We start from the raw sequence: 55,657 nt of genomic DNA on the forward strand, positions 1-55,657 counted from the left end.
CACGGTGAGCCGGGGAAGGTCTGGACCCCTGCACAGCTCCGGGCCTTCCTCGTCTCCACTGAGGGCCATCGGCTCTCGGCCTTCTTCCACCTGGCCGCATACACCGGTGCTCGCCGCAGTGAGCTGCTCAACCTGCGGTGGCCGGACGTCGACCTCGACGGGGCCTCGATCCACATCAAGGGGTCGGTGGGGTTTGTCGCCGGCGAGCGCATCGAGGGGACGACCAAGAGTGGCCGGTCCCGTGTCGTGAGCCTCGACCCCGGCACGGTCGACGTCCTCAAGGCCCACCGGAAGCGCCAGCTCGCCGACAAGCTCAAGGCGGGCGAGTTCTGGAAGGGCACCGAGGACGGCCACGTGTTCGCCACGGGATGGGGTGAGCCGGTCCACCCGGACACGGTCTCGTCCCTCATGGCAACGCTGATTAGAGAGCACAACGCGGCGGACGGCGTGACGCCTCTCCCCCACGCAAGACTGCACGACCTCCGCCACGTCCACGCGACGACTCTGCTCCTGGCGGGCGTTCCCGTCCACGTGGTCGCCGCTCGGCTCGGGCACGCTGACCCGGCGATCACGCTGCGGGTCTACGCGCACGTCGTCAGCGAGCAGCTTGCCGAAGCGGCCACGATCTTCGCCGACAGGATCGACGGCGCGGCGTAGTCGGCTGTTAGCAAACCCGTTAGCAAAAGCCCCCTTCCTAGGCCCGGAAGGGGGCTTTGAGCTGGGAGCCGGCGAGGGGACTTGAACCCCTAACCTTCTGTTTACAAGAAACCGGCCGCCTGAAGATCGCCACCATCACCGCAGGTAGACGGGTGTGCGGCCGGTCGCCGGTGCCAGCAGTCGTAAGCCTCTGTTGCGGTACTTCCGTGCTGTACTTTCCGGGCTACATCTATCGGGCGAGGGCTGCCGAGGGTGTGCCATTGGCGGGTTCGGTTGACGCTACTGCTGTCATCGCTGCTTTTAGCTCGAAGCGCTCTCTTCGGGGCGTCCCAGGCTCCGAAGCACGGTGGCGAGGTTGTTGCGGCTGGTCAGGTGTCAGGGTGGTCGGAGCCCAGCACCCGCACGCTGGCCTCCAGCACCGCCCGGTTCTCCGCCTCGGCCTCCTCCAACCTCCCCAGGCTCCGCAGCGCGCCGACGAGGTTGCTTCGGCTGGTCAGGGTGTCGGGATGGTCAGGGCCCAGCACCCGCATCCTGGTTTCCAGCACCGCCCGGTTCTCCGCCTCCGCCTCCTCCAACCTCCCCAGGCTCCGCAGCGCGCCGACGAGGTTGCTTCGGCTGGTCAGGGTGTCGGGATGGTCAGGGCCCAGCACCCGCATCCTGGTTTCCAGCACCGCCCGGTTCTCCGCCTCCGCCTCCTCCAACCTCCCCAGACCCCACACCACGAGAGCAAGGTTGCTGCGAGTAGTCAGGGTGTCGGGATGGTCGGAGCCCAGCACCCGCACCTTGGTCTCCAGCACCGCCCGGTTCTCCGCCTCCGCCTCCTCCAACCTCCCCAGATCTTGCAGCACGGTAGCGAGGTTGCCGCGGCTGGCCAGGGTGTCGGGGTGGTCGGGGCCGTGCTGGTCCTGGCTGCTGGCGAGGGCTTGGCGTAGGGCCGTCTCGGCGACCAGATACCGGCCTTGAGCAAGGGCCGTGGTGGCGAGGTTGCTTGCCTCGCTCGGGCTGGCGTGGGCGAGAACGGCGGTGATGGTCGTCTCGGGAACGTGGGTGCCCGCGGGGGTTCGATGCTGGACCGTGTCGACCAGGTAGTCGAACACCTCGTAGGCATCCTTTGTGCCGGCGTGCAAGGGGGCGTTACCCGAGTCCCGGGGCCGAGTGGCCCATTCCCAGGCCTGGTCAAGGGCTTCGGGATGTAGCCGCGCGCCGCCTTTGTGATCGAGGTAGCCGCTGTGTAGTTCCTCCAGCAGGATCTTGGGCAAGGGCGCGGTGTACCCGGCACGACGGATATCCACTGCGACGGCGATCAGGGCGGCCGCCCTCGGGTGAGTGCCCTTGGCCCACGCGTTGTCCCACTCGGCCAGCAGTTGCGGCCCGCATGCCAGATACTCGGCCACCCCGAACGTATCGGCATGCGCAAGGGCGTCACCGATTCGCGGATCCTCCCCGGCCAAAGCCCCCGCCCGCTGCTGTTCAGCCGCGCTGAACCGACGCTCCACAAAGATCCGGTGCGCCTGCTCCAGCACCGCGCGGCTGTCACGCTGAAGCTGCCTGCGCTCCTCGTCCTCGGACGTGACGCTAAACCGGTCTTCCTCGGCCGCCCGCAGCGTCGCCACGATCACCCGATGATGATTGGTGCCGGTCATCAGCTCAGTGACGTGGTTGCGGGCCAGGCCCCCGGCACCCAGGTAGCTTTCAAGGTCGTTGAGCCACAGCACACAACGCCGGATCGTGGCCGCCTTCTGCACCGCAGCCGCCACCCCGTCCCGCTTCTCCGGCACGATCAGCGTGTGATCGGGAAGCTTCGCCCGGACGGCCTCAAACGCCGCCCGTGTCTTGCCCGCCGTGGAGTCCCCCACCAGCAGCACAAACCCGCAGCGGTCCAGTTCCCGGCGCAGTTCGGTGTCGATGTCGCGCGGCACATAGACCGGAACCCGGTCCCCAACAGCTCCAGCGCTTTCCGCTTCGTCGGGGCCGGTCTATCGGCGAGGCGCGGGATGGACCCCGATAGTGATGGGGTCGGTGACTTCCCTAACCCGTGGGAGCCGGCCACCCGGGGTGAAGCTTCCCTGCGTCAGTTCCTGAGCGAGGGTCTCGCGGTTCTGCACCGTCCGCTCAAACCGTGCCTTCCAGATCCCTGCGAACAGCGTCGCCACCGGGACCACAACTGCGGCGGCCGTCAACCACCGCCAGTCCTTCACCCCAGCCACCGCCAGCACCCCCGGCGCCGCGACCAGCAACGCCAACGCACCCGCCAGGAAGGCCGCCCCTATGACCCGGTTACCACCCACACCTACACCCCGTATCCCCGGGCTGACTCATAGATTCCAGGCTTGCACGCGATCACCTCGAACCAGACCCCCTACGCACAAACGTGACCCGACCTGGCCGTGCATCGATAACGCATGCGAGCTCTGCTCGCTACCGAGGCCATTCGAGTAACAGCGAGACGACCGCATGCCAGAGAGCATCTGATTACAAGCAAGATCAACACCGTCCGGGAGGGTCCCCACATGCCTCCTGACCAGCGCCGCAACCTCCCGCACGTCCACACCCATCCAAGATCATCCGACCCCGTTGTTAGCACCACCGTTAGCACCCACACCCGTCCCGGAGGGTGCGCCCGCGCGAACGACGAGACCCTGTGGCAGACAACTTCGCGCGGGCGGCCCCTCCGGCCCGCAGGGGCTGGGGGGCGTGAGGCCTGCAGGAAACCCGAGGCCGATCAACAGGAGACCCTCGGACGGCTCCGAGAACGCCGCCTGTGCGTCGGAACTCCAACCCGTATTTAACCCGCCCAGCCGTAAAGGCCTGTGGACGGCCGTACACAACTAGACATCAGCGAAACGGCCCCTCACTCAGGTCATCCCTGATAAGGGTCTTTCGCCTGAGTGGTCACGGGTTCAGTGAAGGCCCGCGAATGACCCATCCAGCGCCTCCGCCCGACCTCACCCATGGCCCAGCGGGCGATAAACGCTATGGCGTTGAGTCGGGTTGCCTGCCTATCTCCGTCTTGGTTTGTTCTGCCGCAGCTAGGTACCCATTGAATACTTCGGGGATCTGCTCAGTCAGCCCCCGGTAGATGGCGATAGCTTCGTCGACGGCTGCTGCTGCTTCGGTGAGTTCGATGCGATGGGCATTTCTGATCCAGGCACTAGCCCATAGCGACCTGGCCAGGTCTGGGAGGTAGGCGGCGGGGTGAGCCGCAGCCAACTTACGGCGGATGTCCACAGCCTCCCGAAATGGCTCCAGCGCAGCACGGTCCTCACCCACCCCGGACAAGCAGCCACCGAGGTTGGTCAGACTCATAGCCAGCATGGGGAGATAGGCTTCAGGCTCAGCCTCGACCAGCTTCCGACATATCCCGACCGCCTCGCAGAATGGCTCCAGCCCAGCACGCTGCCCCCCCCACCCTCAGCAGGCGGTTACCGAGGTTATTGAGGGCCCCCGCCAGGCCTGGGAGATAGGCGGCGGGGTGAGCCGCGGCCAACTTACGGCGGATGTCCACAGCCTCCCGAAATGGCTCCAGCGCAGCACGCTGCTCGCCCACCCCCGACAAAGAGACGCCCAGGTTGTTCAGGGCGCCTGCCAGGTCGGCGAGGTAGACGGCAGGCTCGGCCTCGACCAGCTTGCGATAGATCCCGACCGCCTCGCGGACCGACTTTAGCGCGGCACGCATGTCACCCACCCCCGACAAGCAGCCACCGAGGTTGGTCAGACTCATAGCCAGCATGGGGAGATAGGCTGCAGGCTCAGCCTCGGCCAGCTCGCGATAGATCCCGACCGCCTCGCGGACCGGCTCCAGCCCGGCACGCTGCTCACCCACCCCCGACAAGCAGCCACCGAGGTTGGTCAGGCTCAAGGCCAACTTAGGGAGGTAGGCGGCAGGCTCGGCCTCGACCAGCTTCCGACACGTCCCGACCGCCTCGCGAAATGGCTCCAGCCCGGCACGCTGCTCACCCACCCCCGACAGGCAGTTGCCAAGGTTGTTCAGGGCGTCGGCCAGGCCTGGAAGGAAGACGGCAGGCTCGGCCTCGGCCAGCCTGCGATAGATCCCGACCGCCTCGCAGACCGGCTCCAGCCCGGCACGCATGTCACCCAGCTCCGACAGGCAGTTGCCGAGGTTGTTCAGGGCCCATGCCAAGCCCGGAAGGTAGGCGGCGGGTTCGGCCTCGACCAGCTTGCGGCGAATCTCCACGGCCTCGCGAAATGGCTCCAGCCCGGCACGTTGCTCGCCCACCCCCGACAGAGAGACGCCCAGGTTGTTCAGGGCGCCTGCCAGGTCGGCGAGGTAGACGGCAGGCTCCGCCTCGGCCAGTTTGCAATAGATTTCGATCGCCTCGCGGACCGGCTCCAGCCCCGCCCGATTCTCGCCCATCTCCGACAGACACTTGCCGAGGTTGTTCAGGACCCCTGCCAAGCGTGGAAGGTAGGCGGCGGGTTCGGCCTCGACCAGCTTGCGGCGAATCTCCGCGGCCTCGCGAAATGGGTCCAGCCCGGCACGGTGCTCGCCCAGCTCCGACAGGCAGCTGCCGAGGTTGTTCAGAGCGTCTGCCAGGTCGGCGAGGTAGACGGCAGGCTCGGCCTGGGCCAGCCTGCGATAGATCCCGATCGCCTCGCGGACCGGCTCCAGCCCGGCACGCATGTCACCCACCCCCGACAGGCACTTGCCGAGGTTGTTCAGGACGTGGGCAAGGTCTGGCAGGTAGACGGCAGGTTCGACCTCGACCAGCTTGCGGCGGATCTCCGCGGCCTCGCGAAATCTCTCCAGCCCGGCACGGTGCTCGCCCATCTCCCACAAGCGGCCACCGAGGTTGTTGAGGCGATGGGCACGCTGGGCTGGCGTGGCTTCGGATGGTTGTTCTTGGTGGAGGCGTTGGGCCAGGTCACGGGCAAGACTGAGAAGGTCGGTGTGGTGGATGGGGATGGCGTTCTCGACGGTGGCGGCGAGGTCGTAGGGCGCGTGGTCCAGCACCGTGGTGACCAGCGGCGGACTCAACCAGCCTGGTCGTATCGGTGTGCTGCGGAGGACAGCAAACAGCGTTTGACGAGCAGTGTGGTGTCTGCCGCCTGCTGCTGCGAGCATCAGCAGCGCTTGGCGGGCTTCTCTGGCTGTGGTCTGCTCATCGGTGACGAGCTCGGTGACCAGTGCCTGGGTGCGCTGATGCCCGAGTTCATCGGCAAGAAAGTCTTCGGCGAACCTGTCGGGCTTGAGTGGGGCCAGCGCACTCACCCCCCCGGCGTCGCTCCCGTGGGTGGTTCCCTGGGGATGGTGCGGCGGTCGGGTTTCAGTGCTGGGGTAGAGGCGTTCATGAATAGTGAGCAGCTGGTCGGCAGCGGCGTCCCCGTCGGCCAACCGCGCCCGTCGCATCCATGCACGCGCACGGGCAGGCTGCCAGATCGGGCCGAACAACGTTGCGATTAGTACTGCCCTGGCCATCGCCTCCGACCCAGCGGGGCTGCACTGCCAGTAGCGGCGCTCATGCTGCAGCAGATACGCCGACAAGTCCTCGCTATGAGGGATCGGTGCGCCCTCGTCGGTGGCGCACACGGCGGCCAGCGCGGCCATATGCACCATCAACGGCGACACATTCCGGTCCACCTGCAACCCCGCTGGTTGCGGCACCGACTGCACTTGGATCTGCAGCTCCCGCTGAAACGCCGCAGCCGCCTCGTTGAACGCCTCGGCTAGATCATCGAGACTGGCAACGAACTCCTCCAATGGGAGCGGATCGGCCAGATCAACCGACACCCGCCCCAGCGCCGCCGATGCATCTTTCCAAAATCCCGCCTGTGGGCGAGCCAGCAGCAACACTCGCAACCGCTCCACATGCGCATTATCACCAGCCTTATGGGCGTCGTGGGCGGGGTGCAGACTGTCATACCGGGTGGTCAGCATCTCCACCATCCGGGTCAACGCCTTTAGCGGCCAGCGTTCGGCGTAGTCGACCACCACCAGAACATTCCCGCTGGCGGGCATCTCCGCCTGTCTGGTCGGCTCCCGCAACGGCCTGCTGGCGTCCGCAGCGCCCAGAACCGTCCATCCCTGCTCATGTGTGAGTGTGGCGGACCAGTAGCCAAGCCGGGTCTTGCCTACCCCACCCGGCCCGGGAATCAACCGCAGCGACACCGGCTCGTTGTCTTTTAGCCAGTGCTCAAGCATGGCCTCGGCATCTGGGCGTGGCCGGTATGGCACCACCAGACGATGCACATCCAGCATGTGTGAGGGCAACCGCTGGGACCGGGGAATCCGCCTAAACTGGGGCGTTAGCAACTCCAGGCGAAATTCCGGCTGTTCCCACGCCACCATGATGGGACCGGCTGTCGATCCGATCTGAATGTTGGGCCCGTAGACATTGCCGCCCACAGACTGCCCCACCTTGTCACCCCACATCCCCGGACGCCCGAATCCTCGAAGCGACTCGCCGGTATTGAACCAGTCGTCCAGTCACCCAGCACTCGTCACAGGCGGGCTAGTCAACGTCAACGTCATCGGCCTGGCCAATCTGCACATTGCGGCCACCCACTGAACCGTGCACCTCCTGCCCCCCGGCCAAGGTCTGACCGCCAAACCGCGCCCGACCTCGCACTCCATGACGCGACCGCCGCGGCCTGGTGGCCGCCGGCCCGACCCGCACATCACCGGCCTGGCCAATCTGGAGATTGGGCCCCTGCACGTCCCCGCCCACCCGCTGTCCAGCCGCTTGCGGCTGCTGGCCCAGGCCACGGCGGGTCAACACCATCCCGTACACGGACACGCCCAACCCCAGCGCCGTCAAGAACACCGACATCACGCTGGCCCACCGATCGGCATCGTCCAACCCCACCAGGGTGAAGAACACCCCGGCCCCGGCCAGCACCACCCCCGCCGCCACGACCAAGACCGCCGTCAGCATTCGCCGCGAACCACTCATAAGCGCATCCTGCCCGTCAGCCAAGATCCACATGGTGGGAAAGCCTGAACCAGGCCGACCGCGGCCGACAAGTCACCATAGGCCACAGCACACGGAACAGGGGTGCCCACCTGGCACGCAGAGCCAAACTGCCCGCAGCCGGCGGCCCCGGTGTTGGACGAGCCCCCACCCGGACGGATGCATCACGAGATAGCCTCATGGGGAGGCACAATCTCCTAGTGGCCTAGGACCTAATCGCCTCTGGGAGGAGCCGACTGCCCGGACAAGCCTGACTGGCCAAGCTTTGTGCCACCGAAACAGGGGCTGCCTGGTAGCGAACTAACCGTCTACGTTGTGCCCCTGCTGCGGCAAGGGCCTCGTCGCCGAACCAGGTCTGGAGGAAGCCCAAGCCCTGATTGAGGAGGCTCCGGGAACGCCGCTCAGAGGCGGCAGAACTTCAACGCGTATTCAACCTGCCCGTCCGCAAAGGCTCGTGGAGGGCCGAACACAGCCGGACAGTAGCAAAACGACCCTCACTCACGTCATCCCTAGTGAGGGGCCGTTCTGTGTGATGGTGGCGAGTCCAGGATTCGAACCCGGGTAGGCTAAGCCGACAGATTTACAGTCCCACCGCCCAACTCCCCTGACCTGCCGCTTCTCTCCCAGGACGCCGGACTTCGGCCCGCATTCGGCACGCCGAGCTAGCTGGCGGCAGGGACGAGCCTCTGGACAAACGATCGAAATTCTGCCGCCAGCCAGAGTTCGGTTTCTATCGTGGGGCAGAAGAAGGAAGCCAAACGGCGCATTGAGCAGGCGCTACAGAACAGCTGACATCCGTGCGCGACGCGCACAGTCAGACACCTGATGGTCACTGAGTGTTGCCAGGCGGGGCGAGAGCCCTTGACCGCGGTCCGCCAGTCGGGGGTCTCTCACTGCCCGCAGAGCCGACCACCGAGTGTCAGACCCCCTGGCTACCCTCGTGACGTCCTCGGCCGGCGGATCACGCGGGAGCGCGTTATGGCGACTGACCCAATCTCTTCTCGGGTGTACAAATAGGACTATGAGAACGATCAGCTTTATGGAACTTTTCGCGGGTTGCGGTGGATTCTCTCAAGGGTTCCTGGCGTTCCGTTTGCCTGGCGCGGCGCGATCGCCCTTTCGACTTGTCGGCGCCATTGAAAGCGACAATGTAGCGGCTGCGACATTCGCCTCCAACTTCGGTAAGGAATTCGACACCGGAAAGCAGATGCTTGTTCGCGATATAGAGTATTGCGAGGCGCCCGCTTATGGGGCGGTCGACGTCATGCTGGGAGGGCCGCCTTGCCAGGGATTTTCCGGTCTCGGCAAGCGGAATGTCGACGATCCTCGAAATAAAGTTCTATTCGAATACCTGCGTTTCATACAAGCCGGCGCCCCAGGCATTTTTGTGATAGAGAATGTTGACCGCTTCATGCAATCGCCCGAATATACGGTCCTTCTAGGATCTACCCAACGGGGCGGCCCCCTCCAAGACTACGTCCTGGAGTCGCAGATCATGAACGCCGCCGACTATGGCATCCCGCAAACCAGAAGACGCGCAATCATACTAGGCACCCACCGGGATCTGATCTACAGTCATCCCCAATCACGACCACTCAAGCATCCGATACCAACTCACGGCAAGAGGGTCTCCTCGGAAATGGCATCTCTATTTGAGGGGTATGGAACCTCACCATGGGTCTCGGTCTCCTCAATCTTTAAGAAGTCTAGCTATTATCCGATCAAGTCCGAGCTTCCCGATTACATTTGTGCGCCTCTCGGTACTCAGTTGCCCGGCACCTTTAAGACCCGCGAGTTGCACGTAGGGCGGAGAGCAACCGCCCTCTCTATGGAGCGTTATACGCTGATCCCGCCAGGAGGGAACCGGCATAACCTGCCGCCGCACCTGTCGACGTTGAACTGGGTGAGCTTCCGCCACGGTGCAGGCGATGTTTTCGGTCGCATGGCCATGGATCGACCTGCCGTTACGATACGAACGGAGTTCTTCAAGCCAGAGAAAGGACGCTATCTCCACCCTTGGGAGCATCGGCCGATCACGCATTATGAAGCCGCCCTTATTCAAGGCTTCCCGGATGACTTTCTGTGGTGCGGCGGCAAGATTCAGATAGCGCGGCAAATCGGAAACGCCATCCCCGTTCAGCTTTCCACTGTCATCGCACGAGAGATTTATTCCTATCTGCGTGCGGTGGGATGATGGCGGTTCACTTATAGCCCATGCTCACTGGAGCGTGGCTACGCTATCGATGTTGTCACGAACTCCGCTGACGAGCGTTTCGGTGCATATCCCAATGTTTGGTCAGCCACTTGACGTGTTCGTCAGTGGTGGCGATCGAGAGAACCTTGCCGTGAAGTTTGGAATAGAGAGGAAAGTTGGCAAGGCTGGGCGCCACGTCGATCGTCTTCGCGCCCGGGTTATAGGCGAGTAGACCGAGATCGAACAGGCGGTGGATGTCACGCCGCAGGAGGAGGCCGCCACCTCTATGGTGCTTGCCAGTAGCGGCATAACTGTACAGGTGGGCGGCTTCCAAGGCTTGGGCAGGGGTGGGACCCGTGAAGGCGCAGACCTCGCCGAAGGTCGCAAGCATCGCTTCCCGGAAGACAGGTTGCCCCACCCGTACACGCACCGCGACCTTCCGATGGCCTCCAGTGATGACCTCGTGCGTCTTATCCAAGATTCTGAGCGGCGTGGGGTTCTTGCCCGTCTCTATCCGCTCGCGAAAGTCTTCCCACCGCAGCCGGCGCAAGCTCAGCTGTGAGCTTGGCTTCTCGCACAGCTGGCGAAGCTCGGCACCGGAGACACTCCCGCGCAGATCGATCCAGCCAGCTTCGTGACGGCTGCGGTAGGTCTTCACCTCTACTTCGCGTGTGACTGGCTGGTTGAACTCGGCCCCGCACTTCCAACACTTGTACTCGGGGATCATCGTCTTGCGTCGGGCGACGTCGGCCCTGCCGCAAGCTGGGCAGTTCCGCAGCTCCTTCTTCCCAGCGCCAACCTCGATCGCCTCGATGACCGACAGGCCGAGGAGGGTGTGGGTATCCCACAGAACGATCACGTCACCGACGGCAACCGCAGTGGCGTTCGGCACCCGAGCGTCCCAGCTGTAGTGGCGAGAAGGGTCGTCGTCGTACCCGTCACCTGCCCGCTTGCGCTCTTCCACTGCGATCATCAACCAGCCCGCCATGCCCCGCCTTCCCCTGCCCATGACACTGCCTCGCGATCAACCTAGCCACATCCCCTGACATAGCGGGCGTTTCCGGCAGTTGGGGCGCCTTCAATGAGGGACGAAGGAGGACGGAATGAGCGCGAGGGGACGACGTGGCCACTTGTGCGGTCGGTCGGAAGCGTCCGGCGAGGCAGATGCGGGAAGCCGCCGCATCGAGCAGGCCTACGGGATGACTGAGTTCCGTACGTACTCCGCACGGCCACTCGCAACCCGCCGGTGACAGCCGGACAGACGAGATCGGCCCCTGACCGTGAACCGCTGGACAGGGGCCGATCGTTGCTGCTTGGAGTGGGAGGCAGGGGCGGGGTCAACCGCCGAGCTTCCGCTTTTCAGCTATAACAACACTCTTGGTGCGCGAGCATCGCGCGAGGCTGACCGGCTGCCAGCGTGCGCCTGTGGCTGGCGCTGCTGCCTGCTGTTGCTGTCACTGTTGCTGTCACCCGTGGCGATGCTGCCTTCGGCTTCGCAGTCGCCGGACATGCCGCTCGTGCTGGCCTGCCCGGCGGCGTTGGGCGCGGTCGATGAAAACGACCTGTGGGTCGGAAGCGGTCTCGTACAACTCCACTTCGAACGGATCGGCGTCGTACTCGATGAGAGGAGCTAAGGCCGCCTGAGTCCTGCTCAGTGGTGATCCGCCGGCGTACACCATCGCGCCAGGCATGGCCGCTCACCTCAGCCTCGCCCACGCCCTGAAGATAGCTCAGGCGAAGCGTGATGTGGGCTCCGACTCAAGGGGGCCAGGTTGGCGCAGGCCCCTGGTTCAGGCTCGCCTGGACATCTGTTTACAAGCGAGATCAGCGACGTCCAGGCACGTCCCCACGTGCCCGCTGACCAGCGCCGCAACCTCCCGGACGTCCACACCCGTCCAAGATCATCCGACCCCGTTGTTAGCACCGCCGTTAGCATCCACACCGTCCCGAGGGGGCGTCCGCGTGAACGATGAGAGACCGCGCCAAGCAGCTTCGCCTACCGGGCTTCGGCGTCGGGACGCGGAACCGGCCTTGCCGGGTCCGGCGCCCCTGCGCAGCCATGCTGGCCCGGCGTTGCCTGGTCCGGAGCTCGCCCCTCCGAGATCTATTGCTTAAAGATCACTTTCCCCCATGGGCCACCCTTCGGTGAAGGCGCAGATGGTTCGGTCCGCTGACGCCCCGATCTGTCAGACCCTCATGCCATCATCGATCACGTAGCCGAGATACCTTGAGGAAGCCTGTGCCTAAGAAGAAGCGCGTCCGCAAAACCTCAAATCGTAACGCGACAAAGAATCGTCGCCAAAAAAATGACCCCGAACGGATTCAGCTCTATCATGACATGGCTGTCTACGAAAACTTCGAACGCTGCGCACAGCGAATCTTCACGATACTGCGAGATAGCCAACAGGCATCCCCAGGCGCCGAGCGTACACTCCTACTTCGCATACAAGGCCACAGAAACAACGAAGGTGGTTATGACCACGATGCCTACGAGATACTTTGCCACTTTCTTCCGGAGTTCATATTTCCATACTTAACTGCAGCGATCACCCCTTTTGGAGAACTGCAGAACAAGAATGCACAACGCAATGATATCCCGAATCGACTCTATATCGGCTATCCGGCTGGCGAGGAGAAAGACTTCTGGTACGACGTTGACCTTCTGCCGATTCGAGCCAGAGAACAAACTGAGGGTAACCGAAAAACGCCGCCAAGCAAGGAAGTGATCGCGCGTTACCTCGGGATGGAATCTGACCCATGCTGCCTGGTCTGCTGGAACACGCCCACAGAACGCGCCCACGTGGTACCAAGTTCACTGGGCGGATCAATGGACGTACGCAACTTTGCATTACTTTGCGAATATCATCATAGGCAAGCACCCGACATAGCCGATGCGGAAGCATTTTGGGCTTGGGTGGATTATGCAGAGATGAGGGATTCGGGGAGTAAATGGGAACGCGAAACCGAGCATGTCAAGGAGCTGGCTCGTAAGCTCGGATCAAGGACAGAGAAGGTGAACCGATCCGAAGTAGACTTCATAGCCGCGGTTCGGTTCGAACTCGAACACCTGTACGGCTGGGAAGAAGTCGACTTCGCACGGTTCTCGTGGGGTCTGCAAGAAGAATATCACCGCGTCCTAGAAACGGCGACAAGAAAGCATTTTGGCATAGAACGCAAGGTTTCTACACATTCTTGGGCCTATGACGTTGCCTTGTATCGAATCACTAGAGACCATGAAGCACGCAAACGCCGCCGAAACAAGGTGCTACTTTACGATTCGATACCGGATTGCCAACGTAGGCCGTGCAACTTCCGGATCGATTCCGTACCACCGCCTTCTTAGTCGAGAAGTAGATCGACTTGCCATTCGGCAGTGGTACGGAGCTTATCAAATCTAAAGGCATCGCTTGCTCATCACGCAACCGTCCCGGAGGGTGCGCCCGCGCGAACGACGAGACGGTGTGACAGACCGATTCGCGCGGGCGTGCCCTCCGGCCCGCGGGGGGCTGGGGGCCGCGAGGCCCCCGCTTCGCGCTCGTCCAACCTACGCTAAACATGTTCAGCAACATCACGTCGGTGCGCACCGTCTACGCTTAGAGTGCTACAGGCAGGCGATGCGTTGTCAACTCCGAACGCACGATCGCCTTGCGGGGCTCCGGTTACTCAACTGGACGACAGCGGGCTCCCGGGGAGACCATGCTCTTGATGCTGCGGCCAGGGCGACTTCCCACCGAACGATACTCCCTCCATAATGAGGGATCATGGAGAGGCTTATGGTGCAACTCGACGAGCAAGGTTATGCGTTCCTTGATGGAGCAGAGCCGGAGCAGATAGCTAGAGAATTAGGTCAGAGCAGCCATGCTGAGCTCCTATATCCAAAGAGTGAGGCTGCCGCCGACCCTTGGAGTCTCTCCGGGGTGTATGGGCTCGGAGAATTTCCATGGCATACAGACGGCGCTATCTCGGTGCGACCGCCCCGTTGGCTGATCCTGCATGCCAAGGAATTGACAGGCAACACATCCACGGAGATACTCAGGCCCGATGATGACGCTTGGAGGATTTTTAAGCAAACTACGCTGAAAGCATGCGACCGTTCCGGCAGGGTCAGATACCTCCCAGCAGCTATTCCTACGGACAGCGGATGGCGCCTTCGCTGGGATCCTCGCACTTGCTCACCGATAGCATCTGCGACATTGAAGGATATCGGCGAACTTCACCCGAGTGCGACAATCGAATGGGAGCCTAAAAAAACGCTGATCATTGACAACTTTCGCACTTTGCATCGCAGGCCTGCGGTGAATGCACACGACAAGCGAGTTCTGCAACGGATCTATGTTTGGGGTTAATTTTGTGGGAGTATGAAGCGTATATCGGTAAGGCGCAACTATATTTTGGGCGCGCAGAAGATCATCCTCGGGTAGAGAATGATGTCACTGGCCTCTGGCTACTTCTGGGATTGGAGTTCCTGCTGCGAGCGCCCCTAGCTCGCGTCAACCCCCTCCTGCTCGCTGAGCCGGATTCGATAATGGCTGCAGCCGGATTTGCTTCTAAACCTGGCGCCGCCGCCCCTAAGTCAGTCACAACTAAGACTGTAATCGGTCGACTTGGGCAGGTGATTTCCGAATTCGGGAAGGAGCAGCAGGAGGATGCGCTTGCGCTGGCCGGGCTGCGTAACGAAGAGATTCACGGAAGTGAATCCCCTTTGAGTTCCGAAACCTTCCAGTGGATGCCCAAATTCACACGAATTGTTGACGTCCTGTGCACTCACCTTGGCTTGGATGCTTCAGCTCTTGTTGGCGAGCGAACCATGGAGCATGGTCGAGCACTCGCAGACGAGGCCGACCAACGGCTTCTTGCATTGATTAACAAGCGCATTAAAGCCGCCGAGGAGTTCTTGGGACATCTGAAGCCAGAAGAGATTGCAGCGAGACAGGCTGCAATGCCACTACCGCCGCCCGGGGGCGACTTCTTTGTGCAACGCAGGGTGGTACTTGATCCAATAAGTAAAGAATTCATGATCTCTGAAGCGGGCCTATTTGTAGACTGTCCGGCATGTGCGCGGAAGGTCATATTGCAAATGCGGGCAGTCCGACAGACCAACTCCAGAATCGAAGAAGATGATGTAATTGCTTGGGACGTAGTCTACGTAGGAACTTCATTTAAATGTGGCCTCTGTGACCTCGAACTAGAGAACACCGCCGAGATTCGCGCCGCTGGTATCGAGGTGCAATACGTAGAGGAGATGGGTGAAGATATCTCGACAAGGTACGCAGAGGCATTTGAGGGGCCGGATTATGGAAATGATTAGGGAGTATGCGTCACGTGCCTTCTGACGACTCGGCGGAGTAACGCAACGTCGGACTTTCCTCTGTAGTGCGGCCGGGCGGCGCGGCGCGGCGGGACCGGACGGGACAGGCCGCACGCCCGGCGCGGCGGGGCGGGCGGCCGCCGGCGGCCGCGGAGCGGGCGCCCTTGAAGACGTAGAGAAAGTTCTCATCCGGCGGGCGGAGCCCTCTGATGATCTTGGTTTCTGCACATGCTTCGGCCCCTGAGTTGCCTGGTCAGGGACTCGCGGCGGCAACTCAGGGGCCGGGTGCGGATCTAGATCAGATTGGTGTGGCGGACGTCGAAGCCTGTGGCGGTGAGGGCCTGGTTGACCTCTGCGAGGCTGCGGCGGCCGATGTTGCGGACTTCGGTCAGTTGGTCGGTTCGGATCATGTGGAGTAGGGCGCCGATGGTCCGCGGTGGGAGGTCGGCGTACTTGAGGGCGTTGATGACTCTGACGGACAGGTGAAGGCAGGACAGGGGGCAGCTTCCTGTGTGCCGGGCGCGCTGCTGGGGTTCGCCGGCGTGGGTGGCGTCTGGGGAAGCTGTGCGGGCGGCTGTGGTGAGAAGGGTGACCAGGTCGCCGACTGTGTAGACGCCGAGACAGGTTGTCGGGCATCGAGTGGTGATGCCTGGGTGGTGCGGGGAGTGGTCGGCGGTGTTCACCTCTGATGCCATGGCCACGCCTTCGTGTCGGTGATCTGCTCGCGTAGCTGGTGGACATCGGGGGCCGAGAGTAGGCGGTCGCCGGTCGGTAGGGGGATCATGGCCCACCACTCCCCTGTCGCTTCGCCGTACCAGGCTTGGATGCCAGGGAACATCTCGGCGAGGACTTGGGCGGCCCGCTTGGTCTCAGCGTTGCCGCTCATGGCGTCGGGCCTTCCCGGGGCTCGGCTCGTGGAGCTGGCCCCGAAGGATGCGCTCGACCTCGGTGACCGCCTGGTCCAGATCGGCGCAGGGGATGGGTTGGGGGTTGCTGCGGGTGAGATAGACCCATCGGCCGAAGTGGGTGGCGCTGAGTTCCTCGGTGGCGGGCGCGTGCTTGGTGGGCCCGACGCGCAGTGTTGCTGGAGAGACGTGGAAGCGTCGTCTTGTGCGCCATCCCTGGGCGGCGAGTGCTTCGGCGAGGCGGTCTAGGTGCCACATGGCCTTGCGGTCCTGGCGGTCTCTGGTGCCGAACCAGCGGAGGAAGCGACGGGCTCGGCGTCCCCATAGCCGTAGGGTCACGGCGGATTCGTCGATCATGCGCCGCTCTCCTTGGTGAGAGCGAGGACGCGTCCGATGCGGTCGGCGGCCAGTTCGGTCTCCCACAGCGGGCACAGCGGTTCAAGCTCAGGCTCGGAACCGCGGGTCGGACCGGACCAGACCCAGTGCCACCACAGCTCGCGGTCGCGGGCGTGCGGGTGGCATCTGACTACTTGGCGCAGGCCGGGGCTCAGCGCCTGGCCAAGGGCGTTGTCGGGTGCCGGCTCCCCTGCGAGGTTCACGGCCATCACCGCGGCGTGTCCCCATGGCTTGGCTGTTAAGCCGCGCTGATCCAGGGCGGCTATCAAGGCGAGCGCTGCGTCTCGCCATTCACGTGGGTTGCCGCCTGGTGGACGTGGGTGGGTGTCTGTCGCGTCCGGCGTCGGGGCGTCTGGGGGAACGGGCATAAGGGTTCCTTCGGACGGTCTTCTGCAAGGTCGATCGGCCAGCTCATCGCGGTGATCTTGCTGGTCAGAGCCTGATCAACCTGGATTGGTATTCAAAGTACGAGTACAGTACTTCAAGTACAAGTCACTTCGCGTACTTGCGCCGCACAATAAGTACTGATCTCGTAGAGGCGACGAAGGAGGGTGCCGATGTTCGGCTTGATGGTCCGGTTCACCTGCAAGGACGAAGAGAGCGCCGGTAAGTTCGACCAGCTGGTCTCCGAGACGATCGGCAAGATCGAAACGGAAGAGCCGGGCACGCTGATCTACGCGGTGCACAAGGTCGACGGGCAGCCGCTGCAGAGGATCTTCTATGAGCTGTACCGGGACCGGGCGGCCTTCGACGCGCACGAGGAGCAGGACCACGTCCGGCGGTTCCTCAGTGCCCGTGATGACCTGCTCGCCTCGGTAGAGGTCGACTGGTTGGGCCTACAGGTAGGCAAGGGAACGTCAGGGTGAGCACTGAGTATCAAAGAGCGCTCGGACGACGGATCGCTCAGGAGCGCAAGCGGCGCGGGCTCTCTCAGCCTGAGCTGGCGCGGCTGATCGATCGGTCCGTTGCCTGGGTCTCCCAGGTGGAGCGCGGCGTGCGCAAGGTCGACCGCATGTCGGTCCTGGAGAAGGTCGCCGAGGTGCTGGAGCTTCCGCTCTCGGAGTTGGCGGCCGAAGCTCCGGTTGTCGCCGCGTCGAGTGAGGAGATGCCGGGATCGGCCGGGCTACGGCTGGTGCTGTCGGGCGCTCACTCGCTCCGGGCCATGCTGCACTCGGCCCCCGTCCCGCCTACGGCGGAGATCAAGCCGCGGGTGGATCGGGCTTGGGAACTGGCGCATGAGAGCCACTATGTAGAACTGGCTGACTTGCTCCGGGGCTTGGTGCCGGCGCTGGAAACCGCGGTGCGGTCGGCGCCGGAGGAGCGGCGGGCAGAGCTGTTCAACCTGCTGGCGGCGACCTATCAAGCCTGCTCGGCGGCCCTGTCCAAGCTCAACGAACCGGAAGCGTCGTGGATCGCCGCTGACCGCGCCATCGTCGCGGCCGAGCGTGCGGGAGATCCGCTGATGATGGCCGCTGGCGCCTTCCGGCTCGGGTTCGTCTTCCTGGGAGCGCGGCAGTTCGACCAGGCAGAGGAGAACGCCCGGACGGCAACTGAGGCGCTGTGGTTCCTTGTCGACCAGGGCAAGCCGGAAGCCATGTCCCTATGGGGTGGGCTGACGTTGCAGCGAGCCATGGCCGCGGCTCGGCTCAATCAGGCGGACGTGGCGTATGAGCACCTGGCGCGGGCTCGTGAGGTCGCTGAACGGCTCGGGAGCGGCCGCAACGACTACAACACCGAGTTCGGCCCGGCGAATGTCGTCCTGCATGAGGTCACCGTGGCGGTAGAGCTGGGAGACGCCGGCCATGCGCTTCGGGCCGGGAGCGAGGTCGATACCTCGACGTTGTCCCGTGAGCGCCGGGCAAGGCTTCAAGTCGACCTCGCGCGTGCGCACGCCCAGCGGCGGCAGGTCGATGGTGCTGTTGCGGCCTTGCTGGAGGCGGAGTCGATCACGCCGGAGCAGGTGCGGAACCATCGGGTCGTGCGTCAGGTCGTGTCCGACCTTCTCACCATGCAAGACCCGCCCTCCTCCGACCTGCGAGCACTCGCCGAGAGGGTAGGCGCGTAGAAAAAGTACGTCTTCTAGTACTCTAAGTACTAGTAGAAACTCTGAGTACCGGGTAGCGTTCGTGTTGACGCTGAAGCACTCCTGATGGAGGTGAAGGCCCAACACGAACGCTCTTCGCGTTTCAGGGGCGGAAAGGCCGCTCTTGGACGGCGAAACAGGCCACTAATGAAAGTGGCCTGAGCGGGAGACCCGCCCAGGCCGGATGCGGTTAGCACCCTAGTTGGCGCTTCGATGCTACCTCGTTCGTCCTGACGGCGTGTGCTCCCTTCGGTCCGTAACGCCTGCTCAGCAGGCGGACGAGAGGTGTACTCAGCATGCGCAACATTCCTGTCGACGTCTCCGCCCTCACCTTCGTGTGCGTCTCCGCGCCGCGTCCCAAGGTGCTCAACCAGGAGACGGGCGAGGTCAAGGTCGACCGCGACGGACACACGGTGTTCACGGTCGGCCTGTCGGCTGCCGACGCGATGGGGCGGGTGGATCTGCTCCAGGTGGCGGTGACCGGTGACCAGTCGGTGACGATCGGGGAGGTCGTCACGCCGGTCGGGCTGGTCGCCTCCCCCTGGGAGGCGGTTCTCGGCGGGGAGAAGCGGTGGGGCGTCGCCTTCCGCGCTACCCGCGTCGTCCCCGTCTCCTCGGGGTCGGCCTCGGCTTCGTCGGACGTGGCCTGAACGGGGTCGCCGTCATGACTGACTCGCTTCTGGTGCTCGGGGTCCTGGCCGCTGCGGCGGCCGGGCTCTGGGCTTGGCGCCGGTTCCACCCGGTGTCGTTCTGGTACGGCGTCGGGTTCCCGGCCCGGGCGGTGCTGGTGTACCTGACGTGGCATCACGTCGCCTCGGGCTGCAAGCTCACGCGCAACCGGCGGCGGTTCCGCCTCACCCTGGACGCTATCCCCGTGGTCGGGCCTGCCTCGCGTTCTGCGGCGACGGTGGTCGAGCACAAGCGGCGGGTGCGGCGGGTCGACGTCGAGCGCTCGCCCCGCCTCGGCGTGCTGCGGCCGACGCGGCTGGGGTGGCGGATGCGGCTGCGGCTGCACGACGGGCAAGTCCCCGCCGACTACGAGAAAGCCGCGGAGGGGATCGCGCACGCCTGGCGCGTCCACTCGGTCCGGGTGGTCGACGTGCGGCCCGGCTCGGTGACGCTGTGGGCCACGATGCGTGACCCGCTGGTCGAGGTGGTCACCGCGCCGGAAACCGGTGAGCTGCTGACCGTGCGTCCCGGGAAGCTGGAGAACGGCCGTGACTGGGTGATCGACTTTCGCGCGGTGCCGCACTGGCTCAACGTCGGCGCGACACAGTCCGGTAAGTCGAACCTGGCCAACGCCCTGCTCAAGGGCCTGGCTCCGCAACCGGTCGCTCTGGCGGGCTTCGACCTCAAGGGCGGCGTTGAGTTCACCCCTTACGCGCCTCGGCTGTCGGCGCTGGCCACGACACGCAAGGAGTCGGTGGATCTGCTGGTCGACCTGGTGGGCGAGGTCGAGAACCGCATGGCACTCTGCCGGGCGCACGGTGCGCGCAACGTGTGGACGCTGCCGGAGGACCTGCGGCCGATGCCCATCGTGGTCCTGGTGGACGAGGTCGCCGAACTGTTCCTCATGGCCGACAAGTCCGAGAAAGACGAGGTGGCCAAGACCGCTACCGCGCTCCTGCGGGTCGCTCAGCTCGGGCGGGCGTTCGCGGTCTACCTAGTCGTCTGCGGGCAACGCGTCGGCTCCGACCTCGGCCCCGGCGTCACCGCGCTACGCGCCCAACTGTCCGGGCGAGTGTGCCACCACGTCAACGACCCGGAGACGGCGAACATGGCGCTCGGCGACCTCGACCCCGCCGCCCTGGACGCCGCCCGCGCCATCCCCGCCGAGACTCCCGGCGTGTGCATCGTCGCCGGACAAGACGGCTCATGGCACCGCGCCCGGTCCGTCTACGTCCCCGAACACGAGGCCGAGCAGGCCGCGCGGGACTTCGCGCACTTGACCCCGGACTGGGAGTCCCTAGTCGGCTCCGCCCCGGTCGTCCGCCCCGCCGCGTAGACACCTCTCCTACCTCACCTTCCGGCTCGGCGTGAGCCCTGATCACGCCACGTCCCTAACCGACCCCTGTCCGAAACCGGTCCTGGAGGCTCTCGTGGCTACCCGCGTCCTCGTCGTTCGTCCTCGGCCTGTCCCCGTCCTGTCCGCCTCGGCCCCGGCATCGTCCCGGCCGTCCGCCCTCTCGTCCTCGTCGAGCCGCCAGCCGGTGCGCGTCGTGTGTGACGAGTTGCGGAGCCTGGACGTCGCGGTCTGTGGCTCCTGCACCGAGTCGTTCACCTCGTCCCGGTCCGGCGAGGTCGACACCTGGGCCGACGCGCACACCTGTGATGCCGAACTGGTCGCGCTGCTCGCCCTCGTCACTTCCCGGCGGGCGGCGTGATGCGGCGACTTGCCGGGGCGGTGGCCGACTCGGCGCCGGTGATGGTGCTGGCCGGGATCGCGGCGGCGGGGTCGTTCACCCATATCCGTGACACCGCGACCGAGCACGGTCAGCGGGGGTGGATGGCCTGGGCCATCGCGGTCTGCATCGACCTGACATGCGTGATGGCCGCCGCGGAACGCCAGCGAGACAAGGACACCGGCCGAGACACCGGACGGCTGTCGTGGCCGACCGTCGTCCTGGTCGGCGGGATCCTGCTGTCGCTGGCCGCCAACCTCGCACAGGCCGACCCGTCGGTCTGGGGCTGGATCACTGCCGGGACTCCGGCGGGCGCGTTCCTGGTCGCGGTGTCGATGCTGGAGCGCCGAAAGGCTGGCACCCGCGCGGTGGCGCACACCTCACCCGTCCCTGAGTCCTTCGGCCGTCCCGATCCTGCCCCGGTCGTCTCGTCCGCGTCCGCGTCCGGCTCGTCCTCGGCGTCGTCTCCGTGGGTGGTGTGGGAGGACGAACGCCCCACCGTCCCCGCTGCCCAGGACGAACCCCGCAACGGTGACCGCGACGAGCAGGACGGCCAGACCTCCATCCCTGTCCCGGCCCCGGCCCTGGTCCCGGCCGCCGAGGAATCCGCGGTGCCCTCGTCTGCTCCCGCTCCGGCGGCTCCGCTGGTCGAGTTCGCGCGCCGGGTCGCCTCCGAGCACGAGAGCCGCCACGGGCGGCCGATCACTCGTGACGCGCTGCGCGCCCGGCTCGGCGTCTCCAACCAGCTCGCCTCAGACCTGCTCCGCCAGCTCCGCACCGACCAGCCCCACGCAACCGCGTCCGTCTCTTAACCCGCCTGGAGGAACTCGCCATGACCGCCCACACCAACCCGACCGGTCACACGTCCCTGCTGGTGCCCGGTGACCTGTTTGCCCGCCATCAGACCATCGCCGGCCTGCGCGCCCTGGCCGACTTCCTGGAGGCCAATCCCGCTGTCCCGGTCAATGAGTACGGCAGGGAGTACAACGTCTACGCCCGCGCCGAGGACGAGGCCGTTGCGGTCGCCATGGTCGACCAGGTCGCGGCGCTGCTCGGCGCCGAAGTCATCGACAAGCGCGCCGACGGGGGCCACTACAGCGCCGAAAGGACCTTCGGCCGCATCACCTACGGCATCGTCCACGTCCCCCAGCGGCGCCAGGACGAATACGAGGCCTACACCAGCTACCACCACAACATCCGCCTCGACCCCGAACAGGACGGCGACGAGGGACGGGCGGCCTGATGACCGCCGACCCGTACCCGGCGCCCTTCCGCGCGCTCGCCCTGCTCGCCAGGTTGGTCGTGGGCTGGGTGTGCGGGACCTGTGGCGGGGGCGGGGTCGCCTCCGACGGGTCCACCTGTTCCGACTGCAACGGCCACGGCCACACCTGACAGGAGCCCGCCCGATGTTCCTGCGCCGCTGCGCCTTCGCCTGCTTCTGGCTGGTCCTGGGCCTGTTCGCCCTCCGGCATCCCGGATCCGCCGCGCAAGCCGTCCGCGCTCTCTTCGAGGGCCTGGCCCTGCTCGCCGACGCGCTCTCACTGCTGGTGTCGGCCTTGTAGTCCCCGGCGTGGCCGCCGTCGCCGGCAAGCAAGTGCGGCCACGCCGGGCCCATCACCCGCCCATCCCACAGACAGGCAGGAGACCCGTTCATCGTGCCCGATCCCGCCCCCGCTCCGCACATCACCGGGGTGGCCGCGCGTGACATGGCCGCTCGGTACAACCGCGCCGACTTCCGCGCCTGGGCCCGCCGCGCACACACCACCGGAGGATGCGCCCAACCCATCCACCTCCGCGGCCGCGTCACCCACCTCGACCCCCAAACCGGCGAGATCCTCCGCCACTACTCCACCGCCCAAGAACCCGGCGGGACACTCCGGGTGGCGTGCAAAACCCGGCGGGCCTCACGGTGCCAGGCCTGCGCTGAGACCTACCGCGCCGACACCTACCAACTCGTCCGCGCGGGCCTGGTCGGCGGCAAGGGCGTACCGGACACCGTGAGCACTCATCCGGCGGCGTTCGTCACGCTCACCGCGCCCTCGTTCGGACCCGTCCACTCCCGCCGCACCGGCAAGGCCGGCGGCGTGGTCGCCTGCCGTCCCCGGCGTGATGGCGGGACGTGTCCACATGGGCGGCCCGTCTCCTGCACCGTCCGGCACAGCGAGGGAGACCCGCGGCTCGGGCAACCGATCTGCCCCGACTGCTTCGACTACGCGGGCGCGGTGCTCTGGAACGCGCACGCGCCTGAGCTGTGGCGCCGGTTCGCTCTGGCCTTCCGGCGCTACGTCGCACGGTCGGCGGGCCTGCGGGTGTCCGACCTGCGTGACGTGCTCACGGTTTCGTTCGCCAAGGTCGCCGAATATCAGCGGCGCGGTCTGGTCCACTTCCACGCCGTCATCCGCCTCGATGGACCCGGCGGCCCCGACGCGCAACCGCCCGCCTGGGCAACCCTCGACCTCCTCAAAGCGGCCGTCGACCACGCGGCCGGGGCCGTGACGGTGTCGAGTCCAGCGGCCGGGGACGTCCCGGCCCTGACGCACGCGTGGGGCTCACAGGTCGACGTCCGACCGATCACCACCACAGGGGAACTCACCGATACAGCGGTGGCGGGCTACATCGCCAAATACGCCACCAAAGCCGCCGAATGCGTCGGCACCCTCGACCGCCGCATCCGGCCGACTGACGACCTGGCCGACCTGCCTGTAGGCGGCCACGCCCGGCGACTCATCGCCGAATGCCTCCGACTGGGCGCCGTCGAAGAGTTCGCGGGGCTGCGGCTGACCGAGTGGGCCCACATGCTCGGCTTCCGCGGCCACTTCTCCACCAAATCCCGCCGCTACTCCACCACCCTCAGCGCACTCCGCGCCGCCCGCATCCAGCACAACCAACACCAACACGACGACATCACCACCGGACGCCTCCCCTTCGACGACGACCAGGTCCTCGTCGTCGCCCACTGGCGCTACCTCGGCCAAGGCATGACACCCGGCGAAGCACTCCTCACCGCCGCACTCACCGGCAAACCTCTGCCTGTCCTCGACCTGTCCGGCATCACCCAAGGGAGCACACGTTGACCGACCTGGTTCTCACCGTCGACGAAGCGGCCGAACGGCTCCGCGTGAGCCGCTGGACGCTCTACAACCTCATCCGCTCCAACCAGCTCCGCACCGTCAAGATCGGCCGCCGCCGACTCGTCCCCGTCAACTCCCTCGTCGAGTACCTCGACCAGCTCACGGAAGAGGCTGCCTGATGCCGAGAACCGCAATCGCCACGCCGGATGAGCCGAACGACGGTAAGAAGCACAAGGGCGCCCGGCGCAGTCGAGCCAATGGGGAAGGCTCGATCTACCCCTATCGGAACGGCTATGCGGCCTACGCCTGGGTGACCACTCCCTCCGGGGAGCGCAAACGCAAGTACGTCTATGGCAAGACGCGCGACATCGTCCACGACAAGTACGTCAAGCTCCTCAGCGCGGCGGCTCAGCGTCCGATCGCCACCACAGTGCCGACCGTTGAGAAGTACCTGGCGTCCTGGCTCCGGGACGTGGTCGAGCCCAACCGGGAGCCCAACACCTATTCGAACTACGAGCTGATGTGCCGTCTCCACATCGTTCCTGGCCTTGGTAAGAAGCGGCTGGATCGGCTCACGGTGCGGGACGTCCAGAACTGGCTGAACAAGCTTCCGGGCTCCTGCCAGTGCTGTGCGCAGGGCAAGGACGCCAAACGGCCTGCTGACCACCCTGACCCGAGCAAGCGGCGGCGGTGCTGCGCGGTCGGGAAGTGCTGCCAGAGTTTCCCGAGTCGCCGGACCATTACGTCGGCTCGCAACACGCTGCGGAACGCGCTCAATCACGCCATGACGGAGGAGATCCTCGCGCGGAACGTGGCGAGTCTGGCCAAGGTGCCGGCGGCCCGGAAGCGCGCTCGCAAGTCGTCCACCTGGACGGTAGAGGAGGCGCGCCGGTTCCTGGAGCACACGCGCGAGAGCAATGACCCGCTGTATGCCGCGTGGGTCCTGATCCTGCTCATGGGCATGCGCAAGGGCGAGGTGTTCGGCCTGCGCTGGGCTGATGTCGACTTCACGGAGGAGGAACTCAGCATCGGCTGGCAGCTACAGCGTGTCGGCTCGCGACTGATCCACAAGGAGCGGACCAAGACCGACGGCTCTACCGACGTCCTCCCCCTGCCCTCCCTCTGCACCACCGCGTTGCAGCTCCGCCAGGCTCAGCAACAAGCGGAGCGTGAAGCGTGCGACGACTGGCACGAAAGCGACCTCGTCTTCACGACCAGGACGGGGCGACCGGTCGAGCCGCGCAACGTCAACCGCGCCTTCGAGTCGCGGTGTGCCGCTGCCGGGGTCAAGGTCATCCGGGTGCACGACACCCGGCACACGTGCGGCAAGCTGCTGGCGGCGCTGGACGTCCATCCGCGGGTGGCGATGCAGATCCTCCGGCACAGCAAGATCAGCCTCACGATGGAGATCTACACCGAGGTCCCCACCGAGCAGACCAGGGCGGCGCTCAAGCGGCTCGGCGACCACCTTCGGCAGGATGGCGGCGGCAGCGGGGAGGCGTCCGCGTAGCTGTACTTCGCTGCTGTACCTGTTAGCAAAAGCCCCCTTCCAAGGGCCGGAAGGGGGCTTTGAGCTGGGAGCCGGCGAGGGGACTTGAACCCCTAACCTTCTGTTTACAAGACAGATGCTCTGCCAATTGAGCTACGCCGGCGGGCTCGTCCCGCATCGTAGTCGACTTGGGGGCTCGGGGGGATCCGGGGAGGTTTTCTGGGGTGGGTGTCGATCTGCGGGGGGACTCGTTCGTGTAGGGGGCGGGGCGCCGGGTGCGCACGGGCGGGCGTCGCGGGGAAGGAGTGGGGGCAGGGGTGCTGGTGGTCGTGGAGGAGGAGAGATGAAGTCCTACGTGCTCAACATCATCCAGCCGGTGGGGGAGGTGCCGCCGCCGGAGGTGCTGGAGCCGATCATGGCGCGGCTCGCCGAGGTTCGGCGGGATCTGGAGCGGCAGGAGTGCTGGGTGTTCGGGCGGGGGCTGGACCAGCCGGAGGCGAGCACCGTGGTGTGCATGCGGGGGGACGAGGTGATCGCGACGGACGGGCCGTGGACGGAGGGCAAGGAGCACGTCGGGGGCCTCGCCATCGTCAGGGTGAAGGACCTGGACGCGGCGCTGAAGGTGGCGGCCAGGTTCACGCAGGTGACCGGGTTGCCGATCGAGGTGCGGCCGTTCCTCGGCGAGGGGTGATCGAGCGGGTCTTCCGGGAGGAGCACGGGCGCGCGGTGGCCGTGCTGGTCCGGGTGTTCGGCGATGTGGACGTCGCCGAGGAGGCCGTCCAGGAGGCGTTCGCCGAGGCGGTGCGCCGGTGGCCGGTGGAGGGGGTCCCGGCGAGCCCGGCGGGGTGGATCATCACGACGGCGCGGAACAAGGCGATCGACCGGCTGCGGCGGGAGGCCGCGCGGGCCGGGAAGTACGCGCAGGCCGTGCTGCTCAACGCGGCGGAGCCCGTCGAGGCGCCGGTGGTGGAGGACGATCGGCTGCGGCTCATCTTCACGTGCTGCCATCCGGCGCTGAGGATGGAGGCGCGGGTCGCCCTGACGCTCCGGTTGCTGGGCGGGCTGTCGACGGCGGAGATCGCGCGGGCCTTCATGGTGCCGGAGAAGACGATGGCGCAGCGGCTGGTGCGGGCGAAGGCGAAGATCCGGGAGGCCGAGATCCCGTACCGGGTGCCGGAGGAGGGGGAGCTGCCCGGACGGCTCTCCGGCGTGCTGGCGGTCGTCTACCTGGTGTTCAACCAGGGGTACGGCGGTCGGGAGGAGTTGGCGGCCGAGGCGGTTCGGCTGGGGCGGGTGCTGCGGGAGCTGATGCCGGACGAGCCCGAGGTGCTGGGGTTGCTGGCGTTGATGCTGCTCGTCGAGTCCCGCAGGGGCGCCCGGCGGAGGGACGGGGAGCTGGTGCTGCTGTCCGAGCAGGACCGCGGGCTCTGGGACCGCGGGCTCGTCGAGGAGGGGCAGGAGCTGGTGCGGCGGTGCCTCCGGATCGGGCGGCCCGGGCCGTACCAGATCCAGGCGGCGATCAACGCGGTGCACGGGGACGCGGCGAGGGCGGAGGACACTCGGTGGGATCAGGTTCTCCAGCTGTACGACCAGTTGATGGTCGTGGCGCCGAGTCCCGTGGTGGCGCTCAACCGGGCCGTGGCGGTCGGTGAGGTGGAGGGGGCCGGGGCCGCGTTGGAGCTGGTCGAGCGGCTGGAGTTGGGCCGGTACTACCTGTTCCATGCGGTGCGTGCTGATCTGCTGCGGCGGCTCGGGCGGGACGGGGAGGCGGCCGAGGCGTATGGCGAGGCCATGCGGCGTACGGAGGACGAGGCCGAGCGGGCGTTCCTCAGGAGGCGGCGGGCCGCGGTCGCCGGTTGAAGGTCTGGCCGGCGACGAGGGCGCCGAGGGCGACGGTGAAGCCGACGACCTGCCACGGGGTGAGGGTCTGGCCGAGGATCAGCAGGCCCGCCAGGGTGGCGACCATCGGGTTGGTGAGGCCGAGGAGCGAGACGGACGTCGGGGGCAGGCGGTCGATGCCGCGGAACCACAGCGCGTAGGCGATCGCGGTGCCGACGATGCCGAGGTAGGTGAAGCCCAGGAGGTTCTCGCCGGTCAGCGAGGACGGGGCGCCTTCGAGCGCCAGGGTGAGCGGCAGGAGGACGAGGCCGCCGACGGTGAGCTGCCAGCCGGTCATGACCAGGGGCGACTCGGGGCGTCCCCACTTCTTGGCCAGGACGATCGCGGTGGCCATGAGGGACGTCGCGGTGAGCATGGCGGCGATGCCGAGGGGGTCGAGCCAGGCGTCGGCGCCGAGGGTCAGCAGCGCGACGCCGCCGGTGCCGGCGAGGGCCGAGTACAGGACGGCGCGGGCCGGGGCGATCCGCAGGACGCCGAGCGACAGCAGCGCCACGACCAGGGGCTGGACGGAGCCGATCGTCGCGGCGACGCCGCCGGGGAGGCGGTAGGCCGCGAAGAAGATCAGCGGGAAGAAGGCGCCGAAGTTCAGCAGGCCGAGGACGATCGACTTCCACCACCACTCGCCGCGCGGCAGGCGGCGGGTGGCGGCGAGCAGCACCAGTCCGGCGGGCAGGGCGCGCATCGTCGCGGCGAGCAGGGGGCGGCCGTCGGGCAGCAGCGTGGTGGTGACCACGTAGGTGGTGCCCCAGCTCGCCGGGGCGAGGGCGGAGAGGACGAGGTCGGAGGCGTAGCGGGTGCGCAGGGCCGGGGCCGGGAGGGCTGTCGTCTGATTCACTTCAACGTCAATTATCTGAACGTTGAGATTATTTCCGATCTCAGGCGCGAAGGCGGCTGATCTCGTACAGCGCGATGCCCGCGGCGACTCCGGCGTTGAGCGACTCGGCCCTGCCCGGCATCGGGATCGTGACGAGCATGTCGCAGGTGTCGGCGACGAGCCGTCCGAGGCCCTTGCCCTCCGAGCCCACGACCAGCACGAACGGCCCGGACGCGAGTTCCAGGTCGGCGACGGTCACGCCGCCGGCGGCGTCCAGCCCGGCGACGAAGCAGCCGGCCTTCTGGTAGGCCTTGAGCTGGCGGGAGAGGTTCGTGGCCTGCGCGACCGGGATGTTCGCGAGGGTCCCCGCGGACGACTTCCAGGCGCCGGCGGTGACGCCCGCCGCGCGCCGCTCGGGGACGACCACGCCGGTCGCGCCGAACGCGGACGCGGAGCGGACGATCGCGCCGAGGTTGCGGGGGTCGGTGATGCCGTCCACCGCGACGATCAGCGGGGCGGTGCCCTTGAGCAGGTCGTCCGGGTGGGCGTAGCGGTAGGGCTTGACCTGCAGCGCGATGCCCTGGTGGACGGCGCCGTCGGTCAGCCGGTCGAGCTCGTTCTTGCCCGTCTCCAGCAGCGGGATGCGGCGGTCGGCGGCGATCTGGGTCGCCTCGCGCACCCGCTCGTCGGTGCCGGACGTGACGTACAGGGCCGTGCCGGGGACGCCCGCGCGCAGCGCCTCGACGACCGGGTTGCGGCCCGTGACCAGCTCGGGGACCTCGCCGGTCGCGCGCCGCGCGCCCGCGGGACGTCCCGCCGGGCGGTTCTCCGAGGAGGCCTGGCCGCGGCCGCCCGGCCCCAGCGTCGGCGTGCCGGTGCGCTTGGAGTTCTTGACGGCGCGGGCCTTCTGGCGCTTGCCGTGCCAGTGCCGGTCCTCGGCCTTGGGGGTGGGTCCCTTGCGCTTGGCCATTGTCGGTTACGCCCCTCGCGACGATTGCGTGCTCGCCCCTGCCGGGCGGCTCAAGATCTCAGCGGACGGCGACGAACCCCCGCGAACGTTCGATTTTATCCGCAGCGCGGGGTGCGCGATGCACGTCAGCCGCGCTTCAGTTCCCAGCGGGGGCCCTGCGGGGTGTCCTCGACGAGGACGCCGGCCGCCGACAGGCTGTCGCGGATGGCGTCGGCCGCCGCGTAGTCCTTGCGGGCGCGGGCCGCCTGCCGCTGCTCCAGCGCCACCTTGACCAGGGCGTCGACGACGGGGTGCAGGTCGTCCTCCCCCGAGGCCGCCCACTGCGGCGAGAGGGGGTCGATGCCGAGGACGCCGGCCATCGCCCGGACGGACGCCAGGTGGCCGTGCACCGCGTCGAGGTCGCCGGACGCCAGGGCGCTGTTGCCCTCCCGGACGGTCTCGTGCAGCACCGCCAGCGCCTGCGGGACGCCGAGGTCGTCGTCCATGGCGGAGGCGAACGCGGACGGGACGGAGGACGGCGTGCCGGCCCCCACCTGCTCGGACGCCCGCGTCACGAAGCCCTCGATCCGCTGGTAGGCGGAGACGGCCTCGGCCAGGGAGGCGTCGGTGTAGTCCATCAGCGAGCGGTAGTGCGCCGAGGCGAGGTAGTAGCGCACCTCGGCGGGGCGGGCCTTGCCCAGCAGGTCGGGCAGCAGCACCACGTTGCCGACCGACTTGCTCATCTTCTCGCCGTCGACGGTGAGCAGGCCGTTGTGCAGCCAGTAGCGCGCGAAGCCGTCGCCCGCGGCGCGGGACTGCGCGATCTCGTTCTCGTGGTGGGGGAAGATCAGGTCGACGCCGCCGCCGTGGATGTCGAACGTCGGGCCGAGGTACCGGGTCGCCATCGCCGAGCACTCCAGGTGCCAGCCGGGGCGCCCGTCGCCCCAGGGCGTCTCCCAGGACGGCTCCCCCGGCTTGGCGCCCTTCCAGAGGGCGAAGTCGCGCGGGTCGCGCTTGAGCTCCTCGTTGGGGGTGTCGCCGGCGGAGCGCATGTTCTCCAGCCGCTGGTTCGACAGCGCGCCGTACTCGTCGGCCCAGGACTCGACGTCGAAGTACACGTCGCCGCCCGCGGCGTACGCGTGGCCGTTCGCGATCAGCCGGCGCATCAGGACGATCATCTCCGGGACGTGCCCGGTGGCGCGCGGCTCGATCGTCGGGGGCAGGCAGCCGAGCAGGTCGTAGCCCTGGGTGAAGGTGCGCTGGTTGCCCTCGGCGACCGCGAACCACGGCACGCCCCGCTCGGCCGCCACCGCGATGATCTTGTCGTCGACGTCGGTGACGTTGCGCGCGAACGTCACCTCGTAGCCGGACGCGCGGAGCCAGCGCAGCAGGACGTCGTAGATGACGCCCGAGCGCAGGTGCCCGATGTGGGGGGCCGCCTGCGGGGTCGCACCGCACACGTACATCCCCACGCGGCCCTCTTCCAGGGGCTCGAACGTGCGGACGCTACGGGTACCGGTGTCGTAAAAGCGCAGGCTCACGGGTTCAGGTTATTGGATCGGCGTCCGGCTCCGTGGCGCATCGCACAGGCCGGAACACGCCATCGCGTCGCGGAGGTCATTCCACCGGGAACGTCTCCGCCAGCCGGGCGGCGAACGCGGCGGCGTGCGGACCGAAGCCGCCGTGGTCGCCGGGGTAGGTCTCGGCGGACGTCCCGAGCCGGCCCGCCAGCTCCAGCGCGGCCCGGTGCGGCGGCTCGCCCGCGGACTCCTCCCCGGCCGCCGGGACGATCCGGACGGACGACGCGCGCAGCGCCTCCACATCGAGCTCGTACCGCCCGAAGCCCGGCACCTCGTACCCGACGAAGAAGTCGGTGTTCCTCTCGAAGCGGGCGAACATCTCCAGCATCTCCGGGCTCGGCGGCTCCTGCTCCCCGGCCGGTCCTTCCTCGGCGGAGCCGTCCTCCTCGCCGCCGCCCATGCCCAGCGCGGCGCCGAACGTCCCCATCGCGGGGCCGGCGCCGCCGTCGCGGTAGGCGCGCTCCACGTCCGCCATGACGGTCTCCCAGTGGTCCGCGTCCGGCAGCAGGGTCAGCAGCGGCGGCTCGTGGGCGACCAGGGCGCGCACCTGCTCGGGATGCCGCGCGGCCAGCTCCAGCCCGATCTGGGCGCCCGAGCTGTTGCCGAACACGAAGGCCGGGCCGTCCGCGACCTCGGCGAGCAGGCGGGACGCGTCGTCCGCGTGCGTCTCGACGCGCTGCCGCTCCGGCGGCCCGTCGAGCGGGCTGCGCGAGTTGCCGCGCCGGTCGTACGTCACGACCGTGTACCGGCCGGCGAGCAGATCGGCGAGGCCGGCGTAGCCCGCCGCGTCGTAGATCCCGCCGCAGATCAGCAGCAGGACGGGCCCGGATCCGCGCACCTCGTAGTGGAGGGTCGCGCCGGGGACGTCAAGCGTTCCCATCGGTGTCTCCTTCGTCGAGCCGGGCGGCGCGGGATTCGAGGTAGCGCCGCTCCGGCAGGCTCGTCGTGCCGCGGGCGGCGTCCCGGTACGCCTCCCGCGCGGCCGGCGCGTCGCCGGCCTTCTCCAGCAGGTGGGCCCGGACGGCCGCCAGCCGGTGGTGGCCCTCCATCCGGGTGTCGCCGTCCAGCGTGCGCAGCAGGTCCAGGCCGGCGGACGGCCCGTCCACCATGGCCAGCGCGACGGCCTCGTTCAGCGTGACCATCGGGTTGGGCGACAGATGGGCCAGCAGCCGGTACAGCGCGAGGATCTGCGGCCAGTCGGTGTCCTGCGGCCGTGCCGCCTCGGCGTGGACGGCGGCGATCGCGGCCTGCACCTGGTACGGGCCGGGCGGCGACCAGGTGAGCGCCTCGGTGATCAGCTCGGTCCCCTCCCGGATCTCCTCGGCGTCCCAGAGCGTGCGGTCCTGCTCGGTGAGCGGGACGAGCAGCCCGCCGTCGGCGGAGCGGGCCGCGCGGCGCGCGTCGGTGAGCAGCATCAGCGCGAGCAGCCCGGCCGCCTCGCCGTCGCCGGGCAGCAGCCGGTGCAGCGCCCGGGCGAGCCTGATCGCCTCGGCGGTGAGGTCCGCGCGCCGCAGGTCGGGCCCGCTGGACGCGGTGTACCCCTCGTTGAAGACGAGGTACAGCACGTGCAGCACGGCCCGCAGCCGCTCGTCGCGCTCGTCCGGCGGCGGGGGCCCGAACCGCGCCCCCGCCGCCTTGATCTTCTGCTTGGCGCGGCTGACCCGCTGCGCCATCGTCGCCTCCGGGACGAGGAAGGCGCGGGCGATCTGCGCCGTCGTCAGGCCGCCGACGGCCCGCAGCGTCAGCGCGACCTGCGAGGACGGCGACAGCGCCGGATGGCAGCACAGGAACAGCAGGGTCAGCGTGTCGTCGCGGTCGGCCGCACGGTACTCATCGGGGCCGGGCTCGGCGGGCTCCTCCGCGGCCACGGCCGCCTCGCGGTCGCGGCGGGCCCGCTCGCTGCGCCACTGGTCGGTGAGCCGCCGGGTCGCGACGGTCAGCAGCCAGCCGCGCGCGTTCTCCGGAACGCCCTCCCCCGGCCACTGGACGGCGGCGGCGAGAAGCGCCTCCTGCACGGCGTCCTCGCACGCGTCGAAGGCGCCGTGCCGCCGCACGAGCGTGCCGAGCACCTGCGGCGCGAGGTCGCGCAGCAGGTCCTCGACGGCCGGGGGCGTCCTCACATCTCCGCCCCGGACTCGTGCATGAGCGCCCTGACCTCCATGTAGCCGCCGTACCGGACGTCGGGCCAGCGGGAGGCGATCTCCACGGCCCGCTCCTCGGTCTCGCAGTCCACGGCGATGTAGCCGGCGAAGTGCTCCTTGGCCTCCAGGAACGGGCCGTCCGTCACGGCCGGCTGCCCGTCCCTGCCGACCACGGTCTTGGTCAGGGACGGGTCGGCCAGCGCCGCCCCGCCGACCAGCTCGCCCGACTCCGACAGCTCCTTCATGATCGCGTCGACCTCGCCGAACAGCGCGGTCCGCTCCTGCTCCGTCAGGTCCTCCAGGAAGCCGGGACGGTTGTAGATCATCAGCATGTACTTCACGGTCGTCTCCTCGTGGTCGGGCGGCCCCGTCTCCGGGCCCGTCAGAGAAGGATCGGAGCGGCCGGCGCGTTCTCGACACCCCCGCCGAGAAAATCTTCAGAAATCTTCGATCAGGTCCCTGACCTGGTGGCACAGGACGCTGAACGCCAGCGCGTCCGGCATCCGGGAGGCGACCGTCGCCAGATCGGCCCGGCCCGGACCGGCGTGGACCGTCACCATCCCGCTCCCGATCACCACGTCCTGGACGGCGCTCCAGGGCAGCCGCTCGCCGTCCTTCCCGACACCGTCCAGGTCCACGGTGAACGGACCGATCCGCACGGACTCCCCCGCCTTCACCGCCGCCAGGTGGCGCGGGACGATCCGGGCGGTCACCTCCCGGGCGACGGCCACGCCGAGCGTCCGGACGTCGGGGATGTCGTCGCCGAGCCGCAGCACGCTCCCGTCGTCCGCGACGACCGTGAAGCACCACCGGACGCGCCCGCCGGGCCCGCCCGGCACCCCGGCGACCGTCACCGAGACGAGCTCGTCCCACGTGCGGGCGCCGCCGCCCGGCCCGGTGACCTCCAGGCCGCCGGTGTGGAGGACGGCGACGCGGGCCCGGACGCGGGGACGGTCGCGTCCCGCGATCCACCCGGCGGCGGCGGCGTACCCCATCGACAGGAGCAGCGCCGGGACGCCCACCCACCACACGTGGTCGTGCAGGTACACGACGGCCGCGGGGACGAGCGCGGCGGCGGCCAGGCACAGCAGCGCCAGCCACGCCCAGGTGCGGCGGGCCGCCGCCCGTCCGTCGAAGATCCGGACCGGTTCGCCGAGCCGGTCCCGCGAGGGTGCCACGGCGGCGCTACCCGGCCGCCCGGGCCCGCGTGACCCGCACGAACCTGCCGCACGCCATCGGTGCCTCCCTCGCCTGACCTCTCCAATACCGTACGTCTCCCCACTTATAGTGCGCAGCGTCACAGTGATCACTAAGAAGTTGCGGTTCGGCGGCGTCCTGGCTGGTTAATCTCGGCGGAGGACCCCTCCCTTCCGGAACGAGAGACATGCCGACTGATCCGACCCGGCCCTCCTACACCGCCGTGCAGCGGCGGCTGCTGACCACCGTCGCCGGCCTCGTCGTCGCCGCGCTGGCGGGCGGCGCCTTCGCGCTGACCTACGACGTGCTGCGCGAGCTCGCCGTCGCGGGCGGGGTGGGCCGCCGCTGGGCGCCGCTGTACCCGGCGATGGCCGACACCCTCACCGCCGTGACGATCCTGTCCCTCGTGGTCACCCGCAACGCCCGCTGGTGGACGCGGCTGCCGCGCTGGACGCTGCTGGTCCTGCTCCTCGCCGGGGGCGCCGCGGCGTCCGTCCAGCGCTCGGTCCGGGGGTTCGGCCCGCTGCCGGACGACGCGGTGCGGACGGGCGTGGCCGTGGCGCCGCACGCGATGCTCGTGATCGCCGTCTGGCTGTGGCTGACGATGGTCAAGCAGATCCGGGTGGCCAGGCCCGCCGCCGGGGAGGAGGCGCCGCCCGAGGCGCAGCGCGGCCACGTCAAGGTCCTCGGGCCCGCGGCGCCGCCGCTCGCGCTGGAGGCGCCTCCCGCGCACGAGGCCGGGCCGGAGCGCGTGCCCGAGCCGGAGCGCGAGCCGATCCTGCCGTTCAGGGACGAGCCCGAGTGGCCCGTCGCCGACAGGCCCGAGCCCCTCCCGGAGAACCCCGGGCCCCTCGCCGAGGAGCCCGCGGCGGAGGAGCACGACCCCTTCGCCTTCACCTTCGAGGAGAGCCTGTCGTCGGAGCCGGCGCCGCCGCTCGACCCGCTGCCGCAGCCGCGCCGGCCGCTGGACGCGGTGCCCGACCGGCTGCCGACGGACGTCGAGCTCGTCCGGGGCCGCGACCGCGCCGCCGAGGAGCCCCCGCCCGCCGCGACGACCCGCCCCGACATCGTGGTGCCCCCGCCCTACGACACCGGCGAGGACGAGGACGACGGCCCGCCCGCCGACCGCGCCGAGGACCCCGACGCCGGAGACCCCGGCACGGAAGCCCTCAAGACGGGCGATCGTCCGGGGGAGGACGACGCGAACCCGCCGCCGTCCAGCAACTTCCGCAGCGGGCCCGTCCCTCCCGCCGAATAGGGAGCGGGCCCCGGCATGGCAACCGCGGCCTTTGCCCTGATCTGAAAAGCCGCCTTTCCTCCCACCTCGGCTGATCTACCCGCACCGGGTGAAAGGGAGGAGGCGGGGGAAGGTATGCCTCCATGACGACCGTTTCATGGGTCGAGGGCAGCCAGGACGGCGGCTTCGGTATCGAGAACCTGCCGTACGGGATCTTCTCGCGCCCGGGAGAACTGCCGCGCGTCGGCGTGGCCATCGGCGACCGCGTCCTCGACCTGGCCGAGATGTCGGCCGCGGGCCTGGTGGAGGACCGGCGGTACTTCGCCTCCGGGTCGCTGAACGCCTTCATGGTCGCGGGACGCGCCGCCTGGCGGGCGAACCGGGAGCGGGTGACGGAGCTGCTCACCGACGAGGCGTACCGCGAGCGCGTCGAGCCGCACCTGATCCCGGTCGCGGACGTGGAGCTGCAGAAGCCGTTCGAGGTCGCCGACTACGTCGACTTCTACTCCTCGGAGCACCACGCGACGAACGCGGGACGGATCCTGCGGCCCCAGGGCGAGCCGCTGCCGCCGAACTGGAAGCACATGCCGGTCGCCTACCACGGCCGCTCCGGGACCGTGTACCCGGCGGGGACGCCGATCATCCGGCCGTCGGGGCAGCGGCGGGCGAAGGACGACCCGGCGCCGTCCTACGGCCCGTCGCGGCGCCTGGACTTCGAGGCGGAGGTCGGCTTCGTCGTGGGCGTCCCCTCCCCCGCCGGGCGCGGGGTCCCGGCCTCCGCGTTCCGCGACCACGTGTTCGGGTTCGTGCTGGTGAACGACTGGAGCGCGCGCGACCTGCAGATGTGGGAGTCGCAGCCGCTCGGCCCGTTCCTCGGCAAGTCGTTCGCGACGTCGGTCTCGTCGTGGGTGGTGCCGGTCGCGGCCTTGGAGCCCGCGCGCGTCCCGCCGCCCGTCCAGGACCCGGCGCCGCTGCCCTACCTGCGCTGCGACGAGCCCTGGGGCCTGGACCTGCACCTGGAGGTCCTGATCAACGGGCGGGTGGCGGCGCGGCCGAGGTTCGCGTCGATGTACTGGACGCCGCCGCAGCAGCTCGCGCACGCGACGGTGAACGGCGCCCCGCTCCGCACCGGCGACCTGTTCGCGTCCGGCACGGTCTCGGGACCCGAGCGCGAGGAGCGCGGCTGCCTTCTGGAGCTCAGCTGGAACGGCCAGGAGCCCCTGCTGCTGGACGACGGCACGGAGCGCACGTTCCTGGAGGACGGCGACACCGTGACCATCCGCGCCCAGGCGCCGGGAGCCGCCGGTTCCCGCATCGCCTTCGGCGAGGTGACGGGCACCGTCCACCCGGCTCCGTCGTAGCGGCGCCCGTCAGGCGGGCGGGAGCACGAGGGCGTTGGCGATGGCAGCGAGGCCCTCGCCCCGCCCCGTCAGGCCCAGGCCGTCGGTGGTGGTGGCGGAGACGGTGACCGGCGCGCCGGACAGCGCCTCGCTGAGGGTCTTCTCCGCCTCGGCGCGCCGTTTGCCGATCTTGGGGCGGTTGCCGATGACCTGGACGGCGACGTTGCCGATCGTGTGACCGGCCTCGTCGACGAGGCGGGCGACCTCGCGCAGCAGGGCGACGCCGGACGCGCCGGACCAGCGCGGGTCGGACGTGCCGAAGACGGCGCCGAGATCACCGAGACCGCAGGCCGAGAGGAGCGCGTCGCAGGCGGCGTGCGCGGCGACGTCGCCGTCGGAGTGCCCGGCGAGGCCGTGGCCCTCGCCCGGCCATTCGAGCCCCGCGACCCACAGGGGCCGGGGCTCGGACGCGAACGGGTGGACGTCGGTGCCGACGCCCACCCGAGGGAGCCTTGAGTTCAACGCGGCCGGCCTCTCAGCTGGCCAGGACCTCGTCGAGCAGAGCCTCTGCCTTGTCCTCGTTGGTCTTCTCGGCGAGCGCGAGCTCGCTCACGAGGATCTGGCGCGCCTTGGCGAGCATCCGCTTCTCACCCGCGGACAGCCCACGCTCCTTGTCGCGCCGCCAGAGGTCGCGGACGACCTCCGCGACCTTGTTGACATCGCCGGAGGCGAGCTTCTCAAGATTCGCCTTGTACCGGCGCGACCAGTTGGTGGGCTCCTCGGTGTAGGGTGCGCGAAGCACCTCGAACACCTTCTCCAGCCCGTCCTGGCCGACGACGTCCCGGACGCCCACGTCCTCGACGTTCTCGACCGGGACCCGTACCGTCAGGTCACCCTTGTCAACCTTCAGGACCAGGTAGGTCCTGTCCTCACCCTTGATGGTGCGAGTCTCGATGGCCTCGATCCGAGCAGCCCCATGGTGGGGGTAGACGACGGTGTCGCCGACCTGGAAAGTCATGTGACAAGTACCCCTTCCGCTAGAACCAGGGTAGCACGGAAACGAGCGTGCCCGAACCCGCCTTCCCGACAAATGCGCAGGTCAAGCCACATATTGAGGTATTGACAAACCCCTTTATTGGTGCATCGAAGACCAGTTCCCCTCGCTCAGCGTAGCCGAAAGAACACCGCGATCCCTCCCCCGCGCCCTTACCGGCAACCGGCCCCCGGATACAAGCATCATTCCGCCGACGGTGCGGACGGGTTCCATACTGGGATGTGAGCACCCTGCGCCGCGCGGGTACGAAGCGCCCGGAAGGGTCTTAATAGGACACGGGGTCGGGACGCGCGTCCCGCGGGAACACCGATCGGCGAGGGAGGTGCCGCGTGAGGCCGGACGGCGGCGACCCGGAACCCGACGACTACGGGCTTCCGCGCGTTGACGTCGTCGTGCCCGACGACGCCCGCGAGCTGGAGCGGGACGTCGCCGCCTACCACCGGGAGCGGCGCCGGAGGCGGCGCAGGGCCCGCGTGCGGCGGCTGTACCGCCCGCTGACCCGGTTCGGGGTCGCCGTCCCGATCATCGCGGGCGCGCTGCTGGTCGCGCTGCTGAGCGGCGTGCTGATGACCGCGTTCGGCCCCCGTCCCGCCCCGCGGCCGACGACCGCCCAGCTGGCCCCGCGCCCCACCGCGAGCCCCGGCAGGGTCGGCGGGCTCCTGCCCGACCGCCGGGTCGACCTCGTGACCGCCGGCCGCGTCTCCCGGCCGCTGCGCGACCTGCGCCCCGGCGTGATCGCCGTCGTCCCGCCCGGGTACCGGTGCGAGGGCCTGGTGGCGGAGCTGGCCGGCCGGACGCAGGAGTACACCCTCACCTTCTGGCTCGTCGCCGACCCGCGCCCCGCGGGCGCCCGGAAGCCCCTGTCCCTGAAAGACCTCAAGGCGTGCGCGGGCACGGCCCACAACGGGACGCCGCAGATCCTGGAGGACCGCGCCGGGGTCCTGGCCGGCGCCTACTCGCCCGCGCCCGGCACGCCCGGCCCGACGGGCACCGGCCTCACCGCCGTCTTCGTGCGGCCGGACGGCGTGGTCACCGAGGTCGTCCGGGCGCCCGCGGCCGGGCCCGGACTCACCGGGAAGATCAAGGGTCTGGGTTCCGGTTAGGTCTCCCGCCAGGGCGTGTCGGCCACCCCGGGGAGGGGTTTCCGGCAAGACCTCGCTACGCTTCCCCTGGCGTATCTCACGCCCGTCCCACAATTCTCTGAAACCACCTCTTCACCTGATATCTCGCGAGGAGACCGCCGCCGTGATCCGAAACAGCCGTCGAATGGTCGTGCTCGCCGTCGCGGGCGCCGTCGCCATCGCGCCGGTGGTCTCCGGCTGCGGCGCGGGCGAGAAGCCCCAGACCGCCGCCCCCACGCAGCTCACCGAGGGCGTCAACGTGTCGGTGCCGCTGAACAGGCCGCAGGCCCCGCAGATCGACCTGCGCGACATGTTCCTGCTGGGCCCGGAGGCGGGGCCGCCCATCCCCGCGGGCACGTCCCTGGCCCTCTACGGCGCGATCATCAACCAGGTGCAGGGCCGGCCGGACCGCCTGGTCTCCGTCAGCTCCCCGGCGTTCGGCGGCGAGGCGAAGATCGAGGGCGGCTCGCTCACGCTGCCCCCCGCCGCCGCGGACGGGACGGGCAGCTTCACCAAGCTGCTCGGCAAGCCTTCGGCGGCCCCCACCCCGCAGCAGCAGGGCGGCAAGAAGAAGACGCAGCAGCCCGGCGCCACTCCGACCGGCGGCACGCCCTCCGGCCCGGCCGCGCCGTCCGGCGGCGCCACCCCGGAGCCGACCGGCCAGGGCGCGACGCCGAACGTGTCCGAGACCCCGACCTCGCAGAACACCATGGGCCCGCAGGGCAGCGGTCCGTCGGTCTCGCCGAGCGCCGGCGGGGAGGTGCCGCTCGTGGTGCTGCCCCAGCTCAACAAGGAACTCCTCGCCGGGTCCACGGTCCCGCTGACGATGCGGTTCGAGCGCGCCGGGTCCGTCGAGTTCCAGGTGCCCGTCGTGGCGCGGCAGGACCAGTTCAGCACCTACCCGCTGCCCATGACCCCCGCCACGCCGCAGACCCCCGGCGGCCAGACCCCCGGCGGCCAGACCCCTGGCGGCCAGACGCCCGGCCAGACCCCCGGCGGAGGGGCGAACACGTCCCCGTCCCCGGGCGCTGAGCAGGGCGGCCCCGAGGCGTCCCCGTCCCCGGGCGCCGTCCAGACGCCGGCCACTGGAGAGACGCCGACCGCCGGCTGACCCGCCGAACCCGGCCCGAACCCATGAGGAACGGCCCGTCCCATCCGGGACGGGCCGTTCCTCATGTCCGTCAGGGCTCGTGGTTCATGCTGGGCCTTGTCGCTGCGTGTCAAGGCCGGACGATCATTCTTGACGGCTGCCGACGTGGGCGCCGTCATGCTCTCGGAGCATCAGTTCGAACGACAACCCAGAAAGGTGTACAGCCATGGCCGGAAGGCGGCAGAAGGTCGGGGTCGTCGCAACCCTCATGGAGCAGGTGATCGCCGGCATGGAACTGGAGGACTCTCCTCTCCTGCCGGTCATCCGGCAGGCCCAGCAGGAGGAGGTCACCCATCTGTGCCTGGTGATCAGGGGGGAGCGGGGCAAGCGGGTGTACCTGCTGACCGCGGGCCATCTGCTCAACCTGGAACTGCTCAAGGACTTCAGGTCCTTGGTGGACCTCCCTCGCTACTCCCCTGCCCGGTTCGATGAACACGGCTTGGCCGGCAAGCCGCTCGCGGCGCTCTCCAGGCGGGAGCGGACCAAGCTGCTGCGGGCCCATCCGGAACTTCAGGCGGAGGAGTTCGCGACTCTCTGCGCTACCGCCCCGATGTGCCACTTCAGTCTCGTCGAGCTTTCCCGGCTCGCCTTCGAGATGGAGCGGAACAGGACGGACGCGGAGTTCCTGAACATCAGCAGCCGTTGGTTCCCCGACGAGGAGCACGGCTACTGGAAGACATGGCAGCCCCGAGGTCTTACGCGGTCATCCGTGCGGAAGCGGCGATCCTGGCTGGAGCACAGCTTCTACGAGAGGCGCCTCAAGGGCGTCTTGGTCGAAATCTGAGCGAGGTCAACGGCGGTCTGGCTCGTCGGAAGACGCCCAAGTGCCCAGATGGCACTTCGGGACCCCAGCAGCGCGGCGGGGCCATCCCCGCCGCGCACGCTTCGCCCTCATCGATGAAAACGCAGGTCACGGCGTTCGGCTAGGGCTCGAACTTGTAGCCGAGGCCCCGGACGGTGACGATGTACCGCGGTGTGGAGGGGACTTCCTCGACCTTGGCGCGGAGGCGCTTGATGTGGACGTCCAGCGTCTTGGTGTCGCCCACGTAGTCGGCGCCCCACACGCGGTCGATGAGCTGCATCCGGGTGAGGACGCGGCCGGCGTTGCGCAGCAGCACCTCCAGCAGCTCGAACTCCTTGAGCGGGAGCTGGACGGGCTCGCCGCCCACGCTGACGACGTGGCGTTCCACGTCCATCCGGACCGGACCGGCCTCCAGCGTCGCGGGCGCCGGCTCCTCGACCTCGCCCTGGCGGCGCAGCACGGCCCGCATGCGGGCGATCAGCTCGCGGGTGGAGAACGGCTTGGTGACGTAGTCGTCGGCGCCGAGCTCCAGGCCGACGACCTTGTCGACCTCGCTGTCCTTGGCGGTCAGCATGATCACCGGGACGCTGGAGCGCGCGCGCAGCTCGCGGCACACCTCGGTGCCGGGCAGCCCGGGGAGCATCAGGTCGAGGAGCACGAGGTCGGCACCGTTGCGCTCGAAGATGTCCAGCGCGTCGGGGCCGGTGGCGGCGACGGCCACCTCGAAGCCCTCCTTGCGCAGGTTGTACGAGAGTGCGTCGCTGAAGGACTCCTCGTCCTCAACGACGAGCACGCGGGTCACGGTGTTGCCTCCCGGGCGGTGTTCTGTGGGGCTGGAAAAGCGGTGGCGCCGGCCGCCGGGCGGCGCGGCGTGTCGATCAGGGGGAGCCGGATCGTGAACGTCGACCCGTGCCCCTCCTTGCTCCACACCGTGACGTCGCCGCCGTGCTTGCTGGTGACGTGCTTGACGATGGCGAGGCCGAGGCCGGTGCCGCCGGTCTGGCGGGAGCGGGCGGGGTCGACCCGGTAGAACCGCTCGAAGATCCGCTCGATCTCGGCCTCCGGGATGCCGATGCCCTGGTCGGTCACGTTGATCTCGACGTGCGTCTCGTCGCACCGGCGGGTCGAGACGACGACCCGGGTGTGCTCGGGGCTGTAGGCGACGGCGTTGTCGACGAGGTTGCGCAGCGCGGTGACCAGCAGCTCCTGGTCGGCGCGGACGCGCAGCCCGTCCTCGCCGCCGGCCGCGAGCTGGATGTCCTTGGCGACCGCCTTGATCTGGCAGCGTTCGAGCGCCTCCGCCATCACCTCCTCAAGGGTGACCGGGGTGAGCTCGGGCAGCGGCTCGTCGCCCTGGACGCGCGACAGCGTCATCAGGTCCTGGACGAGGTTGTTCAGCCGCACCGACTCGTACTGCATCCGGCCGGCGAACCGGCGGACGGCCTCCGGGTCGTCGGCGGCGCTCTCGACCGTCTCGGCGAGCAGGGACAGCGCGCCCACGGGGGTCTTCAGCTCGTGGCTGACGTTCGCCACGAAGTCGCGGCGGATCGCCTCGGTGCGGCGCATGTCGGTGAGGTCCTCGGCGAGCACGAGGACGAGCCCGTGGGAGCCGAGCGGCGCGACGCGGACCGCGAACCAGCGCCCGTCGGCCCGCCGGCGGCCGCCGTTCGGGCCGACCTGTATCTCGGTCTCGCGGATCTCCCCGTCGCGGCGCACCAGCCGGGTCATCGCGATCACCTCGTCCACCACGACGTGGTCGCCGCTGACCAGTCCGTACGCCCGCGCCGCGGAACTGGCCCGCAGCACCCGGTCCTCGCCGTCCACCACGACGGCCGAGGACCGCAGGACGCTGAGGACCGAGGCGACGCCCGGCGGCAGGCTGCCCACCGGGTTCGTCGCTACCGCCGTCCGCTGGGCTCGCTCGCTCACCCGCACCGCCAATCCAGTCGCGAGCCCGATCGCGAGCCCGGCGAGCCCTGTCAGGCTCGCGACAATCTCGACCTCCACACCTCGGATCGTAAGCGGCGATCGGAGTAACGCTTCCCCCCTGCCCTGGTCAGCGCCTTCTCGTTACCCGAAAGTTCACCTTTCCCTCCGGATGCGTTCATGCCCGTGGGGCAAAGTGTGGCGTGGGCGAGTCCGCCCTGCCCCGCCCGCCCCCGTCCACATCGAAGGATTCTCAAGTGCGCGACGCCTACCACGAGGAACTCGACTCCCTCACCGACAGCCTGGTGGAGATGACCCGCCTCGTCCGGTCCGCGATGGCCCGCGCGGTGACCGCCCTCCTGGACGCCGACCTGCGGCTGTCGGAGGAGGTCATCAGCGGGGACGAGCACGTCAACAAGATCGACGCCGACATCGAGGCGACGGTGTTCGACCTCATGGCCCGCCAGCAGCCGGTCGCCGGCGACCTGCGGACCCTGATCACCGCGCTGCGGATGAGCGGCGACCTGGAGCGCATGGGCGACCTCGCCGTGCACATCGCCAAGACGGCCCGGCGGCGCCACCCCGAGTCGGCCGTCCCGCCCGAGCTGCAGGCGACCGTGCTGGAGATGGGGCAGATCGCCGAGCGGATGATCGCCAAGACCGGCAGCGTGATCGCGTCCCAGGACGTCGAGATGGGCCTGGAGCTGGACGCCGACGACGACCAGATGGACCGGCTGCACCGCCGCCTGTTCGACATCCTGCTGTCCCCGAAGTGGCGGCACGGCGTCGAGCCGGCCGTGGACATCACGCTCGCCGGGCGCTACTTCGAGCGCTTCGCCGACCACGCCGTGCACGTCGCGGAGAACGTCGTCTACCTGGTCACCGGCCAGCGTCCCGAGGAGATCGTCGACTCGGCCTGATCCGGTCGCGCCTGCGCGCCCGCGCGGCGGCGGGACACGAAGGGCGCGAGGGGTCTGGACGGCTTGATCAACGTTCGTTAGCTTGCGCGTCATGAGACCGATGCGGGCACTGGTGCGGGCGATGGCGTCGGCCGGGCTGTGCGGGGCGGTGGCGGCGGCGTCCCTCGGGGTGCCCGGCACCGCGTCGGCGCGGGCCACGCCGGGGGCGCACCGGCCCGCCTGGCGCCTCACTCCGACCGGCAGCGAGGCGCGGTTCCGCGGCCTGGCGGCGGTCGGCCGCGAGACCGCCTGGCTGGCGGGCGGCGGCGGGACCGTGCTGCGGACGACCGACGGCGGCCGCACGTGGCGCGATGTCGCCCCGGCCGGCGCGGAGGGCCTGGAGTTCCGTGACATCGAGGCGTTCGACGCGCGGCGGGCGGTCGTGCTGGCCATCGGCGAGGGCGACGCGTCCCGCGTCTACCGGACCTCGGACGGCGGCGTCACCTGGACGCTCGGCTTCAGGAACGACGATCCCCGGGCGTTCTACGACTGCCTCACGTTCCTCGACTCCCGGCACGGGCTGGCGGTCAGCGACCCCGTGGACGGCCGGTTCCGGATCATCGCGACCGGCGACGCGGGGCGCAGCTGGCGGGTCCTGCCGCCTGGGGGCATGCCCCCGGCGCTGGAGGGCGAGGCCGGGTTCGCCGCCAGCGGCCAGTGCCTGGTGAGCCACGGGCCGCGGGACGTGTGGCTGGCGACGGGCGGGGCGTCGCGCTCGCGCGTGTTCCATTCCGGGGACCGCGGCCTCACCTGGACCGTCGCCGACACGCCGCTGCCGTCCAGCCCGTCCCAGGGCGTGTTCGCGGTGGCGTTCCGCGACTCCCGGCACGGCGTCGCGGTCGGCGGCGACTACCGGCCCGGACAGCCGTCGCCGGCGGCCGCGGCGACGACCGCCGACGGGGGCCGCACGTGGCGTCCCGCGCGCCGCCCGCCGGCCGAGTACCGCTCGGGAAGCGTGTGGCCTGCGTATGCGGGTCCGGCGGTGTTGGCGGTGGGCCCCACGGGCAGCGACGGCAGCCTCGACGGAGGCCGCACGTGGACCCGGTTCGACACCGGGAGCTTCGACACCGTCGACTGCGCGCCCGACGGCGGCTGCTGGGCCGCGGGCGAGAAGGGCCGCGCCGCCCGCCTCTCCATCACCCGCTAGACGGGCTCTCGGCTAGACGGACTCCCCCAGGAGCGACCTGAGGAGGTCGCGCAGGGACTCCTGCTGGGCCGGGGCGAGCGCGGTCAGCGGCGAGTCGGCGTCGAGGCGTTCGAGGACGTCGGCGCGGCAGCGTTCGCCGTCCGGCGTGAGGACGATCTGCTTGGCGCGGCGGTCGGTCGGGTGGGGGCGGCGCTCGACGAGGCCCTGCCCTTCGAGGCGGTCGACCAGGAAGGTCGCGTTCGACGCCTCGCAGGCCATGCGGTGGGCGAGCTCGCGGGCCGTGATCGGCTCGGACAGCTCGCGGAGCGCGACGACCTGGGCCGCGGTCATGCCCACCTCGTCGGCGACCCGCCGGGCGTGGACGTCGAGCCGCTGCGCGAACCGGTGGACCAGCTTGCACACGTCCCGTTCCATCTGCTCGCCCATGCCCCGAGTGTAGCGCCTGTACTTCGAATCATGATATTGCTAATTCGAATCATCCGAGTTCGAAGTAAATGGAGCGTGCGTGCCCCCCTCCCTCTTCTCCCTGATGCTGGTCGTCTTCGGCCTGACCACCGGCGAGTTCGTCATCGCGGGCATCCTGCCGGACGTGGCGGCGGACCTCGGCGTCTCGGTGCCCGCCGCCGGGCGCCTGGTGAGCGCCTACGCGCTCGGCATGATCGTCGGCGGTCCGGTCGTCACCGTCCTGACGGCGCGGGTGCCGCGCAAACCGCTCGTCACCGGCCTCATCGCCGTGTCGGTCCTCGGCAACCTCGGCTCCGCCCTGGCGCCGAACTACCCGGTGCTGCTCGCGGCGCGGTTCGCCGCGGGACTGGTCGTGGCCACGTTCTTCGCGGTCGCCATCGCCACCGCCGCCTCCACGGCCCCCGCGGGCCGGGAGTCCTCCACCATCGCGAAGGTGGCGCTCGGGCTGAACCTCGGCATCATCCTCGGCGCCCCGCTGGGCACCGTGATCGGCCAGACCCTCGGCTGGCGGGCGACCTTCGGCGCGGTCGCCGCGCTCACCGCCGCGGGCCTGCTCATGGTGCTGCGGTTCGTGCCCGCCCTGCCCGCCGCCGCGACCGGTCCGCTCTGGGGCGAACTGCGCGTGTTCGCGGGACGGGACGTCCGCCTGGCGATCGCCCTCACCGCCCTGGGCAACGTGGGCGTGGTGACCGTCTTCACCTACATCGCGCCGCTGCTCACCGAGGTCAGCGGGTTCCCCGAGGGCGCCGTCCCGGCGCTGCTCCTGGTGTACGGCGCGGGCGCGGTCGCGGGCAACTTCCTCGGCGGCCGGCTCTCGGACCGGGCTTTGATGCCCTCACTGGCCTGGCTCCTCGGCGCGCTGGCCGGCGCCCTGGCGCTGTTCTGGGCGGTCGGCGGGGTCCGGCCCCTGGCCGCCGTGATGACGTTCGCGCTCGGGCTGCTCGCCTTCGCGATCCTCCCGGGCATGCAGACCCGCGTCCTGACCACGGCGGGCGCGGCCCCCACGCTGGCGGTGGCCGTGAACGCCTCGGGGTTCCAGGTCGCCGCCGCGTTCGCCGGCTGGCTCGGCGGGACGCTGATCGGCGACGGGCCGGGCCCGCGCTCGCTCTTCCCCGTCGCGGCCGCGCTCACCGTCGCCGGGCTCGCCGTGGCCGTGCGCATCCACCGCGGCGACCGCGCGGCCGTTCCCGCGAGCGCCGGCTCCGGGTGACCTCGCCGGCCCGCGTCCGGCATGCGAGGGGCCGCCGGGAGGCGGCCCCTCGTGGGCTACTTGCGCTTGCCGCGCCTGGACTTGCGCTCGTCCTTCGGGTCGGGGCTCTTCGCGGCGGGCTTGGGGGCGCTCCCGCCCTTGGCGGCGCCCTGGTTCTTGACGGCCTCGATGGCGGCCTTCGCGGCGGCCGGGTCGAGGTACTCGCCGCCGCGCTTGAGCGGGGAGAAGTCGTCGTCCAGCTCGTAGACGAGCGGGATGCCGGTGGGGATGTTCAGGCCGACGATCTTCTCGTCGGAGATGTCGTCCAGGTGCTTGACCAGGGCGCGCAGGGAGTTGCCGTGCGCGGCGACCATGACGGTCTTGCCGGCGGCCAGGTCGGGGATGATCGAGTCGTACCAGTACGGCAGCATGCGGTCGACGACGTCGGCGAGGCACTCCGAGCGCGGGATCAGCTCGGACGGCAGCTCGGCGTAGCGCAGGTCGTTGACCTGGGACAGGGGGTCGTCGTCCTTGATGGGCGGCGGCGGGGTGTCGTAGGAGCGGCGCCAGGTCATGAACTGCTCTTCGCCGAACTCCTCGCGCGTCTGCGCCTTGTTCTTGCCCTGGAGGGCGCCGTAGTGGCGCTCGTTGAGGCGCCAGGAGCGCCTCACCGGGATCCAGAGCAGGTCGGCCACGTCGAGGGCGATGTTGGCGGTGCGGATGGCCCGCTTCAGCAGGGAGGTGTGCAGCACGTCGGGGGTGATGTCGGCGTCGAGCAGCAGATCGCCGCCCTTGGTCGCCTCGCTCTCGCCCTTCGCGGAGAGGTCGACGTCCACCCAGCCGGTGAACAGCCCTTCCGCGTTCCAGACGCTTTCGCCATGCCGGAGCAATACCAGGGTCGCCATGGCACCAGAGCCTAGCGGCCCCGCGCGCGTCACTCGCGGTTGGCCGGGTCCGCGAAGGAGGCGAAGGCCTGGAGGTTGGCGAGGCTCTCGCCGCGCTTGACGCGCCAGTCCCACTCGCGCTGGATGGACGACTTGAACCCGCGCTCCAGCGCCTTGTCGAAGTTCTCGTCGGAGTAGGTGAGGACGCAGCCGAGGAGGCGGTCGATCTCCTCCGGGGACACCGATTCGAGCGGGACCTTCCCGACGAGGTGGACGTCGCCGACGTCGTCCAGCGCGAAGGCGACCCCGTACATGCGGCCGTTCTTCTCCAGGAGGAACCGGTAGAACTCGGCGTGGTTCTCGTCGGGACGGCGGCAGAAGAACGCCTCGACGTGCAGCGAGTGGTCGCCGGCGATGAGCCACGTCATGGTGGCGAGCTTGTGCTGGCCGGGGAGCTTGACGAAGAACGCGTTGTCGCGCGGCTCCTCGAACTCCAGCTCGTTGGACCTCAGCGTCTCGCGGATGGTCTCGACGACGGTCACGTGTGCTCCCCCCTGGAGGGCGGCTCCCCGCGCCCCCGGTCGGCTCGGCTAAACGGTGGCCCGCGCGGCCGCGGTCGGCACCGGCATGGCACCGGTATACACGTCGAGAAGGCGGTCGACGGTGGCGTCCCAGCCGAAGTCGTGGGCGTGCCGGACGGCGCCGCGGGCGAGGCGGGCGTGCAGGCCGGGCTCGGCGTGCAGGCGCCGCAGGACGGCGGCGTAGTCGGCGGGGTCGTGGCCGGAGACCAGCACGCCGGACTCGCCGTCGGCGACCGCCGTGCACAGGCCGCCGACACGGGACGCCACCACGGGAGTACCGCAGGCCTGGGACTCGACGGCGACGAGTCCGAACGACTCGCTGCGGGACGGGACGACGGTGACGTCCGCGGCGCGGTACCAGTCGGCCAGCTCGCGCTGCGGGGCCGGCGGCTCGAAGCGCATGACGTCGGAGATGCCGAGTTCGGCGGCGAGCAGTTGCAGGCCCGCGGGGCGGCACAGCCCGGAGCCGCTCGGGCCGCCGACGACGGCGACGACGAGACGCGAGCGCAGCGCGGGGTCGTCGGCCAGCATGCGGGCGACGGCGCGCAGCATCACGTCGGGCGCCTTCAGCGGCTGGATGCGGCCGACGAACAGCAGCACGTAGGCGTCGCGGGGCAGGCCGAGGCGGCGGCGGGCGGGGCCGGTCCGATGGGGCAGGAGGCCGGTGCCGCGGGCGATGAGGGGCGACTCGGGGCGGAACAGCGACAGGTCGACGCCGGGGCTGACGGTCGCGACGCGGGAGGGGTCGGCGCCGTAGAGGTCGACGAGCTCCCCGGCCTCCTTGGCGGTGTTGGCGACGAGCTGGTCGGCCGAGGCCACGACCTGCTCCTCGCCGAGGACGCGCTCGGCCGGCTCGGGCTGGTCGTCGTCGGCGAGGGCCGCGTTCTTGACCTTGGCCATCGTGTGCATGGAGTGGACGAGCGGGACGCCCCACCGCTCCTTGGCCGCCCAGCCCGCCTGGCCGGAGAGCCAGTAGTGCGTGTGGAGGAGGTCGTAGTGGCCGGGCTCGTGGGCGGCCTCGGCGCGCAGCACTCCGGAGGTGAACCCGCACAGGTGCCGGGGAAGCTCGGCCTTGTCGAGCTCCTCGAACGGCCCGGCGACCACGTTGCGGACGAGGACGCCCGGCGCGAGCTCCACGACGGGCGGAAGGGCCCGCGAGGTCGCGCGGGTGAAGATGTCCACCTCGACGCCCCTGGCGGCGAGCCGCCTGGCGACCTCGACCACGTAGACGTTCAGCCCGCCCGCGTCGCCGGTGCCCGGTTGGTCCAGAGGGGACGTATGCACACTGACTGTCGCAACCCGGCTGATACGACGCGACACCCGACACCACCTCCGACAGTGCAACCTACCGACCGGGTTTCGTGTTCCCCCGGTTCGGGGGGCAAGCGCGACCGTCCGCCACAGTGACGCACCTCACCCGGGGGCGACGCGCGGATAGGCTGCCGTCCGGGCTTACTCTGCCGATCCACGCTCACCCACCCGGAAGACTGGACGCATGCGCAAGACGGCGATAGTGACCGGAGCAAGCAGCGGCATCGGGGCCGCCACGGCGAGGCGCCTGGCGGCCGAGGGGTTCAACGTCGTGCTCGCCGCACGGCGCCGCGACCGCCTCGACGCCCTCGCCGAGGAGATCGCGGAGAGCGTGCCGGGCGCGGGGAAGGTGGCGCCGTTCACCCTGGACGTCACCTCGCAGGAGTCGGTGGACGCGCTGGCGGCGGCCGTCGGCGCCTGCCACGTCCTGGTCAACAACGCCGGCGGGGCGCTCGGCCTGGACAGCGTCGCGACCGCCGACCTCGACGACTGGCGGTCGATGTACGAGAGCAACGTCATCGGCCTCGTCCGCGTCACCAAGGCGATCCTGCCGAAGCTGGTCGAGAGCGGCGCGGGCCACGTCGTGAACATCACCTCGCTGGCCGGGCACGTCGCCTACGAGGGCGGCGGCGGGTACAACGCGGCCAAGCACGCCGCCTACGCGGTCAACGAGGTGCTGCGCCTGGAACTGGTCGCCGAGCCCGTCCGGGTCACCGAGATCGCGCCGGGCCTGGTGAAGACCGAGGAGTTCTCGCTGGTCCGCTTCCGCGGGGACGAGGAGAAGGCCGCCAAGCCGTACGAGGGCGTCCCCGAACCGCTGGTCGCCGACGACGTCGCGGACTGCGTCGCCTGGGCCGTGACCCGCCCGCCGCACGTCAACATCGACCGCATCGACGTCCAGCCGCGCGTCCAGGCCGCCCCGCACAAGCTTCACCGCGAGTAGGGGTTCTCACCGCGAGGGCGCGACGGCGCTCCAGGGGAGCGTGACCTCGCCGAGGCGCCACCGGTTCCGGCCGCCGTACGGGGGCCGCGCCAAGACGGGATGGGTCCGCGCCAGCAGCGACACCGCCTCGACCCAGCGCGCGCGGGGGCCGAACGCCGAGTGGGGCGCCGCGGTCGCCCAGCAGCGGTCGAACGCGGTCAGGAACTCGTGGACGGGCTCGCCGGGGACGTTGCGGTGGATCAGCGTCTTGGGCAGCCGTTCGGCCAGTGCGGACGGCCGTTCGAGCGAGCGCACGTGGGCCGCGAAGGTGATGGTCCGAGGGCCGTCGGCGGTGAGCGTCACCCAGACGGCGCGGCGCCCGATCTCGTCGCACGTCCCCTCGACGAGGACGCCGGAGGGGGCGAGGCGCGCCCGCAGGTCGTCCCATGCGCGCCATGCCGCGGCCTCGTCGTACTGCCGCAGGACGTTGAACGCCCGCACCAGCACCGGCGGGCGCGGCACCGGCAGTTCGAAGCCGCCGCGCCGGAAGGACAGGCCTTCGTGGGGGCCGGTCGCGGCCGCGAAGGCGACCCCGGCGGCGACCCGGGCCGGCTCGATCTCGATGCCGACGACCTCCAGGCGCGGAGACACCGGGCGGAGCCGCGAGTACAGCTCGAAGGTGGTGACCGGGGACGCGCCGTAGCCGAGGTCGACGGCCAGCGGCCGCACGCCCGAGCGCAGCGCGGAGGTCTGGGTGGCGGCGATCCAGCGGTCGATCCTGCGCAGCCGGTTGGGGGCGGTGGTGCCGCGGGTCACCTCCCCCCGCGGCCTCGGGACAGGGGGCACGGGGTAATTGTCGGCGGTCCGGACCTATGCCTCGTACATCAGTTCACTTCGTGAGATCGCACCCACTGAACCGGATTCGGTAAGTCATCGGTTACGGTGCTGCCGACGCCCCGTCCCCCGGAGGAGTGCCGATGCTCGACCTGGCGACCCTGCACGAGGCCATCGCCGCCGCGATCCCCGACCGCGAGTGCCTGGTGTGGCGCGAGCGCCGGGCCACCTGGCGCGAGGTCGCCGACCGGACGCGGCGGCTGGCGAACGTCCTGCACGCCCACGGGCTCGGCGTGCGCGTCCGGGACGGCGGCGGCGCGGCGCACGAGCCGTGGGAGTCGCCCCACGACCATCTCGCCCTCTACCTGCACAACGGACCCGAGTACCTGGAGGGCCTCGTCGGCGCGCACAAGGCACGGGTCGCGCCGTTCAACGTCAACTACCGGTACGTGGACGACGAACTGGCCCAGCTGTTCGCCGACGCCCGGCCGGCCGCCGTCCTCTACCACGCGCGGTTCGCGGACGTGATCGGCCGTGTCGTCCGCAGGCTCGGCACCGGCCCGCTCCTGCTCCAGGTGGCGGACGACTCGGGGGCCGCCCTCCTCCCCGGCGCGCTCGACTACGAGGACGCGCTCGCCGAGGCGTCCCGCGAGCCCCTCCCCGTCCGGCCGAGCCCGGACGATCTCCACATCCTCTATACCGGCGGCACGACGGGGCTGCCGAAGGGCGTGCTGTGGCGGATCGGCGACCTGATGACCGGGCCGCTCGGCCTGCGGCGCCGCGACGGCACGCCCCTCACCGACCTCGGCGAGGCGGTCGAGCGGGCCGTCCGCAGCGACGTCCGCGTGCTGGTCGGGCCGCCGCTCATGCACGGCGGGGGCACGTGGTCGGCGCTCGGCGGCTGGTGCGGCGGCGGCTGCGTGGTGTTCCCCGACCGGGTGGACGGCCTGGACGCCGCCGACCTGATGGCCACCGCCGAGCGCGAGCGCGCCACCCGGATGCCGCTGGTCGGGGACGCGTTCGCCCGTCCGATCGTGGCGGCCCTGGAGGCGCGCCCGCACGACCTCGGCTCCCTGCGGACGCTGATCAACTCCGCCGCGGGCGTCAGCCCGGGGGTGAAGGCGCGGCTCCTCGAACTCCTCCCGCACGCCCGGCTCGTGGACGTCCTCGGCTCCTCCGAGAGCGGCTTCCAGGTCACCCGGCACGGCCCGGCGGCGCGGACGTTCCGCGCGGCGCCGGGCACGGCCGTGCTCAGCGCGGACCGGTCCCGGCGGCTCGCGCCCGGCGAGGACGAGCTCGGCTGGCTGGCCAAGGGCGGCGACGCGATCCCGCTCGGCTACCTCGGCGACCCGGTGAAGACCGCGTCCACCTTCCTCACCGTGGACGGCGAGCGCCTCGTCGTCGCGGGCGACCGGGCCCGGCTCCTCGCCGACGGCGCCGTCGAGGTGCACGGACGCGAGGCCACCACGATCAACACCGGCGGCGAGAAGGTGTTCGCGGAGGAGGTCGAGACCGTCCTGCGCGGCCTGCCCGGCGTCGCCGACGCGCTGGTGGTCGGCCGCCCGAGCGAGCGCTGGGGGACGGAGATCGTCGCGGTGGTCGGCCCGTCCGGCGCCCCGTCCGACCGGGAGCTGCGCGAGGGCTGCGCCGCCCATCTCGCCCGCTACAAGATCCCGAAGGCGTTCGTGCGGACCGACCGCGGTCTGCGGCTGCCGAACGGGAAGGCCGACTACGCCGCCGCGCGCGAGCTCCTCGGCTGAACGGGATTCCGTGCGGCCCTGTACCGGCCGCCCCCGGCACGGGATCATGGCGGGATGCCGGACCTGACGCTCCTGCTCGCCGACCTCGCCGCCGAGGGCGACTCCGTCGACGCCCTGGTCGCGCCGCTGGCCGCCGGCCGCTGGGCCGACCCGACCCCGGCCGAGGGCTGGACGATCGCGCACCAGATCGCGCACCTGGCCTGGACGGACGCGCAGGCCGTCGTCGCGGCCACCGACGCCGCCGCGTTCGCGGGGATCGTCGAGGAGGCCATGGCCGACCCCGGCGGCTACGTCGAGGCCGGTGCGCGGGAGGGCGCCCGGGAGGAGCCCGCCCGCCTGCTCGCCCGCTGGCGGGAGAGCCGCGCCCGGATGGTGGAGGCGCTGGCCGCCGTCCCGCCGGGAACGCGCCTGCCCTGGTTCGGCCCCCCGATGAGCGCCGCGTCCATGGCGACCGCGCGGCTGATGGAGACCTGGGCGCACGGCGAGGACGTCGCCGACGCGCTCGGCGAGCGCCGCGCGCCCACGTCCCGCCTCCGGCATGTCGCGCACATCGGCGTCCGCACCCGCGACTTCGCGTTCCGCACCCGGGGCCTGGAGCCCCCGGCCGAGGAGTTCCGCGTCGTCCTGCGAGGACCGGACGGCGACGAGTGGACCTGGGGCCCGCCGGACGCCCGCCAGTCGGTCACCGGCCCCGCCCTCGACTTCTGCCACGCGGTGACCCAGCGCCGCCACCGCGCCGACCTGGACCTCACCGCGACCGGCCCCGACGCCGACCGCTGGCTGGACGTGGCGCAGGCCTTCGCGGGCCCGCCCGGCGCCGGCCGCGCCCCGGCGCGCGGCTGAGCGGGTCCCGCGCCTGAGAGATTCGCCACTGACCTCCGCGTTCGCGTTCGCGGCGCGCGGCGGTGGAGAAGTTGATCGTATGACAGTTCTCATCGCATACGACGGTTCTGACGACGCGCGGGCGGCCGTGGAGTACGTCGCGCGGCACCTGCGCCCCGGGCCGACCGTGATCATGACCGTGTGGGAGCCGCTGCTGACCCAGATCTCCTGGGCGCCGCTGGCCGCCGCGGTGCCCGTGGCGGGCAGGATCGACGAGGGCGAGCAGTACGAGGAGGAGAAGCAGGCGGAGCGGCTCGCCCAGCAGGGCGCCGACATCGCCGCCAAGGCGGGGCTGACCGACGTGGCGGTGCGCGCCGAGCGCGGCGGCGGGCCGGTGTGGGCCGCGATCGTGGACGTGGCGGAGGAGCTGAACGCCTCCCTCGTCGTCACCGGCTCCCGCGGTCTGGCGGGGGCCCGGTCGGTGATCCTGGGCAGCGTGTCCACCCGCGTGCTGCACCATGCCCACCGCCCGGTCCTGGTGGTGCCGCCGCCGAAGGGCGACGACGAGGGCTGAGCGTTCCCCCGAGGAGCGCTAGAGCGCTCCCACGACACGCTCGAAGGCGTCGTAGGCGGCCTCGGTGAACAGGACGAAGCGGGCGTCCATCACCTGGGTCGGGGTGCCCCGGACGGTGCCGACCGCGATGCGGGCGGCATCGTCCACGGGCCAGCCGTAGATGCCGGCCGACACGGCGGGGAAGGCGATCGAGTCGACGCCCAGCTCGTCGGCGACGCGGAGGGACTCGCGGTAGCAGGAGGCGAGCTGGTGGGAGCGGTCCTCGGAGGAGGAGTACACGGGGCCGACGGTGTGGATCACCCACGCGGCGGGCAGCAGGCCCGCCGTCGTGGCCACCGCCTGGCCGGTCGGCAGGCCGCCGCCGTAGTGCGACGAGCGGAGCCGGCGGCACTCCTCCAGGATCTCCGGGCCGCCCCTGCGGTGGATCGCGCCGTCCACCCCGCTCCCGCCCAGCAGCGACGAGTTCGCCGCGTTCACGACCGCTCCGACCCTCTGCTCGGTGATGTCGCCGTGGACAAGAGTGATCTTCATGTGCCGCCGTTCCTTCGCCGTGCCGAATCCCGTCAGAGAACAAGAATTCTCGCCCGCGGCGCACGCGAAACGCGTTCGGGCGCTTCCCGGCGGTACGCTCATGGCGGACGAGCCGCCGGGGGGCGGTGTGGCCCGTCCGACTTCGTCCGGCCGGACGCAGGGGGGTGTCCATGCGGAACGCCGGGCGTGACCAGTGCTGGCAGACCCCACAGCAGACGATGCACGATGGCGTGAAAGTCGCGGAGGTACCCCCTTGAAGATTCTCCTCGCCGGAGCGACCGGAGTAGTCGGCCGCCGGCTGATCCCGCTGCTCGTCCAGGCGGGCCACGAGGTCGCAGGGACGACACGCCGAACCGAACGCACCGGCATGGTCCGCGACCTCGGGGCCGCGCCGGTCGTGCTGGACGTGCTCGACGCCGCCGCGGTGCGCGAGGTCATGGAGGCCGAGCGCCCCGACGCCGTGGTCCACCAGCTCACCGACCTCAGCGCCGAGGACTTCCAGGCCAACTCGCACCTGCGGATCGTGGGCACCCGCAACCTGGTCGACGCGGCGAAGGCCGCCGGCGTGCGGACCATGGTCGCGCAGAGCATCGCCTGGCTGTACGTGCCGGGCGACGCGCCCGCCGTCGAGACCGACCCGCTCGACTCGCACCTGCCGCCCTACGCGGGCATCGCGGCGCTGGAGCAGGCGGTCTCTGAGATGCCGCACGGCGTCGTCCTGCGGTACGGGGCGCTCTACGGCCCCGGCACCTGGTACGCCCCCGACGGCGCGATCGCCGAGCGGGTGCGGGCGGGCGGCCTGCGCGAGGCGCCGTCCTGGACGTCGTTCGTGCACGTCGACGACGCGGCGTCGGCGGCGCTCGCCGCCCTGGAGTGGCCGGCCGGGCCCGTCAACATCGTCGACGACGAGCCGGCGACCACGGCGGACTGGCTGCCGGTCTACAGCGCGGCGCTCGGCGCGCCCAGCCCGGGCAGCGCCGGCAAGCACGCGGCGGCGACGGGCCGTCCGGCGTCCAACGCCAAGGCGCTGAGCC

Annotated in this window: 56 protein-coding genes and 2 tRNA genes (2 of these 58 only partly in view); 32 read left to right on the top strand and 26 right to left on the bottom strand. The window is 69.8% G+C overall.

Annotated elements, in window-relative coordinates; all coding sequences use genetic code 11:
* Window positions 1–657, top strand: partial view of a site-specific integrase gene (locus ABWI04_RS03255; protein ID WP_353831359.1) — the 3' portion only. Its footprint begins 567 nt before the window's first position; the window shows 657 of its 1,224 coding nt (coding positions 568–1,224); its start codon lies beyond the left edge, outside the window; it ends in the stop codon at window positions 655–657.
* Window positions 658–1,025: 368 nt separating this feature from the next.
* Here the strand turns inward: ABWI04_RS03255 and ABWI04_RS03260 are convergent, their stop codons facing one another.
* The 4 genes from ABWI04_RS03260 to ABWI04_RS03275 all read right to left on the bottom strand — a co-directional run bounded on the left by ABWI04_RS03260 (window position 1,026) and on the right by ABWI04_RS03275 (window position 8,191).
* Window positions 1,026–2,576, bottom strand: a complete 1,551-nt coding sequence (locus ABWI04_RS03260) for a tetratricopeptide repeat protein (RefSeq protein WP_353831360.1) — start codon at window positions 2,574–2,576, stop codon at window positions 1,026–1,028.
* Window positions 2,577–3,991: 1,415 nt separating this feature from the next.
* Window positions 3,992–7,021, bottom strand: a complete 3,030-nt coding sequence (locus ABWI04_RS03265; protein ID WP_353831361.1) for a tetratricopeptide repeat protein — start codon at window positions 7,019–7,021, stop codon at window positions 3,992–3,994.
* Between the two features lie 106 nt (window positions 7,022–7,127).
* Window positions 7,128–7,592 (bottom strand): hypothetical protein, encoded by a 465-nt coding sequence (locus ABWI04_RS03270; RefSeq protein ID WP_353831362.1) that lies wholly within the window; start codon window positions 7,590–7,592, stop codon window positions 7,128–7,130.
* 527 nt (window positions 7,593–8,119) lie between these two features.
* Window positions 8,120–8,191, bottom strand: a tRNA-OTHER gene (locus ABWI04_RS03275).
* A 416-nt stretch (window positions 8,192–8,607) separates the two neighbouring features.
* On the opposite strand from ABWI04_RS03275, the gene ABWI04_RS03280 reads away from it, so the two are divergent.
* Window positions 8,608–9,780 (top strand): DNA cytosine methyltransferase, encoded by a 1,173-nt coding sequence (locus tag ABWI04_RS03280; protein WP_353831363.1) that lies wholly within the window; start codon window positions 8,608–8,610, stop codon window positions 9,778–9,780.
* Between the two features lie 55 nt (window positions 9,781–9,835).
* On the opposite strand, the gene ABWI04_RS03285 is transcribed toward ABWI04_RS03280, so the two are convergent.
* Entirely contained in the window at window positions 9,836–10,768 is a 933-nt protein-coding gene (locus ABWI04_RS03285) for an HNH endonuclease (protein WP_353831364.1), read from the bottom strand.
* A gap of 325 nt (window positions 10,769–11,093) precedes the next feature.
* On the opposite strand from ABWI04_RS03285, the gene ABWI04_RS03290 reads away from it, so the two are divergent.
* The 3 genes from ABWI04_RS03290 (at window position 11,094) to ABWI04_RS03300 (ending at window position 15,088) form a co-directional block, all read left to right on the top strand.
* A complete protein-coding gene (locus ABWI04_RS03290; protein ID WP_353831365.1) occupies window positions 11,094–11,414 on the top strand; it encodes a hypothetical protein in 321 nt (106 codons plus the stop codon).
* A gap of 605 nt (window positions 11,415–12,019) precedes the next feature.
* On the top strand, window positions 12,020–13,123 hold the full coding sequence (locus tag ABWI04_RS03295; protein WP_353831366.1) for an HNH endonuclease signature motif containing protein: 1,104 nt from the start codon (window positions 12,020–12,022) through the stop codon (window positions 13,121–13,123).
* A 1,269-nt stretch (window positions 13,124–14,392) separates the two neighbouring features.
* On the top strand, window positions 14,393–15,088 hold the full coding sequence (locus tag ABWI04_RS03300; RefSeq protein WP_353831367.1) for a hypothetical protein: 696 nt from the start codon (window positions 14,393–14,395) through the stop codon (window positions 15,086–15,088).
* Window positions 15,089–15,381: 293 nt separating this feature from the next.
* On the opposite strand, the gene ABWI04_RS03305 is transcribed toward ABWI04_RS03300, so the two are convergent.
* From ABWI04_RS03305 to ABWI04_RS03315, 3 genes are all read right to left on the bottom strand, one after another.
* Window positions 15,382–15,783: a DNA-directed RNA polymerase subunit alpha C-terminal domain-containing protein gene (locus tag ABWI04_RS03305; protein ID WP_353831368.1), complete on the bottom strand. Its 402-nt coding sequence runs from the start codon at window positions 15,781–15,783 to the stop codon at window positions 15,382–15,384.
* A gap of 174 nt (window positions 15,784–15,957) precedes the next feature.
* Window positions 15,958–16,350 (bottom strand): hypothetical protein, encoded by a 393-nt coding sequence (locus ABWI04_RS03310; RefSeq protein ID WP_353831369.1) that lies wholly within the window; start codon window positions 16,348–16,350, stop codon window positions 15,958–15,960.
* The gene (locus tag ABWI04_RS03315; protein ID WP_353831370.1) at window positions 16,347–16,592 is read right to left on the bottom strand and encodes a hypothetical protein; all 246 of its coding nucleotides are present in this window, start codon (window positions 16,590–16,592) and stop codon (window positions 16,347–16,349) included. The genes ABWI04_RS03310 and ABWI04_RS03315 overlap by 4 nt, the downstream gene beginning before the upstream one ends.
* Window positions 16,593–16,946: 354 nt before the next feature.
* On the opposite strand from ABWI04_RS03315, the gene ABWI04_RS03320 reads away from it, so the two are divergent.
* The 12 genes from ABWI04_RS03320 to ABWI04_RS03375 all read left to right on the top strand — a co-directional run bounded on the left by ABWI04_RS03320 (window position 16,947) and on the right by ABWI04_RS03375 (window position 25,455).
* Entirely contained in the window at window positions 16,947–17,255 is a 309-nt protein-coding gene (locus ABWI04_RS03320; protein WP_353831371.1) for a putative quinol monooxygenase, read from the top strand.
* Window positions 17,252–18,454, top strand: coding sequence for a helix-turn-helix domain-containing protein (locus tag ABWI04_RS03325; protein ID WP_353831372.1), 1,203 nt, complete (start codon window positions 17,252–17,254; stop codon window positions 18,452–18,454). Before ABWI04_RS03320 ends, ABWI04_RS03325 begins: the two co-directional genes overlap by 4 nt.
* A 314-nt stretch (window positions 18,455–18,768) precedes the next feature.
* Window positions 18,769–19,122 (top strand): SCO3933 family regulatory protein, encoded by a 354-nt coding sequence (locus ABWI04_RS03330; RefSeq protein ID WP_353831373.1) that lies wholly within the window; start codon window positions 18,769–18,771, stop codon window positions 19,120–19,122.
* Between the two features lie 14 nt (window positions 19,123–19,136).
* On the top strand, window positions 19,137–20,477 hold the full coding sequence (locus ABWI04_RS03335) for an FtsK/SpoIIIE domain-containing protein (protein ID WP_353831374.1): 1,341 nt from the start codon (window positions 19,137–19,139) through the stop codon (window positions 20,475–20,477).
* A gap of 214 nt (window positions 20,478–20,691) precedes the next feature.
* Entirely contained in the window at window positions 20,692–20,856 is a 165-nt protein-coding gene (locus ABWI04_RS03340; protein ID WP_353831375.1) for a hypothetical protein, read from the top strand.
* A complete protein-coding gene (locus ABWI04_RS03345; RefSeq protein ID WP_353831376.1) occupies window positions 20,856–21,686 on the top strand; it encodes a DUF2637 domain-containing protein in 831 nt (276 codons plus the stop codon). The genes ABWI04_RS03340 and ABWI04_RS03345 overlap by 1 nt, the downstream gene beginning before the upstream one ends.
* A gap of 20 nt (window positions 21,687–21,706) precedes the next feature.
* Entirely contained in the window at window positions 21,707–22,117 is a 411-nt protein-coding gene (locus tag ABWI04_RS03350; protein ID WP_353831377.1) for a hypothetical protein, read from the top strand.
* Complete coding sequence (locus ABWI04_RS03355; RefSeq protein WP_353831378.1) at window positions 22,117–22,266, top strand: hypothetical protein; 150 nt, start codon at window positions 22,117–22,119, stop codon at window positions 22,264–22,266. The genes ABWI04_RS03350 and ABWI04_RS03355 overlap by 1 nt, the downstream gene beginning before the upstream one ends.
* Window positions 22,267–22,280: 14 nt before the next feature.
* Window positions 22,281–22,436: a hypothetical protein gene (locus ABWI04_RS03360; RefSeq protein WP_353831379.1), complete on the top strand. Its 156-nt coding sequence runs from the start codon at window positions 22,281–22,283 to the stop codon at window positions 22,434–22,436.
* A gap of 93 nt (window positions 22,437–22,529) precedes the next feature.
* Window positions 22,530–23,948 carry a replication initiator gene (locus tag ABWI04_RS03365; protein WP_353831380.1) on the top strand — a complete coding sequence of 473 codons (1,419 nt, stop codon included), beginning with the start codon at window positions 22,530–22,532 and terminating at the stop codon, window positions 23,946–23,948.
* Window positions 23,945–24,124, top strand: coding sequence for a helix-turn-helix domain-containing protein (locus tag ABWI04_RS03370; RefSeq protein ID WP_353831381.1), 180 nt, complete (start codon window positions 23,945–23,947; stop codon window positions 24,122–24,124). The genes ABWI04_RS03365 and ABWI04_RS03370 overlap by 4 nt, the downstream gene beginning before the upstream one ends.
* Window positions 24,124–25,455 (top strand): site-specific integrase, encoded by a 1,332-nt coding sequence (locus tag ABWI04_RS03375; protein WP_353831382.1) that lies wholly within the window; start codon window positions 24,124–24,126, stop codon window positions 25,453–25,455. The genes ABWI04_RS03370 and ABWI04_RS03375 overlap by 1 nt, the downstream gene beginning before the upstream one ends.
* Window positions 25,456–25,524: 69 nt before the next feature.
* Here the strand turns inward: ABWI04_RS03375 and ABWI04_RS03380 are convergent.
* Window positions 25,525–25,597, bottom strand: a tRNA-Thr gene (locus ABWI04_RS03380).
* A gap of 180 nt (window positions 25,598–25,777) precedes the next feature.
* Between ABWI04_RS03380 and ABWI04_RS03385 the strand changes: the two genes are divergently transcribed.
* A complete protein-coding gene (locus ABWI04_RS03385) occupies window positions 25,778–26,125 on the top strand; it encodes a YciI family protein (RefSeq protein ID WP_345173032.1) in 348 nt (115 codons plus the stop codon).
* Complete coding sequence (locus tag ABWI04_RS03390; RefSeq protein ID WP_353831383.1) at window positions 26,122–27,294, top strand: RNA polymerase sigma factor; 1,173 nt, start codon at window positions 26,122–26,124, stop codon at window positions 27,292–27,294. The genes ABWI04_RS03385 and ABWI04_RS03390 overlap by 4 nt, the downstream gene beginning before the upstream one ends.
* Here ABWI04_RS03390 and ABWI04_RS03395 read toward each other — a convergent pair.
* From ABWI04_RS03395 to ABWI04_RS03425, 7 genes are all read right to left on the bottom strand, one after another.
* Window positions 27,263–28,168 (bottom strand): EamA family transporter, encoded by a 906-nt coding sequence (locus ABWI04_RS03395; RefSeq protein ID WP_353831384.1) that lies wholly within the window; start codon window positions 28,166–28,168, stop codon window positions 27,263–27,265. The two genes, ABWI04_RS03390 and ABWI04_RS03395, sit on opposite strands and share 32 nt — an antisense overlap.
* A 40-nt stretch (window positions 28,169–28,208) precedes the next feature.
* Window positions 28,209–29,117, bottom strand: a complete 909-nt coding sequence (gene rlmB / locus ABWI04_RS03400; protein ID WP_345173027.1) for a 23S rRNA (guanosine(2251)-2'-O)-methyltransferase RlmB — start codon at window positions 29,115–29,117, stop codon at window positions 28,209–28,211.
* A 125-nt stretch (window positions 29,118–29,242) separates the two neighbouring features.
* Window positions 29,243–30,637, bottom strand: a complete 1,395-nt coding sequence (gene cysS / locus ABWI04_RS03405; protein WP_353831385.1) for a cysteine--tRNA ligase — start codon at window positions 30,635–30,637, stop codon at window positions 29,243–29,245.
* Between the two features lie 76 nt (window positions 30,638–30,713).
* Window positions 30,714–31,556, bottom strand: coding sequence for an alpha/beta fold hydrolase (locus ABWI04_RS03410; RefSeq protein WP_353831386.1), 843 nt, complete (start codon window positions 31,554–31,556; stop codon window positions 30,714–30,716).
* Complete coding sequence (locus ABWI04_RS03415) at window positions 31,543–32,796, bottom strand: RNA polymerase sigma factor (RefSeq protein ID WP_345173021.1); 1,254 nt, start codon at window positions 32,794–32,796, stop codon at window positions 31,543–31,545. The genes ABWI04_RS03410 and ABWI04_RS03415 overlap by 14 nt, the downstream gene beginning before the upstream one ends.
* Entirely contained in the window at window positions 32,793–33,149 is a 357-nt protein-coding gene (locus ABWI04_RS03420) for a YciI family protein (protein WP_345173124.1), read from the bottom strand. Before ABWI04_RS03420 ends, ABWI04_RS03415 begins: the two co-directional genes overlap by 4 nt.
* Window positions 33,150–33,254: 105 nt before the next feature.
* A complete protein-coding gene (locus ABWI04_RS03425; RefSeq protein ID WP_353831387.1) occupies window positions 33,255–33,995 on the bottom strand; it encodes a DUF6585 family protein in 741 nt (246 codons plus the stop codon).
* A gap of 206 nt (window positions 33,996–34,201) precedes the next feature.
* On the opposite strand from ABWI04_RS03425, the gene ABWI04_RS03430 reads away from it, so the two are divergent.
* Together ABWI04_RS03430 and fahA are read left to right on the top strand one after the other, a co-directional pair.
* Window positions 34,202–35,272 carry a DUF2637 domain-containing protein gene (locus ABWI04_RS03430; protein ID WP_353831388.1) on the top strand — a complete coding sequence of 357 codons (1,071 nt, stop codon included), beginning with the start codon at window positions 34,202–34,204 and terminating at the stop codon, window positions 35,270–35,272.
* Between the two features lie 122 nt (window positions 35,273–35,394).
* Window positions 35,395–36,612 (top strand): fumarylacetoacetase, encoded by a 1,218-nt coding sequence (fahA, locus tag ABWI04_RS03435; protein ID WP_353831389.1) that lies wholly within the window; start codon window positions 35,395–35,397, stop codon window positions 36,610–36,612.
* A 9-nt stretch (window positions 36,613–36,621) separates the two neighbouring features.
* Here fahA and ispF read toward each other — a convergent pair whose 3' ends face one another.
* Complete coding sequence (gene ispF / locus ABWI04_RS03440; protein WP_353831390.1) at window positions 36,622–37,092, bottom strand: 2-C-methyl-D-erythritol 2,4-cyclodiphosphate synthase; 471 nt, start codon at window positions 37,090–37,092, stop codon at window positions 36,622–36,624.
* A 34-nt stretch (window positions 37,093–37,126) separates the two neighbouring features.
* A complete protein-coding gene (locus tag ABWI04_RS03445; protein ID WP_021599843.1) occupies window positions 37,127–37,609 on the bottom strand; it encodes a CarD family transcriptional regulator in 483 nt (160 codons plus the stop codon).
* A 365-nt stretch (window positions 37,610–37,974) separates the two neighbouring features.
* On the opposite strand from ABWI04_RS03445, the gene ABWI04_RS03450 reads away from it, so the two are divergent.
* From ABWI04_RS03450 to ABWI04_RS03460, 3 genes are all read left to right on the top strand, one after another.
* On the top strand, window positions 37,975–38,748 hold the full coding sequence (locus ABWI04_RS03450; protein WP_345173011.1) for a hypothetical protein: 774 nt from the start codon (window positions 37,975–37,977) through the stop codon (window positions 38,746–38,748).
* 142 nt (window positions 38,749–38,890) lie between these two features.
* On the top strand, window positions 38,891–39,877 hold the full coding sequence (locus ABWI04_RS03455; protein WP_353831391.1) for a hypothetical protein: 987 nt from the start codon (window positions 38,891–38,893) through the stop codon (window positions 39,875–39,877).
* A 205-nt stretch (window positions 39,878–40,082) separates the two neighbouring features.
* Entirely contained in the window at window positions 40,083–40,700 is a 618-nt protein-coding gene (locus ABWI04_RS03460) for a hypothetical protein (RefSeq protein WP_353831392.1), read from the top strand.
* Between the two features lie 139 nt (window positions 40,701–40,839).
* Here ABWI04_RS03460 and ABWI04_RS03465 read toward each other — a convergent pair whose 3' ends face one another.
* Both ABWI04_RS03465 and ABWI04_RS03470 read right to left on the bottom strand, forming a co-directional pair.
* Entirely contained in the window at window positions 40,840–41,511 is a 672-nt protein-coding gene (locus ABWI04_RS03465; protein ID WP_476692268.1) for a winged helix-turn-helix domain-containing protein, read from the bottom strand.
* 5 nt (window positions 41,512–41,516) lie between these two features.
* Entirely contained in the window at window positions 41,517–42,725 is a 1,209-nt protein-coding gene (locus ABWI04_RS03470) for a sensor histidine kinase (protein ID WP_353831393.1), read from the bottom strand.
* 176 nt (window positions 42,726–42,901) lie between these two features.
* On the opposite strand from ABWI04_RS03470, the gene phoU reads away from it, so the two are divergent.
* Both phoU and ABWI04_RS03480 read left to right on the top strand, forming a co-directional pair.
* Window positions 42,902–43,564, top strand: a complete 663-nt coding sequence (phoU, locus tag ABWI04_RS03475) for a phosphate signaling complex protein PhoU (RefSeq protein ID WP_345173003.1) — start codon at window positions 42,902–42,904, stop codon at window positions 43,562–43,564.
* A 91-nt stretch (window positions 43,565–43,655) separates the two neighbouring features.
* Complete coding sequence (locus tag ABWI04_RS03480; RefSeq protein ID WP_353831394.1) at window positions 43,656–44,750, top strand: WD40/YVTN/BNR-like repeat-containing protein; 1,095 nt, start codon at window positions 43,656–43,658, stop codon at window positions 44,748–44,750.
* A 12-nt stretch (window positions 44,751–44,762) separates the two neighbouring features.
* Here ABWI04_RS03480 and ABWI04_RS03485 read toward each other — a convergent pair whose 3' ends face one another.
* Window positions 44,763–45,176 carry a MarR family winged helix-turn-helix transcriptional regulator gene (locus ABWI04_RS03485; protein WP_345172999.1) on the bottom strand — a complete coding sequence of 138 codons (414 nt, stop codon included), beginning with the start codon at window positions 45,174–45,176 and terminating at the stop codon, window positions 44,763–44,765.
* 79 nt (window positions 45,177–45,255) lie between these two features.
* Here ABWI04_RS03485 and ABWI04_RS03490 point away from each other — a divergent pair, with 79 nt between their 5' ends.
* Window positions 45,256–46,425: an MFS transporter gene (locus ABWI04_RS03490; RefSeq protein ID WP_353831395.1), complete on the top strand. Its 1,170-nt coding sequence runs from the start codon at window positions 45,256–45,258 to the stop codon at window positions 46,423–46,425.
* A gap of 56 nt (window positions 46,426–46,481) precedes the next feature.
* On the opposite strand, the gene ABWI04_RS03495 is transcribed toward ABWI04_RS03490, so the two are convergent.
* The 3 genes from ABWI04_RS03495 to mshA are packed head-to-tail and all read right to left on the bottom strand — an operon-like array spanning window position 46,482 to window position 49,189.
* Window positions 46,482–47,309 carry a phosphoglyceromutase gene (locus ABWI04_RS03495; RefSeq protein ID WP_345172995.1) on the bottom strand — a complete coding sequence of 276 codons (828 nt, stop codon included), beginning with the start codon at window positions 47,307–47,309 and terminating at the stop codon, window positions 46,482–46,484.
* Window positions 47,310–47,338: 29 nt separating this feature from the next.
* Window positions 47,339–47,830, bottom strand: a complete 492-nt coding sequence (locus ABWI04_RS03500; RefSeq protein ID WP_345172993.1) for a type III secretion system chaperone family protein — start codon at window positions 47,828–47,830, stop codon at window positions 47,339–47,341.
* A gap of 48 nt (window positions 47,831–47,878) precedes the next feature.
* Window positions 47,879–49,189: a D-inositol-3-phosphate glycosyltransferase gene (gene mshA, locus ABWI04_RS03505; protein ID WP_345172991.1), complete on the bottom strand. Its 1,311-nt coding sequence runs from the start codon at window positions 49,187–49,189 to the stop codon at window positions 47,879–47,881.
* Window positions 49,190–49,364: 175 nt separating this feature from the next.
* On the opposite strand from mshA, the gene ABWI04_RS03510 reads away from it, so the two are divergent.
* On the top strand, window positions 49,365–50,123 hold the full coding sequence (locus ABWI04_RS03510) for an SDR family NAD(P)-dependent oxidoreductase (protein WP_353831396.1): 759 nt from the start codon (window positions 49,365–49,367) through the stop codon (window positions 50,121–50,123).
* Window positions 50,124–50,129: 6 nt separating this feature from the next.
* On the opposite strand, the gene ABWI04_RS03515 is transcribed toward ABWI04_RS03510, so the two are convergent.
* Window positions 50,130–50,948: a class I SAM-dependent methyltransferase gene (locus ABWI04_RS03515; RefSeq protein ID WP_345172987.1), complete on the bottom strand. Its 819-nt coding sequence runs from the start codon at window positions 50,946–50,948 to the stop codon at window positions 50,130–50,132.
* 131 nt (window positions 50,949–51,079) lie between these two features.
* On the opposite strand from ABWI04_RS03515, the gene ABWI04_RS03520 reads away from it, so the two are divergent.
* From ABWI04_RS03520 to ABWI04_RS03530, 3 genes are all read left to right on the top strand, one after another.
* Window positions 51,080–52,696, top strand: a complete 1,617-nt coding sequence (locus ABWI04_RS03520) for an AMP-binding protein (protein WP_353831397.1) — start codon at window positions 51,080–51,082, stop codon at window positions 52,694–52,696.
* 54 nt (window positions 52,697–52,750) lie between these two features.
* Window positions 52,751–53,539 (top strand): TIGR03084 family metal-binding protein, encoded by a 789-nt coding sequence (locus tag ABWI04_RS03525; RefSeq protein WP_345172983.1) that lies wholly within the window; start codon window positions 52,751–52,753, stop codon window positions 53,537–53,539.
* A gap of 79 nt (window positions 53,540–53,618) precedes the next feature.
* On the top strand, window positions 53,619–54,092 hold the full coding sequence (locus tag ABWI04_RS03530) for a universal stress protein (RefSeq protein WP_345172980.1): 474 nt from the start codon (window positions 53,619–53,621) through the stop codon (window positions 54,090–54,092).
* Window positions 54,093–54,110: 18 nt separating this feature from the next.
* Here ABWI04_RS03530 and ABWI04_RS03535 read toward each other — a convergent pair whose 3' ends face one another.
* Window positions 54,111–54,623, bottom strand: a complete 513-nt coding sequence (locus ABWI04_RS03535; RefSeq protein ID WP_345172978.1) for an O-acetyl-ADP-ribose deacetylase — start codon at window positions 54,621–54,623, stop codon at window positions 54,111–54,113.
* 253 nt (window positions 54,624–54,876) lie between these two features.
* Between ABWI04_RS03535 and ABWI04_RS03540 the strand changes: the two genes are divergently transcribed.
* Window positions 54,877–55,657, top strand: partial view of an NAD-dependent epimerase/dehydratase family protein gene (locus ABWI04_RS03540; RefSeq protein WP_345172976.1) — the 5' portion only. Its footprint extends 74 nt past the window's final position; only the first 781 of its 855 coding nucleotides appear in the window; its start codon is at window positions 54,877–54,879; its stop codon lies beyond the right edge, outside the window.

The sequence above is a fragment of the Actinomadura sp. NPDC000929 genome (assembly GCF_040492065.1).
Classification (GTDB): Bacteria; Actinomycetota; Actinomycetes; order Streptosporangiales; family Streptosporangiaceae; genus Spirillospora; species Spirillospora verrucosospora.

What these genes read in the sequence shown, in the direction of transcription:
- ABWI04_RS03280 (WP_353831363.1), top strand. Translation starts at nt 8,608, where the DNA reads ATGAGAACGATCAGCTTTATGGAACTTTTCGCGGGTTGCGGTGGATTC.
- ABWI04_RS03285 (WP_353831364.1), bottom strand. Translation starts at nt 10,768, where the DNA reads ATGGCGGGCTGGTTGATGATCGCAGTGGAAGAGCGCAAGCGGGCAGGT.
- ABWI04_RS03305 (WP_353831368.1), bottom strand. Translation starts at nt 15,783, where the DNA reads ATGGCATCAGAGGTGAACACCGCCGACCACTCCCCGCACCACCCAGGC.
- ABWI04_RS03310 (WP_353831369.1), bottom strand. Translation starts at nt 16,350, where the DNA reads ATGATCGACGAATCCGCCGTGACCCTACGGCTATGGGGACGCCGAGCC.
- ABWI04_RS03320 (WP_353831371.1), top strand. Translation starts at nt 16,947, where the DNA reads ATGTTCGGCTTGATGGTCCGGTTCACCTGCAAGGACGAAGAGAGCGCC.
- ABWI04_RS03330 (WP_353831373.1), top strand. Translation starts at nt 18,769, where the DNA reads ATGCGCAACATTCCTGTCGACGTCTCCGCCCTCACCTTCGTGTGCGTC.
- ABWI04_RS03335 (WP_353831374.1), top strand. Translation starts at nt 19,137, where the DNA reads ATGACTGACTCGCTTCTGGTGCTCGGGGTCCTGGCCGCTGCGGCGGCC.
- ABWI04_RS03345 (WP_353831376.1), top strand. Translation starts at nt 20,856, where the DNA reads ATGCGGCGACTTGCCGGGGCGGTGGCCGACTCGGCGCCGGTGATGGTG.
- ABWI04_RS03350 (WP_353831377.1), top strand. Translation starts at nt 21,707, where the DNA reads ATGACCGCCCACACCAACCCGACCGGTCACACGTCCCTGCTGGTGCCC.
- ABWI04_RS03355 (WP_353831378.1), top strand. Translation starts at nt 22,117, where the DNA reads ATGACCGCCGACCCGTACCCGGCGCCCTTCCGCGCGCTCGCCCTGCTC.
- ABWI04_RS03360 (WP_353831379.1), top strand. Translation starts at nt 22,281, where the DNA reads ATGTTCCTGCGCCGCTGCGCCTTCGCCTGCTTCTGGCTGGTCCTGGGC.
- ABWI04_RS03375 (WP_353831382.1), top strand. Translation starts at nt 24,124, where the DNA reads ATGCCGAGAACCGCAATCGCCACGCCGGATGAGCCGAACGACGGTAAG.
- ABWI04_RS03385 (WP_345173032.1), top strand. Translation starts at nt 25,778, where the DNA reads ATGAAGTCCTACGTGCTCAACATCATCCAGCCGGTGGGGGAGGTGCCG.
- rlmB (WP_345173027.1), bottom strand. Translation starts at nt 29,117, where the DNA reads ATGGCCAAGCGCAAGGGACCCACCCCCAAGGCCGAGGACCGGCACTGG.
- ABWI04_RS03410 (WP_353831386.1), bottom strand. Translation starts at nt 31,556, where the DNA reads ATGGGAACGCTTGACGTCCCCGGCGCGACCCTCCACTACGAGGTGCGC.
- ABWI04_RS03420 (WP_345173124.1), bottom strand. Translation starts at nt 33,149, where the DNA reads ATGCTGATGATCTACAACCGTCCCGGCTTCCTGGAGGACCTGACGGAG.
- ABWI04_RS03430 (WP_353831388.1), top strand. Translation starts at nt 34,202, where the DNA reads ATGCCGACTGATCCGACCCGGCCCTCCTACACCGCCGTGCAGCGGCGG.
- fahA (WP_353831389.1), top strand. Translation starts at nt 35,395, where the DNA reads ATGACGACCGTTTCATGGGTCGAGGGCAGCCAGGACGGCGGCTTCGGT.
- ABWI04_RS03445 (WP_021599843.1), bottom strand. Translation starts at nt 37,609, where the DNA reads ATGACTTTCCAGGTCGGCGACACCGTCGTCTACCCCCACCATGGGGCT.
- ABWI04_RS03460 (WP_353831392.1), top strand. Translation starts at nt 40,083, where the DNA reads ATGGCCGGAAGGCGGCAGAAGGTCGGGGTCGTCGCAACCCTCATGGAG.
- ABWI04_RS03480 (WP_353831394.1), top strand. Translation starts at nt 43,656, where the DNA reads ATGAGACCGATGCGGGCACTGGTGCGGGCGATGGCGTCGGCCGGGCTG.
- ABWI04_RS03485 (WP_345172999.1), bottom strand. Translation starts at nt 45,176, where the DNA reads ATGGGCGAGCAGATGGAACGGGACGTGTGCAAGCTGGTCCACCGGTTC.
- ABWI04_RS03495 (WP_345172995.1), bottom strand. Translation starts at nt 47,309, where the DNA reads ATGGCGACCCTGGTATTGCTCCGGCATGGCGAAAGCGTCTGGAACGCG.
- ABWI04_RS03510 (WP_353831396.1), top strand. Translation starts at nt 49,365, where the DNA reads ATGCGCAAGACGGCGATAGTGACCGGAGCAAGCAGCGGCATCGGGGCC.
- ABWI04_RS03520 (WP_353831397.1), top strand. Translation starts at nt 51,080, where the DNA reads ATGCTCGACCTGGCGACCCTGCACGAGGCCATCGCCGCCGCGATCCCC.
- ABWI04_RS03525 (WP_345172983.1), top strand. Translation starts at nt 52,751, where the DNA reads ATGCCGGACCTGACGCTCCTGCTCGCCGACCTCGCCGCCGAGGGCGAC.
- ABWI04_RS03530 (WP_345172980.1), top strand. Translation starts at nt 53,619, where the DNA reads ATGACAGTTCTCATCGCATACGACGGTTCTGACGACGCGCGGGCGGCC.
- ABWI04_RS03535 (WP_345172978.1), bottom strand. Translation starts at nt 54,623, where the DNA reads ATGAAGATCACTCTTGTCCACGGCGACATCACCGAGCAGAGGGTCGGA.